The sequence below is a fragment of the Mesorhizobium sp. M7A.F.Ca.MR.245.00.0.0 genome (assembly GCF_003997415.1).
GTDB lineage: Bacteria > Pseudomonadota > Alphaproteobacteria > Rhizobiales > Rhizobiaceae > Mesorhizobium.
Window position 1 is genome coordinate 14055 of the sequence record NZ_RZTE01000020.1, and the last position, 57671, is coordinate 71725.

The window sequence follows — 57671 nt, forward strand, 5'->3', positions numbered from 1 at the left end:
CCTCGAGGGGGGAGATTACGCGCTTCGAGGGCGGCGCGAAGGACCCAACATTATCTGCCTTCCAGCACCATTGTGAACCAGGATGCCAAGATGAAAGAAATCTCCTGCAAGCTGCTCGTCATCGGCGCCGGTCCCGGTGGTTACGTCTGCGCTATCCGTGCCGGGCAGCTCGGCGTCGACACGGTGATCGTCGAGGCGGGCAAACCGGGCGGCACCTGCCTCAATGTCGGCTGCATCCCGTCCAAGGCGCTGATCCATGCGGCCGAAGAGTTCGAGAAAGTGTCGCACATGGAAGGCGGCAAGAGCCCGCTCGGCATTTCGCTCACCGCGCCGACGCTCGACCTGGCGAAGACAATCGCCTGGAAGGACGGCATCGTGAGCCGGCTCAACAGCGGCGTCGCCGGCCTGCTCAAGAAGGCCGGCGTGAAGACCGTGCATGGCTGGGCGGTTTTTCGCGATGGCAAGACCGTCGCGGTCGAGACCGAGACGGGAAGCCAAGTCATCCGCGCCGAGGCGATCGTCATCGCCACCGGCTCGGCGCCGGTCGAATTGCCGTTCCTGCCCTTTGGCGGCCCGGTGATTTCCTCCACGGAGGCGCTGACGCTAAGCGAAGTGCCGAAAAAACTCGCGGTCGTCGGTGGCGGCTATATCGGGCTGGAACTCGGCATGGCCTTCGCCAAGATGGGCGCCAAAGTGACCGTTGTGGAAGCCTTGCCGCGCGTGCTGGCGCAGTATGACGCCGAACTCACCCGGCCGGTGGTCAAGCGGCTCAATGCACTGGGCATCGAGGTGATGCCGGGTGCCAAGGCCAAGGGACTGTCGACTAAAGGCGACGCGCTGCTGGTCGAGACCTCGGACGGCAAGAGCGCCAAGGTCGCCGCCGAAAAAATCTTGGTGACGGTCGGCCGCAAGCCGGTGACCGAAGGCTGGGGGCTCGACCAGATCGACCTCGACAGGGCAGGCAAATTCATCCGCATCGACGACCAGTGCCGCACCTCCATGCGCGGCATCTTCGCCATCGGCGACGTCACCGGCGAGCCGATGCTGGCGCACCGGGCGATGGCCCAGGGCGAGATGGTCGCCGAGATCGCCGCCGGTCACAAGCGCAACTGGGACAAGCGCTCGATACCCGCCGTCTGCTTCACCGATCCGGAACTTGTGACGGCAGGCCTGTCGCCGGAAGAGGCCAAGGCGCTCGGCGGCGAGATCAAGATCGGCATGTTCCCGTTCGCTGCCAACGGCCGGGCGATGACCAAGCTCGGCGAGGACGGTTTTGTTCGGGTCGTCGCGCGCGCGGACAACCATCTGGTGCTCGGCATTCAGGCGGTCGGGCAGGGCGTCTCGGAACTGGCGGCGGCTTTTGGACTGGCGCTGGAGATGGGCGCGAGGCTGGAGGACATTGCCGGCACGATCCATGCCCATCCGACGCAAGGCGAAGGGTTCCAGGAAGCGGCGCTCAAGGCGCTGGGCCACGCGTTGCATGTTTGATTCGTGATAGTGCAAAGGCGGTGATGCTGGCGGGACACTCGCCCCCCTCTGTCCTGCCGGACATCTCCCCCTCAAGGGGGGAGATCAGCAGTTTCGGGCAACCCGCCTCTTCCAAGACTTTGAAAATTGGCGAAATCTAAGATGACAGCCGATCTCCCCCCTAGAGGGGGAGATGCCCGGCAGGGCAGAGGGGGGCACTGTCCCGCCAGCCTCTCACAAGAGAGAAACGCTGATCACCCCGCCAGCCGGCTCACCATCTCGTGCTGCGCATAGGCGCGCCCGAAACGGTTGGCCAGAAACGCGTCAAGCGCGATGTCTTCCTGCTTGATGAAACCCGTCGCCGGCAGGCTGCCGTCGGCCAGCATGTCGAGCACGGCGCAGATGCCGGACGCCGTGGTGATCTGGATGGCGCTTCGCACCTGGTCGCCGATGCGCCTGGAGTAGATCTTGTTGGCGTAGGTCTCCTGCAGCAGGCGGCCGTTCTTGCGGCCGGAGACGGTGACGAAGACGATGACCACGTCCTGCAGCGTCGCCGGCAGGGCGCTCTCGAAAATGTCTTTCAGCACGTCACGGCGGTGGCGCAGGCCGAGATCGTTGAGCAGCGCCTTCATGATCGCGGCGTGGCCGGGATAGCGGATGGTGCGGTAGTTCAGCGTGCGCACTCTGCCCTTCAGCGTCTCGGCCAGCGTGCCAAGGCCGCCGGAGGTGTTGAACGCTTCGTAGGTGACGCCGTCGAGCGAGAACTCCTCGCGCTCTTCCAGTGGCGGCACCTCGACCAGCTCGCCTTCGACGATCGCCTCGCAGGGCTCGCAATATTCGTTGATGACGCCGTCGGTGCTCCAGGTCAGATTGTAGTTCAGCGCATTGGAGGGATATTGCGGCAAAGCGCCGACGCGCATGCGCACGCTCTCCAGCGAATCGAAACGGCTGGCGAGATCGTTGGCGACGATCGAGATGAAGCCCGGCGCCAGGCCGCATTGCGGAATGAAGGCGTTTCTGGCCGAAACCGCCAGTTCCTTGACGCGGCGGGTCGAGACGACATCCTCGGTCAGGTCGAGATAATGCACGCCGGCGGTTGCCGCCGCTTCCGCAATGCGGGTGGTCAGATGGAAGGGAGCGGCGCTGAGCACCGCGAATTTGCCGGCGAGTGCGGCTTCAAGCGTGCCGGCGGCTTCGATGTCGAGTTCCAGCGTCGCAACCGTGGCCGGCAGTTCGGCGGAAGCGAGCTGTGCCGCCGAGCGGTCGACGAGCGTGACCTGATAATCCCCCGTGGCGGCGAGCATCTCGGCAATGGTCGAGCCGATCTTGCCGGCACCGACAACGACAATTTTCTTCATGACCGATCCCTCACTGATTGTGAGCCCAGATTCGCAGCTTGCCCGTCGAATGGAAGCGTGGTTTTGTTCGAAACGAAACCGTTGATTGGACGGTCTGCCGAGAAGAATCGTCGAAATGCTCAGTGACGCCGAACAGGCTCTGCTTTCCCTGCTGCGCGAGAATGCCCGCGCCTCGACCGCCGAGCTGGCGCGGCGGCTTGGCGTGTCTCGAACGACCGTGCAGAGCCGCATCGAGCGGCTGGAGCAGCGCGGCATCATATCAGGTTATGGCGTGCGACTGGCGCCGGACTACGAGCAGGGGCTGGTGCGGGCGCATGTACTGCTCACCGTGACGCCCAAGCTCGCCGACAAGGTGGTGCGCGGCCTGCGCGCCCTGACGACGGTCCGGACGCTGCATTCGGTCAGCGGCAATTTCGACATGATCGTCATCGTCGACGCACCATCGATCCGCGACCTCGACATGCTGCTCGACCAGATCGGCGCCATGGATGGGGTCGAGCGGACCCTGTCGTCAATCATCCTGTCGACGCGGATTGATCGGTGAAGCTGCTGGTCTCCCCCCCTCGAGGGGGAGATGGCCGGCAGGCCAGAGGAGGTCGGTTCGACCGGATGCGACCTCCTTGCGACAGATGGAGGCTGGCGCTTCACGCGAGGCGACCCCCTCTGTCGCCTTCGGCGACATCTCCCCCTCAAGGGGGGAGATCGGCCTCTAACCCGTCGCCAGCGGAAAACTCACCGCCACCGCAAGCCCGGGCTGCCCATCGCCCAGCGTGATCGATGCGCCATGCAGATCGGCAATCGCTCGCACAAGGCTGAGACCCAGCCCGCTGCCCGGCGTCGACCGGCTATGGTCCAGCCGATAAAGCCGCTGAAACACTTTTTCATGTTCGTCGGCGGGAATGCCGGGACCGTTGTCGGCGACGCCGGCAACGACGCGTTCGTCCTGGCGCGCCACCGACAGCTTTATCGTCGTGCCCGATGGACAATGGCGCAGCGCGTTCTCGACCAGATTGGCGAACATCTGCGTCAACAGCTCGCGATCGCCATGGATCCGGTCCGTCGTTTCCTGTGGTTGCGCCAACGACAGCGACTTTCCGTCGTCCTCGGCAACATCGGCATAGATCTCGGCGATGGTTTGCAGCACCTCGCCCAGATCGACATCGGTGAACCGCGCCCGGCGGGCGCCGGCCTCGATCTGCGCGATGCGCAGCAGGGCATCGAAGGTCTCGTTGATCTGCAGGCTCTCGGCATGCGCGTCGGCCAGTTCGCGGGCGACCTTTTGACCTGACAGGTTCTTTTCGGACGCGGTGTCGAGGATCATCTGCAGCCGGTTGAGCGGCGTCTTCAGGTCGTGGGCGATGTTGGCGCTGACCTGTTTCATGCCTTCGACCAGTGCCGACAGGCGGTCGAGCGCGGCATTGACCTGGCTGGAGACGATGTCGATGTCATCGCCCTTGCCGGTCAGCGGAATGCGGGTGTCCAGCCGTCCGTGCGAGACATCCACCATGGTGGCGGCGATGCCGTCGAGACGGCGCTGGACCCGCGAGGCCAGCAGGGCGCCGCCGGCGACCGCCAGCCCGGTGATGATCAGGGTTCCCCAGCCAAAGCTCATCAGCACGATCCTCTCCAGCTCCTCCGTCTCGGAAAGGCTAAAGGCGACGGTCAGGGTGTTGCCGCCGACCGGGCCGGAATAGGCGCGGTACTCGGCGCCGGGCGGCACGCCGGGCATTTCGGTGTCGAACATCGAGAAGCCGTCGGGAAGCCCTGCCGCGGTGAAGTTGCCGGCCAGGCGATTGCCCGTCGCGTCGGTCAGCGAAAACAGCTGCTCCTTCCTAGGGCTGCGCAGGGAGTGGCTGCCGACGGTCTCGACCAGCTCCTTGAGATCGTTCTCGGCATAGGTCGCTGCGACGACCGCGTAGGTCTCCTTGATGGTGTCGTCGAGCCGCTCGGCAAGATCGGCGCTCATCATCTGGTAGACGATGGCGCCAGACAGGACGAAGGCGAGCACGAACAGGAAGGCGAAGGTCAGAGCCAGCCGGAACGGCGTGCTGCGCAGCAGGCGGGACCATGTTCCGGTCATGACGGCGCGTGCAGGCTGTAGCCGGTGTTGCGGACGGTGTGGATGAGCTGGGTTTCGAAGGGCTTGTCGACCTTGGCCCGCAGCCGGCTGATATGGGTCTCGACGACGCTGGTCCTGGGATCGAAATGAAAATCCCAGACGCGCTCCAGAAGCATTGTGCGGGTGATGACGCGGCCTTCGCCGCGCATCAGCACTTCCAACAGGCTGAACTCCCTGGGCTGCAGGTCGATCGGCTGACCCTGCCTCGTGACCCGCCGCATGATCAGGTCCATTTCGAGATCGGCGACCCGCAGCACGGTTTTCTGCTCCTGCGCCGCCGGCCGCCGGCCGAGCGCGTTGATGCGGGCGAGGAGCTCGGAAAAGGCGAAGGGCTTGACCAGATAGTCGTCGCCGCCGGCCTCCAGCCCCTCGACGCGATCGTCGATGCCGCCGACGGAGGTGAGAAAGATCGCCGGCGTCCGTACGCCCGCGGCACGCACCGCCTTGACCATCGACAGGCCGTCGAGGCCGGGGATCATCCGGTCGGCGACGATCACGTCGTAATTGCCCCGTGTCGCCGCGAACAGCGCGTCATGTCCATTGCGCAGGAGGTCGCAGACATGGCCGGCCTCGGTCAGTCCCCTGACGATATAGTCGGCCGTCCTGTGGTCGTCCTCGACGAGAAGCAGTCGCATGAAAGGTCCGGTCCTTTGCCGAGGTGGAGAGGCTATCACCGGCACGGGCTTGTTCCTAGGATGTCACGAAGGCGCAGGCATTCGGAGCGGCTTCTCCCAACTTCGTCATCGTCGGGTCCGCGCTGCGTCGCTACGCTCCTTGCTCCGCGCGCGGATGACGAGGCCAAGGCTTCAGTCCAGGTCCAGCAACAGTTCATCGGCCTCGTCGGTTGCCTCCTTCAGGGTCATGTGCAGGACAAGCGCAAAGATACAGCCAAGGAAGAGCAGGCTGGTGAAGATGGTGCCGAGACCCAGGCCGCCGTGCCTGGCCGACCGCGACAGCAGGTCGCCGAACGAAGCGCCAAGCGGCCGCGTCAGGATATAGGCGAGCCAGAAGGCCAGGATGCCGTCGAGACTGAGCAGCCAGTAGGCGAGCGCTATCAGCGCGATGACGCCGCCGAACAGCAGCCCCGATGTGAGGTAGTCCATGTCGAAGCTTTCGGCGACGAGGTCGCCGGCGGCGGTGCCGAGCGCGAAGGTCAAGAGGATCGCCAGCCAGTAGAAGATCTCGCGCCTGGTGGTGAAGATGGTGTGGATCGACAGCGTCCTTTCGCTGGCGTACCAGACCGCGAATGTCGCGGCGAGCGCGACCGAGAAGGCGATGGTTGCCGTCTGCAGGCGCACGCCGAAACTGTCGACGAGGCTGTCCGTCACCAGCGTGCCGACGATGCTGATCAGCACCACCGCCGGCCAATAAGCCCACGGCACATAGCATTTCCGCGTAAACTGCAGGACAAGGGCCGCGATCAGGATGCCGGTCATGATCAGCGAGGTGGCGGTCAGCCCGAGCCCGATTGTGTCGGCAAGATAATCCGCCGCGGTCTCGCCCGTGGTGACCGCCATCAGCTTGACCAGCCAGAAGTCGAGGGTGACGTCGGGAACCCTGTTGTGGCTTGGTGCGGCGGGTTGTTGCCTGTTGGGCGCGAGCATGGCTGAAGTCCAGAAGTCGACGGTTGCGGCGGGGCGATGGCGATCCGCCCCGCGCATCGTAAACAAACGAGTTCACACCGGCCTGTCCGGCGGCATACAAATTCGTAAGAATGGGCGCAAAGGCATTGCCAATGTCTGGCGATGCGTTTGATGAAATGCGGCGCCTTGCATCCGCCATCGCTGTTCAACGGCTCGCTGATGGCGGCCGCGGTGCCGGGCCGCACGTTCGGCCCGACCCATCCTGCGCTCTGGTGATCGGTGGTTCTAGCTGCCGAGCGGATGCGGCATGTAGCCGACGAAGCCTGATATCTTCCAGCTGCCGCCGACCTTGCTGCAGAAATACAGCGTCTGCCATTTCAAGCGGTCGACGCTGCCGTCCGCCTTGGCAACCGAGCCGTCGAATTTCTTGTGCAGCACGGCGCGGTCGCCGTCGACATCGATGTCGCGCATGTTGGTGACGCGAAACAGCGCCTCGCGCAGCGGCTCGGCGAATTTGGTCGCCGCCGTCTCCTTGGCCTGGCGCAGCCATTCGTCGCGGTAGATGTCCAGCCTTGGAAACTGCAGCCGCCAGGCATCGGCATTGCTGAGGAAATGCGCATGCATGCCGAAGAAGCTCTCGGCGACGAAATCATCCTCGACCATGGCCCAGTCCTGGCCGATGAAGGCGTCGATGTCGCGCCGCACCAGCATTTCCCAGAGCGCGTGGCGATCGGCATCGCCTGATGGAAACGGGTTCTTGTCGTAAGTCATCGCTGGGTGTCTCCGCTCTGGCAAATGCGTCTGTAGGTTGCGGCTTCCAAGCCGCCCGTCAGCGCGTACGATGCAAGCGCTCTTGTAATAAAGCAACACGGATTTCGAAGAATGTTGCTTTCCAACAAGCCCCCTATGAGGATCGCCCCGATCGGCGTAAATGTCGATCGAAGCGGGCGCCGCCATGGCACCCCGTCCTGTCATCAGAGGAGGCTTGTCCCTTGCCGAAACAGTGTTTTGGAACATCGCATGTGCCGTTGTCGCCAGCCGTGCGGGCCGGCGATCTCGTCTATGTCTCGGGCCAGGTTCCCGTCGGCAGCGACGGCATCGTGGTCAAGGGCGGCATATCGGAACAGACCGAGCAGGTGCTCGCCAATATCAAGGCCGCGCTGGCGCTGGCCGGCTGCACCATGGACGATGTGGTGAAGACCACGGTCTGGCTGGAAGATGCGCGCGACTTCGGCGCCTTCAACGCGGTTTATGCCCGGCATTTCCCCAAAAACCCGCCGGCCCGCACCACGGTCGAATCGCGGCTGATGATCGATATCAAGATCGAGGTCGAGGCGGTCGCTTACCGGCCTCTGTAGGCAAAGCAACGAAGCGGAGGTGACCGCAATGCAATTCGACCTCCTGCTGAAGGGCGGACGGCTGATCGATCCGGCCGCTGGCCTCGACGCGCCGCGCGATGTCGCCATCGCCAATGGCCGCGTTGCCGCAGTCGATGCCGATATCCCGGCGGACAGCGCAGCGCAGATCGTCGATGCCGGCGGCTGCATCGTCACGCCGGGCCTGGTCGACCTGCACAGCCACGTCTATTGGGGCGGCACGTCGCTTGGCGTCGATGCCGACCGGCTGGCCGCCAAGAGCGGCACCACCACCTTCATCGATGCGGGCAGTGCCGGCGCCGGCAATTTCCTCGGCTTCCGCCGCCATGTCATGGAGCGCTCGAAGGTCCGCATCCTGGCCTATGTCAACATTTCCTTTGCCGGCATTTTCGGCTTCTCGCAGACGGTGTCGGTCGGCGAGTGCAGCGACCTCAGGCTGTGCGAACCGCGCGAGGTGGTCGCAGCCGCGCGCGAGCACCGCGATGTCGTGGTCGGCGTAAAAGTCCGCTCCGGCAAGCATGCCGGCGGCACCAGCGGCATCGCCCCGGTGGATCTGGCGCTGGAGGCCGCCGACCAGGCCGGCCTGCCGCTGATGGCGCATATAGACGAGCCGCCGCCCGGCCGCTCGGAGGTGCTGCCGCGGCTGCGCAGGGGCGACATTCTCACCCACTGCTTCCGGCCGTTTCCCAATGCGCCGGTATTTGCTTCCGGCGCGGTGCGGCCGGACATGCGGCTGGCGCGCGAGCGCGGCGTCATCTTCGACATCGGCCACGGCATGGGCTCGTTCGATTTCGCCGTCGCCCGCGCCATGCTCGAGGAAGGGCTGGCGCCCGACGTGATCTCGAGCGACGTGCATCTCTACTGCGTCGACGGTCCCGCCTTCGACATACTGGTCTGCATGTCGAAGCTGCTGGCGCTCGGCATGCCGCTGGTCGAGGTCCTGCGCGCCGCGACGCAAGCGCCGGCGCGGGCGATCGCGCGGCCTGATCTGGGCACGCTGGCGGTGGGCACTGTCGGCGATGTCGCTGTGCTCCGGCAGCGCCCGGGCCGCTTCACCTTCGTCGACGCGGTCGGCGCGTCATTGATCGCCGACCAGAGGCTGGTGTCGGATGGCATCGTTATCGGCGGCACCTGGTGGCCGAACGAGGCGGTGAATGATGTCAGCGAGACCGAGCGGTTTGTGGCGCAGGCGTCGCATACGCATGTCGAGGTTGCGGCGAGGCATTTCGGGCATCGGCACGATTAGCGATCTCCCCCCTTGAGGGGGGAGATGGCCGGCAGGCCAGAGGGGGTCGGCTCGACTGGATGCGACCTCCTTGCGGCAGATGGAGGCTGGCGCTCTACGCGCGGCGACCCCCTCTGTCGCCTTGGGCGACATCTCCCCCTCGAGGGGGGAGATCAGCAGCGCCTGAATTGCTCGGCTTCCCGTAAACCGGCGTCTCAATGCCTTCCATCCGCGCCTTGATCTGCAGCGCCACATATTTCGAATAGAAGCGCGACAGCGCCAGATTGCCGCCGTGGAACCAAAGCGCTTCCTGCGCGGTCGGCTTCCACATGTTGCGCAGCTCGCCTTGCCAGGGTCCGGGATCGCCCTTGACGCCCGAGCCAAGCCCCCAGCAGGGGCCGACCTTGTCGGCGACTTCGCGCGAGACGATCGAAGCCACCGTCTCGTTCATCGACTGATAGCCGGTGCAGGCGATGATGGCGTCGGCGGCGAGTTCACTGCCGTCCTCGAACAGGATGCCGCTCGGGGTCAGCGACTTGATGGCGACGCCGTTGCGGATACCGATCTTGCCGTCGATGATCAGGTCGGAAGCGCCGACATCGATATAGTAGCCGGAGCCGGTGCGGTAGGCCTTCATCAGAAGGCCGGTCTCGTCCTCGCCGAAATCGAGGGCGAAGCCGGCGGCGCGCAAGCGATCGTAAAAGGCCGCGTCGCGCGCCTTGATCACCTCGTAGAGCGCCCGCTGGCCCTTGGGCACCAGCGCGAACGGCGTCGAGGCGACGATCATGTCGGCCTTCTCGGTGGTGATGCCGCGTGCCAGTGCGTCTTCCGAGAAGATCTCGAAGCCGACTTCCATCAGCGTGTCCGATTTGACCACCGTCGTCGGCGAACGCTGGATCATTGTGACCTCGGCGCCGCTTTCCCAGAGGTCGACGCAGACGTCATGGCCGGAGCTTGCCGCGCCGATGACCGCGACTCGTCTGCCGCGGAATTTGTCGCCGCTGGCATACTGGCTGGAGTGCAGCAACTCGCCCTTGAACCGGTCGGCGCCCGGCAGATCGATCCGCCGTGGCGGGCCATAGGCGCCGGTGGCGAAGACGATGTGCTTCGGCTTCAGCGTGATCTGGCGGCCGACGCGGTCGACCACCACGGTCCAGACTTTTTCGGCCTCATCATAGGACGCGCTCAGGCATTTCGTGGCGACCCAGTAATTGAGCTCCATGACGCGCGTGTACATTTCCAGCCAGTCGCCCATCTTGTCCTTGGGCGTGAACACCGGCCAGTTTTCGGGGAAGGGAATGTAGGGCAGATGGTCGTACCAGACCGGATCGTGCAACACGAGCGTGCGATAGCGGTTGCGCCAGGAATCGCCCGGCCGCGCATTCTTCTCGATGACGATGGTGGGCACGCCGAGCTGGCGCAGCCGCGCCCCCAGCATGATGCCGCCCTGGCCGCCGCCGATGACCAGGCAGTAGGGCTGTTCCTCGGTGCCGAGCTCGCGCGTCTCGCGCGCCCGCGCCTCCGACCAGGTCTCGCGCTTTGGATCGGCCTTGTGGCGCACGCCAAGCGGCCGCTTCGCCCCCTTGCGCTCCTCGAAGCCTTTCAGGTCCGTCATTGCCGTGAACAGCGTGCGGCAGCGGCCGTCGCGCAGCCGCATGATGCCCTCTCCCCTGGCCACCGCGGTTTCGAAGCTGAACCACGCCTCGATGGTGCCATCGTCCGAGATCGCCTCGCCGGTCAGTTGCCACGCGCTCGGCTTGGCCGTCGCCAGCGTCGCCGCCAGCATGTCGGCGATCGCTTCGCGGCCTTCCATGGTGGTGATGTTCCAGGTGAAGGTCAGGAGATCGCGCCAGTAGCAATCGTCGACGAACAGGTTGCTCGCAGCGGCCACGTCGCCGGCTGCGAGTGCCTGCGCCAGGGATTCGAGCCATGCGGCTGCCTGTTTCTTCGGTGCTATTTCGAGCATTTCTTTCCTCTTTGTGCATGCGCCCAATCCAAGTTGGGATCATCAATTGTTGAACTCGGCGCCGCCCCTCATCCGCCTGCCGGCACCTTCTCCCCGTGAACGGGGAGAAGGGAGCTAGTCTCCGAGCGGCTCCATCTCCTTGCCGGTGCGGTGGATCTGGGCGTTGTATTTGATGCGGCGCACGGTCTCGCGGGCCGAACCGTCGAGCTTGTAGGCCGAGGCCACCGCCAGAAGGTCGATCGCCGCCAGGAAGGCGAAGCGCGAGGCCGTCGGCTTCAGCGTGTCGGGATATTCCGGGACCGCCACCGTCAACCTGACGTCGCAGGCGCGGGCGAGTTCGGTGTCGGGCGCGGTTACGGCGATGGCGTTGGCGCGGTAGTGCTTGGCGAGCTCGACGGCCTCGATCACCTCGCGGGTGCGTCCGGTCGCCGAAATGGCGATCACCAGATCGCCCGGCTTGAGCGTCGAGGCGGTCATGCGCATCAGATAGGGGTCGCACTGGGCGCTGACGGTGATGCCGTAGCGGAACAGCCGGTATTGGGTTTCCTGCGCCAGCGCCGAGGAGCTGCCGCCGAGGCCGAACACGGTGACCTGGCGCGCCTTGGCGATCAGATCGGCGGCTTTCTGCAGCTGCGCCGGGTCGAGCTGCCGCTCGGCCTCCTGCAGCGCCCGGCGCGCCTCGCCGAATACGGCGTTCCAGAACGGCATGCCATTGTCATTGCTGACGGAGGGCGACTTGGCCAGATAGAGCGCACCGACGACGAGGCTCTGCGCCAGCTTCAGCTTGAAGTCGCGCACGCCCTCGCAGCCGATAGCGCGGCAGAACCGGGTCACCGTCGGTTCGCTGACCCCGGCGCGCTGGGCAAGGGCGGCGTTGGACGCGTCGACGGCATATTTGACGTCGTCGAGCACGACATCGGCGACACGCCGTTCGGCCGGGCGCAATTCGCTGTAGGAATCCTTGACCAGCGAGATGATGTCGGGAATGCGCCGGACAGGATCGCGCCCCTCGGTATCGGGGCCTGGAACAGGCTCGTCCTGGCTGCCAGCTTCGTTCATGGGGTCCTGGTCTTTCCCTGGGTTGCTAGGCTGCCGTCTTAGCATGTTTGCACGCCCTGGCTCCACGCGCCCGACCGCATCGCAACCGCAGCGTGTCGTAGGGTAAAGCTCACCTTCCTCCGGTCCTCTCCGATCCGTGTCAGTTCCGAAGTATGTAGGAAAGCAACATGCATTTCAAGGCCGCAAAACCGATATCAAAACAAGCAGATAGGCATACTAATCGATTTTCCTGATACGGTGGCCATCGTCGGTCCTTGACAGAAAAGTAGGATAGTTACAGACTGATTTTCGCTGGGGATGAGCCAATGGATCATCGCGCAATCTTCCCGGGGGGCAGATGAATACGGGCGATGCAAAAAAGCCGAAGCTTGGCGTGCAGGCAGCGACCAAGATCTATCACACGGCCTCCGGCGACCTGCTGGCGCTGGACCGCTGCAGCCTCGATGTCAGCGCCAATGAAATCGTCTCGATCGTCGGCCCTTCCGGCTGCGGCAAGACCACGCTCTTGTGGTCGATGTCGGGCCTGCACAGCCTGACCAGCGGCGAGATCCGGCTCGATGGCAAGGCAATCACCGGTCCGCATCCCGATATCGGCATCGTCTTCCAGGAAGCGAACCTCCTGCCGTGGCGCAATCTCGATGCCAACATCCGCTTTCCTTTCGAGATCAAGGGCGAGAAGCCGGACCGGGCGTGGATCGCGCATCTGCTCAACCGGGTCGGGCTCGACGGCTTCGGCGGCAAATTTCCGCGCGAGCTGTCGGGTGGCATGCAGCAGCGCGCGGCGATCGTGCGGGCGCTGGCGTTGAAGCCCTCGGTGCTTTTGATGGACGAGCCGTTCGGCGCGCTCGACAGCTTCACCCGCGAGGAGATGAACCGGCTGGTCGAGGAGATCTGGCTCGACACCAAGACAACCATCGTCTTCATCACCCACTCGATCGAGGAGGCGATCTTCCTCTCCGACCGCGTCGTGGTGCTGAGCGCCCGGCCGGGTCGCGTCGCCAAGGAATATCGCGTGCCGTTTGCGCGGCCGCGCTCGCTTGAGATCATGGCGACGAAAGAGGTCTTCGACCTCACCAACCGTATCAAGATGGACATTGTCGGCGAACGCACGCGGCCAAAAGCGCCGGAGCGCCCGAGCGCCGAGATCGTGAGGATCAGGCCGTGAGCGGAGGCGACGCCATTCCGGAATTTTCGAAGTCCAAGTCGGGTGCCAAGTCGGGCGACGGCCAGGAGGTCAGCCTGACCAATCTGTCGGCCTTCGCCAGCGGCCCCGGCATCAAGTCGGGCAAGGAGGTGGCAGCCATTCTTGCCGTGGCGGTGATCATCATCGGCGGCATCGAACTGGCGCTGCGGCTGTTCCACGTGCCGCTCTACATCATGCCGCCGCCGAGCTCGATCGCCTATGCGCTGTTCGACGAGTTTCCGCTGATCGCGCCGCATCTCGGCTACACGCTCGTCGAGCTGGTGTCCGGCTTCACCATCGGCGCCATCATCGGCCTGGTGCTGGCCGCCGTCATCACCCAGTTCCCGTTCGCCGAGAAGATCGTCGCGCCCTACATCCTGCTTCTGGTCACCACGCCGATGCTGGCGCTGGTGCCGCTGCTGATCCTGCGCTTCGGCTTCGGCTACACGCCGCGCATCATCGCGGTGGCGCTGGCCGCCGGGCCGATGGTGATGATCAATGCCGCCACCGGCTTTCGCCGCGTCGACAGCGCCAAGATCGCGCTGGCACGCTCCTATGGCGCCAGCACCCTGCAGATCTTCTGGAAGATCCGTGCGCCGATGGCGCTGCCGATGATCCTGGTCGGGCTGATGATCGGCGCCATCTTCGGCCTGTTGACCGCGGTCGGCGCGGAGATGGTCGGCGGCGGCTTCGGCCTCGGCAACCGGCTGACGACCTATTCGTCGATGATCCAGATGCCGCAGTTCTTCGCCGTGGTGCTGATCCTGTCGACGCTCGGCATCCTGATCTACGTGCTGTTCTTCCTGATCGGCAAGAAATGGGCGAGCTGGGAGGCTTGAACACAAAAGTACAGACGACGCCCGGGAGGCGGGCGGCAAGAAACTGACTCAAACAAAAAAGGGGAATGCCATGACCAAAGAGAACTCGATCAACCCGGCGGGGATCAGCCGCCGCACTTTCCTGCAGGTGACCGGCGCCGGGCTGGTGACTGCCACGGCGCTTGGCGCCACCGGCCTCAAGGCCAGGGCCGAACCTTACGGAAAATTCACCTGGATCTCGCCGCGCGGCACCCTCGAAGTGCTCGACGACTATCCCTACTGGGCAGCCAAGAAAGCCGGCTATTTCGAAGGGCTGGACACCGACATGCAGCCGGGACCGTCGGACGGCACCGCGACGGTGAAGTTCGTCGATGTCGGCCAGGCGGATATGGGCTTCCCGTCGCCCGGCGTGTTCTCCTTCGCCATCCAGAACGGCATGAAGCTGAAGTCGGTGTTCCATATGGGCGCCCGCGACACGTTCAGCATCGCCTTCCGCAAGGGCGAGGGCTCGAACGACCTGAAGAAGCTGGAAGGCAAGACCATCCTGCTCGGCTCAGCCGCCTGGCAGTCGATCACCGACCCGCTGCTGGCGGCGCAGGGCGTCGACATCAAGAAGGTCAAATATGTCGAAGCCGGCTGGCCGACATGGGGCACGGCTCTTGCCGGCGGCCAGGGCGACGCTGCCCTGTCGTGGGAAGGCCTGCGCGCCGAATGGATCGCCAAGGGGCTCGACTTCGAATACTGGCTCGGCGTGCAGAACTCGAAGCTGCCGGCCAACACTTTCGTCGTGCGCGCCGCCGACCTCGAGGATGCCGACAAGAAGGCGTTACTGGAAAAGTACCTGCGCGGCTGGGCGATGGGCCTCGAATTCGGCTACCAGAATCCCCGCGCGGCCGTCGAAGCGGTGTTCGAGCAATTCCCGACGCTGGCCAAGAATCTCGGGCCGGAGCTCGGCACCACGTCGATCCTGCAGCAGATCAACGTCTTCCGCGGCGACATGGACAAGCGCGGCGGCTGGGGCTCGCACGACATGGCGAGCTGGCAGGGCTTCTTCGACGAGATCCACAAGATCGGCCAGATCACCGCTCCGGTGAAGGCCGAGGATGTCTGCACCAACGATTTGATCGGCCCGGCCAATGATTTCGACAAGGCCAAGGTCAAGGCCGATGCCGACGGCGTCAAGCTGTCGGAAGGTTTTGCCGCGCTCGATGTCGAGAAGATCAAGGCGCATCTGTTCGATTCGGCGGTGAAGTAGGGCTGGCAATTGTCCAGGTCAGCGCCGCCCCTCACCTGCCTGCCGGCATCCTCTCCCCGTAACCGGGGCGAGGGGACGCTGTCGTTGATGATTTCGCCAATCGCCAACATTGCGGCCAGCCCTTTCTCCCCGTCACTATACGGGGAGAAATGCCCGGCAGGGCAATGAGGGGCGGCGCCAACCTAAGGTGATTGTCCTGGATAAACATGCGGGCGACGGCAACAGCGCCGCCCAAGATTCAATCAAGAATTTGGGAGGCAGCGGTGTCCGACAGAGTAAAAGTGCTGGTGGTGGGTCTCGGCAATATGGGTGCGTCGCATGCCAGCGCGTATCACCGGCTCGACGGTTTCGAGATCGTCGGCATCATGAGCCGCTCGATCAAGACCAACACGAAGATTCCGGGAGAATTAGCCGGCTACCCACTCTACGAAGATTTCGACCAGGCGCTGAAGGAGACAAAACCGGACGCGGTGTCGATCAACAGCTGGCCGAACACCCACGCCGAATATGCGCTGAAGGCAATCGCCGCCAACTGCCATGTGTTCATGGAAAAGCCGCTCGCCACCAACAACGAGGATGCCGAGAAGGTGGTCGCGGCGGCGCGCGCCAAGAACCGCAAGCTGGTGCTCGGCTATATCCTGCGCGTGCATCCGTCGTGGATCAAGTTCATCGAGGTCGGCAAGACACTCGGCAAGCCGCTTGTGATGCGGCTCAACCTCAACCAGCAGAGCAGCGGCAGCGCCTGGCACTGGCACAAGAACCTGATCGATTCGCTGATCCCGATCGTCGACTGCGGCGTCCACTATGTCGACGTCATGTGCCAGCTGACCGGCGCCAAGCCGGTGCGCGTGCATGGCATCGGCGCCAAGCTCTGGGCGGAGGCCGACAAGCAGAATTACGGCCACCTGCACGTCACCTTCGATGACGGCTCGGTCGGCTGGTACGAGGCGGGCTGGGGCCCGATGATGAGCGAAACGGCCTATTTCGTGAAGGACGTGGTCGGCCCCAAGGGCGCGGTGTCGATCGTCGCCGGCCAGCAGGCAAGCAATGCTGCCGAACTTGCAGAGGTTTCGAGTTCCGCCGACATCGACCGCCACACCAAGACCGATGCGCTGAAGATCCATTATGCTCAGGTCGACGGCGACAAGAATTTCTCGAAGCCCGACGAGATCGTCAGCATGGAGGACGAGCCCGGCCACCAGGAGCTCTGCGACCGCGAGCAGGCCTTCTTCCTGCGCGCCATCCGCGAGGATCTCGATTTGACCGAGCAGATGGATGCGGCGGTCAACAGCCTGCGCATCGTGCTGGCCGCCGAACAGAGCATCGCGCTGGGACGGACCATCGACCTGGCCTGACGCAATCCGGCTGCTGGCGGCAATCGTTTCAGGCCGGCGCTGCCCCTCACCCTTACCCTCTCCCCGTGAAGAACGGGGAGAGGGGGTCGTCAGCGTTGGAGCGTCTCCCTTCTCCCCGTCACTATACGGGGAGAAGGTGCCGGCAGGCGGATGAGGGGCGGCGCCAACGTTGGCAAGATCAACGAACGACGGGAGAGAGACATGGTCACCGACAGTCTGCTGAAAACCTATGCCGAGACCGACGCGCTCGACCTTGCGGCACTTGTGAAGCGGGGCGACGTTTCACCGGCGGAACTGGTCGAGGCGGCGATCACGCTGGTCGAGCGGCTCAACCCGGCGCTCAATGCGGTCATCCATCGCCTCTACGACATGGCGCGGGCGCAGGCCGAGACGGTCGACACATCAGCGCCCTTCGCCGGCGTGCCGTTCCTGCTCAAGGAGCTGGCCTCGTCCTGGACCGGGGCACCGAACACCAACTCCTCATTCTACCTCAGGGATGTTGTTGCCGATTTCGACACCGAAGTCGTTCGCCGCATGAAGGCGGCCGGGCTGGTGCTGGTCGGCAAGTCGAACGCGCCGGAGAATGGCTGGTCGATCACGACGGAACCAAAACTCTACGGTGTGACGAAGAACCCGTGGAAGGAAGGCATCACGCCCGGCGGCTCGAGCGGCGGCGCTGCCGCGGCCATTGCCTCGCGCATGGTGCCGATCGCCGAGGCCAGCGATGGCGCCGGCTCGATCCGCATCCCGGCCTCCTGCTGCGGTATCGTCGGCCTGAAGCCGTCGCGCGGCCGCGTCAGCCTCGCCCCGTTCGGCGACTATTGGTATGGCGGCGCCTATTTTCTCTGTTGCTCACGCACTGTGCGTGACACGGCAGCCTATCTCGATGCGGTGGCTGGCGCGCTGCCCGGCGACCCCTATACGCCGCCGGTTCCTGATGGCAGCTGGCTCAGCCTCTCAGCGCGGGCGCCAAAGAAGCTGCGCATCGGCTTTTCCGTCACGCCACCCAACGGCACGGCGATCGATGCGGAGGTGAAGGCGGCGGTGCTGGCAACCGTGGCTGCGCTCGAGCGGCTCGGCCACGACGTCGAGGAGCACGATATGCCGCTCGACGCGAACGCTGTGTGGAAGACCTACACCAACATGACCTGCGTGCAGACGGCGGCGACGTTCGACTACCTTGAGACGGTGATCGGCCGGCCGGTGACGCCAGGCGATGTCGAGGCGGTGACTTGGGCAATCATCGAGCGCGGCCGCTCGACCAGCGGCACCAGGCACATCTCCGATGTCGAGCAGCTCAGGCAGGTCGGCCGCGACATCGTCGGCGACCTCGGCGCCTACGATCTCTTCATCACCCCGACCCTGACGCAGCTGCCCCGCCCGCTCGGCTATTACGACATGTCGGAAACCGACATCGACCGCTACAACGCCAAATGGGCGGACTCGGTGTTTGCCTTCCCCTTCAACATCTCCGGCCAGCCGGCGATCTCGCTGCCGCTCGGCTGGTCGAAAGACGGCGTGCCGATCGGCGTGCAACTGGTCGGCCGCTACGGCGACGAGGCAACGGTGCTGGCCGCATCGGCGCAACTGGAGCAGGAGATGCCGTGGAGAGGGAAAAGGCCGGCGGTGAGTGGTTAGGTGCTGGGCACCGCGTGCGGCTTCGAGATTGGCCAAATCGCCCATCGCTTCGTCATCCTCGGGTCTCCGCGACGGAGCTTCGCTCCTGCTCCGCCCGTGGATGACGAAGGTGGGGAGGCTTCGGCCAATCTCCAGCGTGCAGACTCAAAGCCGGCTATCCAATCCTCTCCAGCCGCCTCGGCAGGCGGTTCATCGGCTTGGGCCCGTCCGGTGTGATCAGGAACTGGTCCTCGAGATTGAAGCTGGCGAGGCCGTCTATGTAGAGCGGGATCTCGAAGGCCAGCACCATGTCGGCTTCGATGACGACATCGCTATCGGCGGCGATGAACGGCCATTGCTCCGAGAAGACCGACTGGCCGACGCCATGGCCGAAATGACCGCGGCGGTAGGTGCGCAGCCCTTGCCGCGCCAGGCTGTCGGTGGCGACGCGATGCACGTGGGCGAGCGTGGCTCCCGGAACAAGCGCGGCCAGCCCGTCGTCAAAGGCCCGCTCGGCGATCGCGTGCAGTTCGGCCTGCTCGGCGGATGGCGATCCGAAGGTGAAATTGCGCGACATGTCGGAGGCGTAGCCGCCGACCGTGCAGACCATGTCGCACTTCAGCGGATCGCCAGGCATGGCTTTCGCATCGGTGCTTTTGGCCTTCGCGCCCAGCGTCACATATTCGGCTGTGGCGACCGGATGGGACAGGCCGGACGCGGCCGTGGCGACGCCTTGCCGATAGAGGGCAATGAGATCGGCCTGACGCATGCCGGCCATGGCATCGACCTGCAGCCGCTCCAGCCCGGCTTCCGACAGGATGATGCCTTGCTGGAGCAGATCGATCTCGCGCGGCGACTTGATGGCCCGCAACCTGTCGAGCACGGCCGAGCCGTCGACCATCGTGCAGCCCGGCAGCAGCGCCTGCATGACCGAGAGATCGGCGGCGGGAATAAAATCGAGATCGACGCCGATCCTTGCGCGCTCAAGTCCGAACCCGCTCAGGATCTCCTGCAGTTCGCGGACGGAACGGGCAAGTTCGAATGTTGCCGGCCGGGAAAAACCAGGCGCCCGGCCAGACGAGGCAAGGCCGGCCTCGACGCGTTGCGCCAGCCCTTGCCCTGCGGTCGAGGCGTCAAGCGTGGCGGTTTCGATCCAGATCGGGTGGCTGCGGATGACGGCATCCGACAGAGCCAGTTGCAGCTGTCCCGCATTGAAATCCGCCACCACGACGCCGATCGGCAGGTCCTGGCCAGCCGGGATGACGACGAAGCCGGCGCCGGCGCGCCGGAACAGTCCCGCCGGGCCGATCGAGGCGCCGGTCGCATAGTGGAAAGCCTCGGGCGCGCACAGCACCAGCGCCTCGATGCCGGCGAGGTCCATCAGTTGCGCCGCGCGCTGGCGATCGACAAAGCCTGTCATGGGTTTCTCCACTGTCCGAAGCGGCAACGGAGCATTCCGGGCATCGACAATCAAGCCGCTGACAGCAGCTACTTGATCGATTCCAGCTTGGCGACGGCGGCGGTGAAGCCGGCCAGCGACACCGGGATGGTGACCGGCTTGCGGGTGACCGATTCCATGCCGATGTTCAGATTGGTCCCGGACTTCATGGCCTTGATGAGATCCGCCGACAACGGCGTGGCGGCATAGGCGCCGTTCTGGTCGCTGGTCTGGATGGCAATCGTCGTCTTCTGGCCCTGGTCGATCTGGAAGGAGGCGCCGGACGGCAGGAACAGGCCGTGCGGCAGGGCAAGCAGCATGGCGAGGCTGCCATTGCCGTTGTCGCGGCGCACGGTCACGGTCAGCACGCGCTGCCCGGTCTTGGCCTCGGTCAGGTTCTGCGACACCTGGCACTGAAGCTCGGTGGTCGCCGAACCGCTGGAGCAGTTCACCGCCCACGGATTGGCATCGGCCGGTTTTGCATTGCTTTCAGCCGGCTTTGGCTGGGCCGGCTTGGCATCTTCGGCAAGGGCTGGGCCGGCGGCCAGACCAAGCCACAGGGCGGCCAGCCCCGCGGCCATGCCAATTAAATTAGACTTGTCTAAAGTAAGTGCCATGTTGTTTTGCCGGATGCCTTGCATGTTTCCTCGCCGCGCCCCGGTATTCTCCCGAGCATGGCTTGATACAACACTCGCGACTGTTCCGAAAGCCGAGCCGGAGGCAAGCAAGCCGGCGAAATTACTGTGGCCTTTCAGACACAGCGAGCAATTTTGCAGGAAAGCTCTAGAAATCGGATCGGCCAGGACTCGCTATACAATAGAATTCGAGTAAGACTCTACACGGGGCGCGTGTAGTCCCCGAAGGACTCGCCAGGGATGGGAACTACCGAGACTTCTCGGCAAGTTGGTGAGATAGCGGCGCGTGGGGAGGATTTCCACGTTCGCGCTGGCTATCGCCGTTCGCAAATCGCCAGGCATCTTTGGAAGACGACGGCGCTGACGACGCTGGCGCTCGGTCTTTCCGGTCTGACCGCCCATGCCGATCCGAACGGCCTGTGGCAGCCGCAGATCCGCGCCATCATTGGCGCCGACAACAATGGCGGCAACGCCGCGCTCGAAGGTTTCATCCCGCTCAAGCAGACGGCTGAATCCGTGCTGTTCCTGGATGTCCGGGCCAAGCACGATTTCAAGGATGGTTCCGGCCAGGATGTCGGCCTCGGCATTCGCCGCATCGTCAACCCTGACCTGATGATCGGCGGCTACGCCTATCTCAACATCGAGAACTACAACTCCACCCAGTTCACCGCCGCCACGCTGGGCGCCGAGGCGATCACGCCACATTTCGATGCGCATGTGAACGTCTATCTGCCGATCAAGGGCGATTCGACGGATCACTCGACCAGCTCGACCCTGTCGATGGTCAGCAACCAGCTGATCGAGCAGATCTCGGTCCTCGACCACCGCGACTACGCGGCGTGGGGCATCGAGGGCGAGATCGGTGCGCAGGTGCCGGTCGCCCTGCCCGACAAGCATTCGCTGCGGCTCGACATCGGCGGCTATCATTTCGAGGATCCGCATGGCGACGACGGCAACGTCACAGGCGCCAAGGCCGGGTTCGAGTATACGATCGGCGATGTCTTCGGCAGCAACACGGAACTGGTCTTCGCCGGCGAGGTCCGCAACGACAATCGCGACGACACCCAGTTCGCCGGCAGCGTGCGGCTGAACATCCCGTTCAATCCCGGCAGCGGCTCGGCCAATGGGGCCGACAACGGGCCGGAGCCGGTCTATCCGGTCAGCGAAGGCCTGCGCAAGCGCGTCAACGAACGCGTGCGTGGCGATATCGGGGTCCGCGTCCAGTCGCAGACGCTGACCGGCGGCTCGACGACGCGTGTCGCGATCAACGCCGCCACCAATGCTGCCTTCGGCAAGTTCTATTTCGCCGATGGCGGCCTCGCCGGCGCCGGCACGCTGGCCGACCCGACGACGCTGGACGACGCCGTGACCAAGTCGGGTGCGAACGGCTTTGTCGTCGCGCTTGGCGGCAACGGCAATCTGACGACCGGCGGCGTGACGCTTGCCAATGGACAGACCGTCATCGGCGGCGGCGAAAGCGTCACCGCCAGGCTTTTCGGCGGCGGCACCAGCACCTTCAACCTGGGCGGCAGCGACGGCACGATCCAGGGCACCAACGTCGCCAACCCGGTCATCACGCTGGGCAACGGCAACACGCTCAACGGCATCACCATCACCGGCGGCGCCGACGGCATTTTCGGCAACAACATCACCGGCGCGACGCTGACCAATGTGACGGTCACCGGTGCGGGCGGCAACGGCGCCGACTTCACCGGCAGCTCGACCGGCATCACCGGCTCCAATTTCACCGCCACCGGCAACGGCCTCGATGGTCTGCACATCGAAGGCGACGGCACCTACAATTTCACTGGCACGACGCTGCTGCAGGGCAATCTCGACGACGGTCTCGATATCAGCGGCAAGGGCACCTACACCTTCGCCACCGTCAATGCGCAGGACAATACCGACCGCGGCATCACCGTGCAGGGCACGTCGACCGGCGGGACGTTCACAACCACCGGCGGCACCGTATCGGGCAATGGCGGCACCGCCATCTTCATCGATCCGATCACCGCTCATGTGGTGCTGGACTCGATCAGCCAGAGCGGCGGCACGTCGGGTGTCGTGCTCGAGAATGTCGCGGGCAGCTTCACCGTCAACGGTGCGACGACGATCTCCGACACGACCGGACCGGCGATCGCCATTTCGGCTTCGCCGGCGGCGATCCGCTTCGGCGACATCAACATCACCAATCCCGGCGCCGACGGCATCTCGTTTGCCGACGTCAATGCGGCGGTGGTCGCCGGCAACATCGTCATCTCCGGACTGGGTGTCGGCACCGGCCTCGACTTCTCCGGATCCAAGACCAGTTTCACCGCCCAGTCGCTCAACATAACCGGCACCGGTGCTGCCGGCTCGATCGGCATCGACCTGACCTCGCCGAGCGTCGGCGGCGCGGTGATCAGCATCACCGCTGGTGGCGTCATCGCCAATGTCGATACCGGCGTGCGGCTGGGCATTGCCGGCACGCCGGGGGCTACGGCCAACGCCGAGTTTACCTTCGGCGGCGGTTCCAGCTCCATCTCCGGCATCACCGCCTCGCTCGATGCGCGCGGACTCAATGAGGGCAGCGGCCACTACGCCTTCGGCACGACACAGTTTGCCGGCCCGCAACTCTACGACCTGCGCAATTACATTTTCGTCGCGGCCGGGGCTTCGGGCGGCGGCACGTCGATCACCGACCTCGCCTCGATCGATTATGCCGACAGCATTACCGCCAGCGACGCCATCATTGTCCTGGTCAACCGCGGGACAATCGACGACGCCACCGGCTTCTCGCTGAGCGACGGGCAGGAACTGGCGTCGTTCGGCAACGGCCGTGAGTTTTCGCTCGGCGGGGTGCCGTTGAATGTCACCGGCACCAACGTCCATCATGACGAATCCATTTCGGATTCCGCGGGCGCGGCAACGCTGACCAGTTCCGGCGGCGGCGATGTCGTGACGCTGGGCAACGGCAACACATTGCTCGATTTCAATATTTCCGGGGGCGCCGCCGCCGGCATCCACGGCCTGGGCATCAATGACCTGACCGTCCAGGGCGTGACGGTCAGCAATGTCGCAACCGGCCTCTTACTCGATGGAGTGACCGGTACGGTCTCGGTCGACGACCTGACCGTCCAGACCGCATCTGAAATCGGCATCGTGCTTGTCGGTTCGAGCGCGACCGTCAATTTCACCGGCAACACCAAGATCACCAACGCCACCAGTGCCGCGCTGTCCACCAACAATTTCGCCGGCATCGCCACCTTCGACGATCTCGACATCACCGGCGGCGGCGTAGGCATAGGCATCGTCGGCGGCTCCAGCGGAACCTTGACCTTCGGGGTCGGGAGTTCCATCGCCAACACGAGCAGCAACGCCTTCTCCATCAGCAACTCGACGCCCAACGTCACCTACAACGGCACCATCAACCAGACCGCTGCTACCAGCGCGGTGACGATCTCCGGCATGAGCGGCGGCAGCGCCACGTTCGGTGGAGCGATCACCGCCAGCACCGCCACCGCCTTTGCGATCAACCTGAGCGGCAACACCGGCGGCACAATCAAGTTCACCGGCGGGCTGGATCTGACCACGACCACCGGCACCGGCTTCAGCGCCACCGGGGGCGGCACGATCACAGTCGCGGCCGCAGGCACGGAGCAGATCACCACCGGCACCGGCCACGCGATCAATCTCGACGGCGTCACCATCGGCACCGGCGGCATGGCGTTCGACAGCATCACGACAGGCGTTGCGCAAGCCACGGCGCTCAATTTCAATGCCGTCTCGGGCGGCCCGTTCCTGGGTGGCAATGTCACCATCGGTGGCACCACTGCCGGCATCGACGGCCTTGCAATCAACGCTTCGTCATCGACCTTCACCATCACCAATCTGGTGACGACCAATGTCGCGGGCACCGATGTCAGCCTGACCAACAACACCGGCTCGATCGCGATCCTCGGTGGCGCCATCGCCAATTCGGGCACTGGCGACGGTGTCGTCGTTTCCGGTGGCAGCGCGACAATCGGTGTAGCGGCCAACATATCCAGCTCGGCAACCGCGCCAGGCACGGCGGTCAAGGTCGACGGCACCACTGGCGGCTCGGTGACCTTCAGCGGCAGCGTCACCTCGACCGGCACCGGCAATCTTCTCGCGATCGGCTCGACGCTGCCCCCGGTCGGCGGCGCGATCAGCTTCATCGGCTCGACGCTGTCTGCGACGGGCGGCGGTGGCGCCGTCGTCACCGGCCTTGCCGGCACCGCGACGCTGAACGTCACAGCTCCGCTGTCGATCACCGGCGCCACTGCCACCGGCCTGGCCGTCGCCAATGTCGCCAGCACCGCATCGGCGACCTTCGGGGCGGTGACCGTGTCGGGCGCCACGGGCAATGGCATCGACATCACCAACAATGCCGGCGCCGTCACCTTCGGCACCACCAGCGTGACGATGGGTTCGACCGTCGGTCCAGCCGGCATCAACTTCGCCCTGACCAATGCCGATGTCACATTTGGAACAACCAATGTGACGATGGGCTCCGGCGCCAACCAGACCGGCATCGACTTCAGCGGTTCATCGACCACGGCCGATTTCGGCGTGACAACGATCACCGGCACCGGCGACCTCACCTCGCGCGGCATCGACCTGTCATCGACGACGGGCAACAAGACCATCACCTTCCTGCAGGGCTCCAAGATCGACAATGCCGGCGTCGGCGTCGAGCTGGCATCCGACGGCACCACGGCGACTTCGGCCAACGCCAACTTCACCTTCGGCGACGGCAATGCCGCCGACGGGCTGGAGTCGACCATCATCGCAGCCAGTGGCGGCTACACGGTCAACACGATCGGGCTCGATCCGACGCTCGGCAATTATGATTTCGACGATGTCGCCTTCACCGGCAGCGCCAATCTGGCCAGCGCGGTCGGCGGGGTCGTCATGATTTCCCAGGACGGTGGCATCGTCCACGCCAACACCGACGGGCTCAGCGCCGACGTGACCACGGTCACGGCTGCCGAAGCCGATGCCATGACCGGCACACTGACCTTCGCCTTTGTCGGCACGGTCGATCTGAGCGCCACGCCGTTCACGCTCGATTCGGGCCAGTCGATCACCGGCTTCGGCAACGGCAGTTCGATCATCACCTCCGGCACCATCCAGCCGATCAATGTCCAGGGCAATCTCGGCGCCACCGGTGGCAACGTCACCGGCAATGAGGGCGTGGTCAAGAGCACGGGCGGCGATACGTTGCAGCTGCTCGGCAGCAACCAGGTGCGCGACACCGCGTTCGACTTCACCGGCGGCAGCGGTTCGGTCTTCACCATCGACCAGAATGCCGGCGGCTTCAGCAATGTTGGCGGCATCGTCATCCAGGGCGTCACGGTCAGCAATGTCGCCACCGGCCAGACGGCGTTCAAGGTCGCCGGCCTCGACACCAATTTGTCGATCACGGACAACAACGTCAACGTCGCCGGCACGCTGCTCGACGTCGATGGCGGCGTCGGCAACATCACGGTCACGCGCGGCACCTTGCCCAACAGCGGACCGGCGGGCACGCTGACCGGCGGCGGCATCTCGATCGCCAACCGCACCGGCGGCACGATCAACTTCACCGACAAGGTCACAGTCAACGGCAATGGTGCCTCGCTTACCAACAACGCTGGCTCTACGGTCACCTTCGCCGATCTGGACATCACCACATCGGGCGCGACGGCGTTCAGCGCCACCGGCGGCGGCACGGTCAATCTCGTGACCGGCACGATCAACGCCACCAACGCGCAGGCGGTGGCGCTCGACGGCATCACGGCCGGTATCAACTTCGCCTCGACAAGTGCGACTTTCGCTTCCGGCAGCGGCATCGACCTGCAGAACCTGGCCGGCACCGCAAGCTTCGGCACCGGTACGCTGACCAACACCGGTTCGGGCACGTCGTTCAATGTCGGCTCGGGGACCGCAGCCAGCGGCGGCAACGCGACGACTTCCTATGGCGGCACGATTGCCAGCAACGGAACGGGCGCTGCGGCGTCGATCCAGAGCATGACCGGTGGCTCGGTGACGCTGTCGGGTAATCTGACCGATACCAATGCGGCCGCCGGCGGCAACATCGTCGTTGCCGGTAACGACGCAGCCGCGATCACGTTCTCGGGCACGACCAAGCAGATCAATTCGGGCGCGACGGACGGCGTGAGCTTGGGCATCATTGGCAATTACGGCTCAGGCGCCCCGGCACTGAATACCAACAGCACGATCGACTTCACCCATGGCGGCCTTGATATATCGACAATGACCGGGGCGGGCTTCGTCGCAATTGGCGATTTAGGCCCGGCTGGCGCAACCTCCGCCATCATTACCGTCACCGGCGCCGGCAACAAGATCAATGCCGGCAGCGACGGGCTTGCTGTGTATGGTGCCAATGTCGGCAGCGCCGGCGTTACCTTCGACAGCATCTCGGCGGACTCCACGATTCCCCTTCCCGGCGACCCCGGCGGTGCCGGCGTGACGCTGTTGGGCGCCAATCTCGTCGGGGATGTCAACATCGGCGGCCTGAGGGATACTGGATACACCGGCGCCTGGCTGTACGCCCTGAGTGGCACCGGAGAGGTCAATTTCACCGGGACGATCGATCTCGACGTCCAGTATGCCGGGTTCAATATCGGCGGTCCCGAGGTTGGTACCGTCAACATCGCCAATGTCGCCGGATCCACCCTGACCATCGATGGCGGCCAGTTCGGCATCATACAGAGCTCGCAGGGCGGGACCGTCAACGTCGGCATCAACGGCAGCGCCAGCATCACGAACACCACCCTCTCGGCTATCAGCCTCGGCGGCGGCAATGACCTGGCCTTCACCACGCTGACCTACAAAGGTTCGATCACGGTCGGTGTGGGATCGGTGATAAGCGCCAGCGGCGATGCGACCCGTCTGAACATGAGCGGTTCCGTCGTTTCCACCACGTCATCGACGGCCTTCGACTTCTTTGGCCATGCCGAAGGCATATACGATATTTCGAGCACCATCGATCACAGCGGTGGCGAGGGTGTCGCCATCGGCGGCTCGGCCAACGGCACGGTCACCTTCTCTGGCACGTCGAAGATATTCAACACCGGCGCCAACGATGCCATCGTCAAGGCACCGTCGTACGTGATGGACCCGCAGACCAAGGGCACTCTCGCCTTCACCAATGGCGGCCTTGTCATCACCACCAGCAGCGGCGCCGGCTTCACCGCCAGCACCTTCGGTTCGGGAACAGTCAGCGTCACCGGCGCCGGCAACACCATCACGACCACGAACGGCGGCACGGCGCTGAAGCTTGGCGACGCGACGGCGGTCGTCGCCGGGGCGAAAGGCGCGACGGTCGGCGCCGGTGGTATCAAGTTCGATACGATTTCGGTCAATGGCGCGGCGACCGGCATATCGCTCAACAATGTCAGCGGCGGCGTAATCGATCTCGGCACGGTCAACCTGCTAGGCATCACCGGTGCCAATGCGCGCGGTGTCGACATTTCCGGCACGCTCGGCTCGACGTTGAATTTCGCCAGCCTGAACATCGGGCTTGGCGCGGCGAACACGATCGGTCTCGACCTCAACGGCGCGTCGCTCGGCGCGAGCAACATCACCGCTGGCGATTTCGACGTCGACGGCGGCGGTTTTGCCGGCACGATCGGCATCGACATGGCCGACACGACCGGCACCGGCACGATCCAGCTCGGCGACACGATCAACAACAATCCGGCGGGACAGACCTCCAAGATCGAAAATGTAGGCTATGGGGTCCAGTTCTCCAGCGCCACCAACGCCCAGCTCCTGTTCGGCGACGGCGCCGGCCCGGCCGAATCGTCGATCAAGACCACAGGCGGCCAGGTCATCCACGCCACCGACACTTTGCCGACCAACGGCGACTACAATTTCAACGACGTCAATTTCGATGGCGACATTTCGAACCTGTCCTCCTACAAGGTCTACTATGTCACGGCCGATGCCACCGCCCTTGGCGACGGCAGTCTGCTCAATCCAGGCACCTACGCCAACGCCCAGACGTCTTCGGCCAATGTCATTGTGCTGATCGACAAGACCGTCGACGGCGGCCAGGCGACGATCGACCTCGGCGCGACGTCGTTCCAACTCGATGACGGACAGGTGCTGCTCGCCTTCAAGAGCAACGACGCGGCGATCGATGTCTCGCAGCTCGGGGTCGACACCAGCGCCGGCGCGTCGCCGGCGTTCCACTTCACCACGGTGCAGAATTCGCCCATCATCGCGGCGCCGGCGGGCATCGACACGCTGCGGCCGCTCCTGCAGAGCAATAACGCCACGCAGGTCATCAATCTGGCGACATCAGGCAGCGGCATCTTCACGGGCGGCATCCAGAACCTGATCGTCAGCAATCTCGGTTCCGGTGCGGGCGTTGCCGCCAACGCGACCGGCGCCTCCAGTTTCTTCGTCAGGAACAACACCATCACCGCCGGCGGCAACGCGCTCGATTTCTCCACCACGGGAGCTCCGGCCAATACGCTTCTGCTTTCGATCGACGGCAACACGCTCAGGTCGACCGCGTCCGGCTTGGCTGCGTCGTTCACCGGCCAGAACATCGATGCCGACCTGAATTCAATCGCGATCAGGTCGTTTGCCGGCAATGCGGTGACCGGGGGCGCCGGCAGTGGCGGCATCGCCTTCAGCAATGTCCGCTTCGATTCCGACGGCGCCGGCGGCACCGTCAGCGCCGGCACGCTCGGCATCGGTAACCCAGGCGCTCGCGTCCAGGGCAATGGCCTCAGTTTCACCAACACCAGCGGTACCCTTAATCTAGGCACGCTCAGCCTTGCCAACAATGGCGGCACCGGTGTCATCGCCAACACCAAAACCACCACCTTCACGCTGAACAACACCGGTGGCGTGGTCACCACCACCAACGGCGCGGCGTTCGATCTCGATCCGCTGACCGTCAACATGACGTTTGCCACCGTAAACGCCGGTGGCGGCGCGAGCGGCATCATCTTCGACGGCGTCGCCGGCACCTTCACCGTCACCGGCGCGACGACCATCGGCAACACGACTGGCTTTGGCATCGATGCCGTCAATACCAACACCGGCACCTTCAACTTCAACACGGTGACGGTGAACAATGCCACCGTCCCCAACACAGGCGGCGGCATCCGAGTCCAGACCGGCACGCTCAACGTCACCGGCCTCGCCAACATCGACACGACCAGCGGCGTTGGCCTCTCGCAGGCCGGCGGCACAACCAGCTTCACCAACGGCGTCACCATCGACACCACCGCCGGCACCGGCATTCTCGCCACCGGCGGCACGATGGGCATCACCGCTACGGCTGCCGCCCAGACGGTGAACGCAACCGGCGGCACAGCGATCAATCTCTCCGGTGTCGCCGCCACCATCGCGCTCGATTCGACCTCGTCGGCCGGTGGCATCAACAATGTCAGCCTGACCGATGTCACGGGCATTGTTGGACTTGGAACTGGTGCGCTGAGCGGCGCAACGGGCGCGTCGTTCAATGTCGTCGGCGGCACGGCTGCCGTGAGCTATTCGGGCACGGTCAACAATTCGGGCGCATTCAGTCCGGCGCTGAATGTCCAGAGCCGGCTTGCCGGCGCCGGCCTCGTCGCCCTGAGTGGTAATCTGACGGCCAGCGGGCTGGGCGTATCGCTGAACAACAATGCAGGCGGCACGGTGACGGTGTCCGGCGCCTCGAACAGCTTTAACGGCGGGGGCACCGGCATATCGATCACCGCCAACACCAGCGGCACCTACAACATCAGCGGCGCCAGCTATGCCATCGGCATGAGCGGCGGCGGGCTTGGCGTCGATATTGCCGGCAACAGCGCCCCGGTGACGGTCAATTTCAACGGCGGCGGGCTGGCGATCGTGACCTCGGCGGGCGCCGGCTTCAATGCCACGGGCTCCGGCACGGTCAGCGTCACCGGCGTGGGCAACTCCATCGCCACGGGCACCGGTGTGGCGATGAACCTGAGCGGCGTCACCGTCGCGGCCACCGGCATGAATTTTTCCTCGACCAGCAACGGCGCCGGCGGCAACAGCGCCGTCGTCCTCACCAACGTCATCGGGTCGGGGACGATCAATCTCGGCGCCGGCACGCTGGTCGGCGGCAGCGCGGCGACCATCGCTGTCAGCGGCGGCACCGCCAACCTCAACTATACCGGCAATGTCAGCCAGTCGAACAATGCCACCCTGGTCAGCGTCACGGGCGGGCACAGCGGCTCGCTCAACTTCGCTACCGGTACGCTGTCGGCGACGAACGGTACCGGCCTGCAGTTCGACAATGCGGACGGCATCTACAGTTTCGTCGGCACGACGACGCTGAATGGCGGCAATGCCAGCGTCGACATCCTCAACGGCTCGGGCGGCACCTTCAATTTCGGCACCGGCACCTCGATCATCAGCCCCAGCGGCACGGCGTTCAACGTCAATGGCGGCACCGCCACCGTCACCTATGCCGGCACGATCACGCAAGCCACCGCCGGCCAGCGCATGATCGTCGTCGCCGACACCGCCGGCGGTTCGGTGAATTTCACCACTGCCGTGGCGAACGGGCTCAATGACACCGGCGGCACCGGCATTGTGATCGACGGCGCGGCGGGCAGCGTCACCGTCAACAACGCCAGCCTGACGGGCACGGCCGGCATCACCATTCTCGGCGATTCGACCAACAATGCGACCGGCACCTACACCTTCAACAATGTCGCTATCCAGACCGACGCGGGGGCTGCGAACAATGCCTTCGTCGTCGATGGCGACCAGGGCACGCCAGGCAATGACGGCGTCAGCGCGGTCGTCAATCTGAACAATGTCGACATCACCAACCCTGGCGGCAATGTCGCCAACATCCGCGGCATGGCCGGCGGCTCGGTCAATTTCGACAGCGCCAGTTCGATCACTCGCAACGACGGCGGGCTGGGCATTGCCGTGCTCAGCAACGTCGGCGGCACGATCAACTTCGGCGGCGCGGTCAAGACGCTCTCGACCGGTGTCAACGCCGCCGTCATCATGACCAGCAACCCCGGCGCCACCATCAACTTCACCAATGGCGGGCTGGTTATCACCACAACGAGCGGCGACGGCTTCAACGCGACCGGCGGCGGCACGGTGACGGTGCAGGGCACCGGCAACACGATCACCTCCGGCACAGGCACGGCGCTCAACGTCGTCAACACGAATATCGGCGCCAGCGGGCTGAATTTCCAGAGCATTTCGGCAAATGGCGGCATCAACGGCATCGTGCTCAACAATACGGGCTCGGGTGGATTGACCGTTACAGGTGTCGGCACCACCGCCGGCTCGGGCGGCACAATTCAGAACACAACCGGGCGCGGCGCCAGTTTCATCAGCGCGAGCAACATCACGCTGAAGAACATGAATTTCACCAATGCCGGCACCGACGATCTCGATGCCGACAATTCGGGGCTTTCGACTGGTGACAACCTCACGACCAACGCGGCCATCCATCTTCAAAACGTCTCTACGGCGACGCTGGACCGGATCGCCATTTCGGGCGGCGCCGAGCAAGGCATCAACGGCAATACCGTTTCGAACTTCACGCTCAGCAACAGCAGCATATCGAATGCGGGCAATGGAGCGGACGAAGATGGCATCCATTTCTACAACATGTCCGGCACCAGCGCGGTCACCAACACCACGATCACAGGCAGCGGCGACGACAACTTCCAGCTGCAGACCCAGTCCGGCACGCTCGCGCTGACGATTTCAGGCGGCAGCTCGACTGGCGCCGTGCTTGGCAGCGGGTATCTGTTCGGCATCCGTGGAACGTCGAACGCCACGATCAACTTCTCGGGTGCCAATTCGAGCAACAACTTCAGCGGTGGCATCGTCGCCGATGCATTCGACAACTCCACAATGAACCTGAACGTCATCAACAGCACTTCGAGCAGCAACAACGATCAGCTGTCCGTCAGCGCCGGGGACAACAGCGATGTGAGCCTCGTCGCCACCGGCAACACGCTGAGCAGCACGGCGGCGGGCGACTTCGTCGTGGTGAGCCTGCTCGGGTCGGCGTTCGACAACGGCTTTACTTTTGACGCTCGAATTGAAAACAACACCATCACGGTCGCAAACGGGCTGACAGCGGATGGCATATCGGTATTCAATGCCGGCGGCGGCGCCATGCGGGTCGGAATCAAAAACAACTCCATCGACTATGCCGGTACGCAACGTGCTATCCTTGTCCAGGCCGGACAGGACGGCGCCGGCAGCATCCTGGCCCAGATAACCGGCAACGCGATTGACATCAAACTGGATGGGACCGGAGATGCAGTTGCTGGCATTCTCGTCCAGTCAGCCGTCACGGACCCGGAGGGAAATGGTGCATCCGTCGATCTGAGCATAGGCGGCGCCGGCGCGCTCGCGAACATCTTTACGCATTCGCTTGGCGGCACCATGGCGGCTGGTGACATCCGGGTACGTCAGCGCAACAACGGGACGATCAACCTTAGCGGCTATGCTGGGGGCGCCATGGATACTGCTGCCGTGATCGCTTATCTGAACGGCCGCAATACAGTTGTTTCTGCATCTACCGCGACGGCGCAAACGAGCGGATTTACCGGGCTTGCCACGCCGCCGTTCCCATGATGGCTACGTTGATGAGGTAGAAAGGCCACCATTTGGTGCGACGATCTACAACCTTGGGTATACACTGACTTCCTGCGCCTCTCGTTATTTAAATACTGTCTATTATTTTATAATAGTACTTGGTTTGTTAGGAACCCAAGTAGACTTCTATGTCGTTCCGTGTATTCTTCTGATATCTAATGAGGGCGCGAGACATGGCCGAGCCATTTCTATCGGAAATCAGGATTATGTCCTTTGTCTTCCCGCCCAAGGGTTGGGCGCTCTGTAACGGGCAGCTTTTGCCGATCAACCAGAACCAGGCGCTATTTTCACTGCTCGGAACCACTTTCGGCGGTGACGGCCAAGTCAATTTCGCGCTGCCCGATTATAGGGGACGTATCCCGATCCACGTTGGGAGCGGTCACACACTAGGCGAGCGCGGTGGCGAGCAAAGCCATACGCTGTCGATTTCCGAAATACCGACACACGTTCACTTTGCGCAGGCAAGCACAAACACCGGTAGCAGCCAGGATGGTGCGGGGAACGTTTTGGGGGTGGTTCCGGGGCGGCTGTATAGCGATTTCGCGAACGTGACGACGCTGAGCCCGAGCACAATTACCAGTGTCGGCGGCAGTCAGGCACATCTCAACATGCAGCCGTTCCTGACGCTGAGCTTCTGCATTGCCCTGCAGGGCATTTTCCCTTCGCCGAATTAAGGAGGCGCGATCATGGCACAGCCTTATATTGGTGAGATACGCATGTTTGCCGGCAATTTCGCCCCGGCCGGCTGGATGTTCTGTGAGGGACAGCTTCTGCCGATCTCGGAGAACGAGACACTGTTCCAGCTGATTGGCACGACCTATGGCGGCGATGGCCAGAGCACCTTCGCGCTGCCCGACCTGCAAGGCCGTGTTCCGCTCCATCAGGGCAGCGGCTTTATCCTTGCGGAGACGGGAGGCGTGGAGGAAGTCAATCTGACAATTTCCCAGATTCCTTCACACAGCCATCCGATGGTCGCGTCCCTGAATATTGGTCAAGATACAAGTCCCAGCGGGAAGGTCGTTGCACAGATTGGCGGTGGCGCCTTGCCCTACATCCAGGACACGACCGATACCGACATGGCCCAGCAGGCTGTAACAGCCGTTGGCGGCAGCCAGCCGCACAACAATTTCCAGCCGTATCTTTGCATCAGCTTTATCATTTCACTTTTCGGCATCTTTCCGTCGCCGACCTGAGAGGGACATCATGGCTGACCCGTTCGTCGCCGAAATCCGAATCTTCCCCTTTTATTTCGCGCCCAGGGGCTGGGCCTGGTGCGACGGGCAGTTGCTGCCGCTGTCGCAGAACACGGCATTGTTCTCGTTGCTGGGCACGACCTATGGCGGCAATGGCAAAAGCAATTTTGCCTTGCCCGACCTTCAGGGCCGCTTGCCGATGCACCCGGGGCAAGGACCAGGGCTTTCGCTGCACGATCTCGGCGAGACCGACGGTACGGAAACGGTAAGCCTGCTCGAATCGGAAATTCCTAACCACACCCACGCGATGCGCGACCATGACATCGACCTGGGCGAACTCAATGCGCCGTCATCGACGCGAAGCCTGGCCAAATCCACCAACGCAACAATCTATACCCCGGCGGCCAACCTGACGCAGATGAGCCCTCAAGCGCTCCCCCCTGCCGGCGGCGACCAGCCGCACAACAATATGCAGCCCTATCTCACCTGCTATTTCTGCATCGCGCTGCAGGGCGTCTTCCCGCCAAGAAGCTGAATTCCGAACCGAAAGGGCAGGACCGTACGATGGCCAAGAACGCAGAACCGAAGTCGAAGGTCCCCGCAGCGAAGACGCCGGCGCCGAAAGCGGCTTCCAGGGCCCGCCCGGCGCCGTCCAGCCCTCCACCCATTTTCCAGCACAAGCCGGCCGGCACTTCGTTTTTCGAACTGTCGCGGCTGATGGTGGTGGGGATCGATTCCGCCAAGGGGCAGTTGATCCAGAAGGCGCAGCTTTCGCCGAACGGGCCATGGCCTTCGGCCTGGTCGTTCGTCGCGCCCGGCGCCTGGGTGATCATGACGGCGGGCCTCACCAAGGACGGCCGTGTCGCCGTGGTCGCGCAGCCATCGGGAACCACCAATCTGTCCTTCATCACCGAAGACGCCAACCAGATCGGCCCGGTCGAGAAATGGACCGCGCCGATCAGCATCGGCACGCCGCCCGGCGCCACCTCCTATCAGAAGCTTTCGATGGCGCGCGATGCCGATGGCCGCATCGAGGTCTTCGTCACCGACAATCAGGGCCGCATCTGGTGGATCTACCAGAATCCGGACCAGATCGTGCAGGTGCAGAAAACCATCACGCCGCCCGGCACGACGACACCGATCGTCGTCACCGTCGACGTGCTGACGCCGCCGGCCAAACCGTGGAGCGACTGGATCCAGATCCCCGGCGGCCTAGTGACGGTTTCGGCGATACGCCAGGGTGACGGCCGCATCGCGCTGTTCGGCATCAATTCGAACCTGCATCTCTATCGCTGCCAGCAGGCGAAGGCGCAGGCCCTGAAGGCCGCCGACTGGACGGGTTGGGTGCAGATCGACACGACCCAGACAGGTGGCTTCATCGAGATGGCGCCGGTCATCGGTCCATTGGGCGCCACCAATTTGTTCGCCCTGACCCAGAACGGCCAGGTGCTGCACACGCGCCAGATGCCCGCCGGATCGGATACGTGGACGCAGTGGGCGACACCCGGCTACTCCAGGGCGCCCAACCAGGCGCTTGCCGCCGGCATCCAGGGCGATGGCGATATCGTGCTGGTCGCCGCCGACCAGCAGCACTTCCTCCAATTCAACGCGCAATGGGATGCCTATACCCAGAACTGGTCGGGATGGCGCGATTTCGGCGCATCCCTTCGCTCGACGCGCCTGACGCTCAACTACAATGCCGACGGCCGGCTCGCTTTGTTCAGCCTGGCGCTCATGCCGGACGGCACCAACGGGCTGTGGACGATCAACCAGATGGGCGTCGACAGTTCCGAATGGGAGTATAACTGGACGTCGCTGACCGACAATAATCTCAAGCAGATCGTGGTCGTGCGCGACCTGACGCCGCCGGTCTGACGGTTGATTTCCGGCAGCGTGGCGGAAGGCAAGCAGGCCCGTCCGGTCTGGCCCCGGTCTGACACGGCCGGGCTCCGCTTTCGTGCGGCAGTGGAGGCGGACTTGCCGTTCCTGTCGCGACTCTATGCCTCGACCCGCTTCGAAGAACTCGCGGTGACGTCGTGGAGCGAGGCGCAGAAGGCCGAATTCCTCGGCATGCAGTTCCAGGCCCAGCACGCGCATTACCGAAAACACTATCCCGAGGCCGATTGGCTGGTGGTGGAAGGCGATAGCGAAGACATCGGCCGACTCTATATCGAGCGCTGGCCAACCCAGCACCGCATCATCGACATCGCCTTCCTGACGCATCATCGCCGCAAGGGTTACGGCACCGCGCTGCTCTGCGACCTCATCGACGAGGCATGGTTAGCCGGCAAATCAGCGTCGATCCATGTCGAGAAGCACAATCCGGCGAGACGGCTTTATGTCGCGCTCGGCTTCGCGGTCGTCGAGGACAAGGGCGTTTATGACCTGATGGCGTGTGCGCCGCCGGGGGGCGACGATCTATGATCGTCGGAACCGATTTGTTGGCGGATGCGATCATTGTCTATGGTCATCGTTTGCGCTGCCCCTCACCTGCCTGCCGGCATCCTCTCCCCGTATAGTGACGGGGAGAGGGACGCTTTCATCGCGGATTTCGCCAATCTCCAGCGTTGCAAGAAAGGCGCCGGCGTCGCAGCCAGCCACTCTCGCCCCGTCTACGGGGAGAGATGTCCGGCAGGACAGTGAGGGGCGGCGCCGGCGGCAAGGATTGTCCCATCAGGCCCTGTCACGATGCGATAGGCCTGCATGCAGCCCAAAACTGGGTCCTAATTGAACACCGCCTCGTACAGCCGCCCCGTCGCATCGGCCGCAACCGGCACGATGAAGATCTCGTGGCTGCCGCTTTCCCCCGTGAAAAGATAGGTCGCCTGCGGCAGTGCGATGTCGCGCGGGCCTTTGAACAGCAGCGAGAAACCGCCACCCGGGCGTGGGCTGGCGGCGATGGGCTTGACCGCGCTCAGTTCGAGCGGGATCTGCTGGCCCCCGGCTTCTATGGTGAAGGTTTGTCCCTGCTCGAAATCCGCCATCCCGTTTGCCTCAATCTGTCCGCTGGAGCGGTTCAGCGTTCGGATCGCTGATCCGGCTTTTGTTTCTTCGCAATTGCCAAGGGAAAACCGCTCCACACTTTTCCTGGAATTGCTCCAGCGGAGGCACTGTCGCCGCTTCGCCGCAAGCTGTCCAGAGGCGGGCAGGCTGGCGGTCGTGTCCCCAAGACAATCGACCGCCGCAATCCCAAAATACAGCACCGCCTGTCCTTTTATGCGCGCGAGAGACGCTGTAGTACTTTGTTCCTGCGCGGGGTTCCTTTCGACCCAAGATCAGCGCACACAAGCATAGATCCCGGCTTCGGGACCATTGGCAGCCTGATGGGCGTGCGGGAGACGGATGATGGCTGATGCAAAGACGGAAGTGACGGGCGACGCGATGCCGCTGTTCTATTCGAGGCCCGAGGCGCTCAACCCGGCGCGGCACGGCTCGCTCGGCCTGACTGCACGCAGCGATTTCGGCTTCGCCCGCTCGGCGCACGCCATTCCGGTGGTGGCGTCGGAAATGCCGGCGGCGATGCGCTCCTACCCTATCGTCTTCATCGGCCCGGCCAAGGCGCCGGTGATCATCACCGGCGTGCGCCAGAACGAGAACCTGTTCGTCGATGCCGAAGGCAAATGGACCGCGCCGCACTACATCCCCGCCTATGTCCGCCGCCATCCCTTCATCCTGGCCGAAGACCCGACATCGGCCGGCCGGCTGACGCTGTGCGTCGAACGGGCCAGCGGCCGGGTCGTCGACCAGTTGCTGGCACCGTCCCGCGATGACAAGATCCTGCCGTTCTTCACCGGCAACGAGCCGACCGAAGCGACCAAACAGGCGCTCGCCTTCTGCAACCAGTTTCAGATCGACTTCCGAGCCACTCGCGAGATGGTCGAAAAGATCGATGCGCACGGCCTGTTTTCGCCACGCCAGAGCAAGGTGACACTGGAAGGCGGCGAGGTGCTCAACCTCACCGATTTCCAGGTGATCGACGAGCCGGCCTTCAACAGATTGAGCGACGAGGCGTTTCTCGACCTGCGCAAATCCGGCGCGCTCGGCCTGCTCTATTGCCATCTCGCCTCGACCAACAGCTGGACCTCGCTGGTGCATCAGGCGTCGCTGCGGAAGGCGGGGCGGCCAGCGAGCTGATTTCTCGCTGGCCCCGTGAAGCTGGCCATGACCAAGCGCAAATATATGTGCTCGCAGGAAGGACGGAGCGCGCTCACGTCGCGCATACGGAGATCCGACATCGCGGTTATCGTCCGCCACTTGCTGCATGCGCTTGGGTATCGTTTCCGCATCGAATTCGCGCTGGCGTGAGGGCAGAGCCGCTGATGCCGATGCGACTTTGCGGTTAGTCACAGAATATTTCTTTAGAACTGGTCGGCTTAGGACACAGTGATAGTTCCATCGTCAGGGCCGCTTGCAATGGTTTCGCCTAAGGATTTATCCTTGATCTGAACATAGTATTCTCCGGGCGAAGCGCCAACCACTGCTTTAACCTTGAAGTTGATCGTTATTTATACCTCGATGGTTACATAGTCATTGTATACCACAAGATATGTGGTGCTTTCTAAAGTGTCAGCAAAAATAAACTGGTTCAGGCAGCTTTTGTGGCTTCTCATCGCAGCCCTCCAAACTCAGCCAAACGAGATCGAAGCCTGACCAATCTCATTGTTCACGATCGACAAAATAAGGATTAGTAAAGCGCAACTTTTCGGGGCTAAGATTGAAAATGAGGTTTGAAAAAGGTCCAGATCATGCCCCAAAAGCTTTGCTGGTGAAGCCTTGCCTTGTAAGCAGGAAGAATTCGGTTCGAATCCGTGTTGGGGCGCAGAACGGACCGGTGGCAAGGGTGGTCGATAGCGCGCTTTTCAACCCGATCCCTAACGGGCGTCGTGGGTTCGAATCCCACCCGGTTCTCCAGTCAGAACGAACGGCCGCACGAGGTAGGAGGGGTTGTCCTCTTCGACCAGCTTGGCAGCGACTTCGTCCCAGACAATGAACGGGGTGCCGTCCTCGCCGAAGGAGAAAATCCATCCGTCTGGCTTGGGTTCCTCGACTACGTATATCATCTCGATCTCCTATCGCGGTGCCGCTGCGGGAGAGTGTGTTTTCCCGCAGCGGCTCCAGTCCAGTTTAACCGCCTGACCTTCCGGCCTCGGCAGCAACGGTCAACAGAAACACGCCTGACGACGAGGTCAGGAGTGCAACCATTGCTTTGATAAGAAGACTACGCATGTGTGGCCCTCCTTTTGTGTGGAGCGGAATGCTCCATGAAGAATTGAAGCGCATTTTTGCCCTGAAGGCAACCTAGGGCTGATACATCCAAGAAATCATGACCATGCTTGCATGGTTATTTGCGAATGTGCGGTTCTGCTCTGCTCCCGATCTGCGCTCAACCTCGCTGGTCGGTAGGCAGTTGGACGCCTCAATTTGAGAACCTGTCCTCGGCGAGGATCAGACTATGGAGGGCAACCGGCCGCTGGCCATGTGGTGCTGACGTGGTCGTTTCTCTGCCCTTCCCGTCCGACTGATTTTATAGGTGAAATATCATTCGCCGTAGATGCTGACTCCAAATTATTGCGGTAGTGACAAAAATGAAGAACCCAACAACCAACCCAAAATCTCCGACAACTAGTCCAGCCCTCCTGTAAGCAATGAAGGTTACCGCCGGAGGGCCGAACAGTAATCTGACGCACTGAAATAAGCCATACGTAGACATATGAGTGAAGTAGAGATGCACTAGGGTTATTTGACAATCCTAAGGGTAACCCAAGCCCATACAGACACGCCTATCGCGTTCACCAAGGAAGGCCAGCACGATAGCCCCTAGGCAGGCACAATTGGCGTTCTCGGGATGCAAACGGAGTTCCTCTTCAGCTCTCTCCAATGCGATTCGTGCATAAAGCTCCGCGTCGTTCTGTTGGCCGAGAGTACGAAAGACGTTCACCAGCATCACCGGTGCGCCGTAGTCGGACGGTTTGATTTCCATCGCGCGCATGAAGTACGTGGCGGCGAACTCGAACTGGCCGCCGGTTACGCAAAACTCGGCATAGTAACGATTGGCCTCGTGGCAATTGGCGTCGAGCGTAAGAGCCTGTTCGAACGCCGCCGCAGCCTCGGAACGGCGATCGGCGAGGGACAGGGCAAAGCCCCTGGCTGAATGCGCTTCGGCCAAATTCGCGTCCAGGGCCAGGGCCTTGTCCGCGGTCGCGAGAATGTCGTCCACATGGATCGGTGAGCCGTAGTTCGACTGAAGGCGTACGTCGCAGACCGCCAGACCTGCATAGGCACGGGCATATCCCGGATCGAGCTCAATGGCCCTGATATAGCTTTGTCTGGCCATCAGGTGGTTGGCTCTGGTCGCGATGTGGCTGTAATCGCGCCCTCGAAGGTAATGCGTATAGGCTTCCACATTGTCCGTCGGCGCCTGCTCGATAGCTTTCCTCTCCTCAGGCAGGAGCTTGACCCTGAGCTGCGCCACGACCGCTTTGGCGATTTCGTCCTGCACGGCGAAGATGTCGGTGAGGTCGCGGTCGTAGCGGGCAGCCCAAACGTGTCCGTCCGTGGCGCCCTCGATCAACTCGGCATTGATCCTGACCCGGTTTCCCGCCTTGCGGACGCTGCCCTCGACAATGTAGCCGACGCCAAGCTCCCTGGCGATGCGTTCCATCTTGTCGGTCCTGCCCTTGAACGCGAAGACTGTATTGCGGCTGAGCACGAACAGGCCGGAGACGTTCGAGAGGTCGGTTATGATGTCTTCAGTGATGCCATCGCTGAAATACTGCTGGTCGGGATCAGCGCTAAGATTGGCGAATGGCAGGATCGCCACCGACGGCTTGTCGGACCGCACCAGCGTCTGGACGGTTCTGGCCGCAACATGCGTCTCGACATAAGACACGCCCTGGTCCCAGTTGGCGAAGTAGACATGCACCTGCTGGGCAATGTTCTTGACGGTCCTGGTGCCCTGATCGGCGAAGTCGACGCCCAGCTTGTTGCCGACCGCATGGCGCACCGCTTCCGAGCAGGCAATGCCGCCGGGCATCGCGAGGCCCTGCAGCCGCACCGCAAGATTGACACCGTCGCCCTGGAAATCATCACCGTCGACGATGATGTCGCCAAGGTTGATGCCCATGCGAAACTTGAAATGCCGGTCCTCGGGGATGCCGGCATTCCGCTCGGGCATGCCGCGCTGGATCTCGACCGCGCAGCGCGCCGCATTAATCACGCTGCCGAACTCGACAAGAAAGCCGTCACCCATCACTTTGAAGATGCGCCCACCGTGCTTGGTGACGGTCGGATCGAAGAACTCCCGTCGATGCTGCCGAAGGAGATTGAGCGTGTGCTCTTCGTCGACCTCCATAAGGCGGCTATAGCCGACCACATCCGCGGCCAGGATCGCCGCCAGCCGACGCTCAACATGCTCCTCGGACATGTCGTCTCCTGAAATCGCAGACAATTGTTCCGCCTGAGTTAGTTCTAGCTGATTTACCTGCTCGGCGCCAACGCCGCTGGAGGTCGCTCGCGCCCGATTCGCGGTCTCGGCCGTCATGGTCGCGAAATGGAAGCGAAAGCCGTTGGCCGATTATCCATGGCATATCGATCGCCCGCGACGCAAATTCCGGAGCCGCCTCGCTCTACGCGCGGACAACCTGTTGAGGCTCAACACCCAGGTCGGATGGGCAGCCCTACGTTCCCGGCTTCGGCTGGAAACGTCGTCCCCCCGCTCCTCGGCGCCAGACAGCAAAAAGGCCCGGTTACCCGGGCCCTTTATGCTTTTCAAATCTAAAGAAGATTTGGAGCGGGTGAAGCGATTCGAACGCTCGACCCCAACCTTGGCAAGGTTGTGCTCTACCCCTGAGCTACACCCGCTCGCGCGGCGTCTTGGCCGCAAGCCGGGCCTATATGGCTGAAGAGCGCGGCGATTGCAACAGGGAAATCGCAGGCTTTTTGCGACACGATGCGCGGGGCCGGCAAGCCGCCGGCGGGCGCGTGAGTGGCGGGCGGCGGGGCGCCAGCGCGAAGGGCGGTGCCGCTCACCATGATGTCGCATGACGGTCTTGTGTCGGCTGCCCCATTGGCCGTAAACGGCTGGCTTGAGAAACGGGACGAAACCGATGCCGAAGACCGAAGCCGATTTGATGGCCTTTCTTGCCGAACTCGGCATTGCCACGTCGACGAAGCGCCACCCGCCGCTCTATACCGTCGCCGATTCGCAGGCACTGCGCGGCGAGATCGCCGGCGGGCACACGAAAAACCTGTTCCTTAAGGACAAGAAGGACAATTTCTTCCTGGTCACCGTCGGCGAGGACGCGGTCGTCGACCTGAAGCAGATCCACCAGGTGATCGGCGCCGCCAGCCGGGTTTCCTTCGGCAAGCCGGAGATGCTGATGGAGCTGCTCGGCGTCACACCGGGCGCCGTCACGGTCTTTGGCGTCATCAACGACACGGCAAACAGGGTCAAGCTCGTGCTCGACAAGGATTTGATGGAGCATGCGGTCATCAATGGGCATCCGCTGACCAATGAGGCGACGACATCGATCGCGGCGCGCGACCTGATCAGATTCGTCGAGGCAACCGGGCACGATGCTGCTATCTTGAAAGTCTCCGTGTGATCGCCACATGGATGGCTTGAGTCAGATGGTCTGAAGCATAGGGCGCCTGGCCGCCGGCCGGCGGCGCCACGGAAGGGTAGAGAGATGAGCGACAACAATCCGTTCGGCGGCTCCTTTGGCGGCAATGGCGGCCAGTACACCACCTCGGTGCAGTATGGTGGAGCCGCGCCGGCGCCGGCGAAAGTCGCGCTTGGCGATGCGCCCGCCGCTCCCGCCGACGTGATCAAGGACACGACGACGGCTGCCTTTGCCGCCGATGTCATCCAGGAATCGCGCCGGCAGCCGGTGCTGGTCGATTTCTGGGCGCCCTGGTGCGGGCCTTGCAAGCAGTTGACGCCGCAGTTGGAGAAGGCGGTCAAGGCCGCCGGCGGCAGGGTCAAGCTGGTGAAGATGAACATCGACGACCATCCCTCGATCGCCGGCCAGCTCGGCATCCAGTCTATCCCGGCGGTCATCGCCTTCAAGGACGGCCAGCCGGTCGATGGCTTCATGGGCGCCATCCCGGAGAGCCAGATCAACGAATTCATCACCAAGGTCGGCGGCAAGGGCAACGGCGCGCCGCCAGTGGCCGAAGCCCTGGCCGCGGCCATTGAGGCGCGCGCCGCCGGCGACATGCAGACCGCGGCCGACATTTATGACGCTATCCTGGCGCAGGTGCCGGAGACGATCGAGGCGATCGCCGGACTGGGCGAACTGTTGTTCGACGCCGGCGACACGGAAGGCGCCGAGGCGCTTTTGGCAACAGCCCCGGAGGCCAAGAAGGATGCGCCGCCGCTAGCAGCCCTGCGCGCCAGGATGGCGGTTGCGGCGCAGACGGCGGCTCTCGGCAATCCAGCCGAGTTCGAGCGCCGGCTGGCGGAAAATCCTGGGGATCACCAGGCGCGCTTCGATCTGGCCATGATCCAGAACGCCAACGGCGACCGTACGGCCGCGGCCGACAATCTGCTGGCCATCATCAAGGCCGACCGGGCCTGGAACGAGGATGGCGCGAGGACGCAATTGCTGCAGCTGTTCGAGGCCTGGGGCATGACCGACGAGGCGACGCTGGCGGCGCGCCGCAAATTGTCGGCGCTGCTGTTCTCCTGAGCCGGCTGCCGGTTGTTTTGCCGCACGGGCTTGGCGTCGGCGACGACTGCGCCAGATTAGCTGGTATGACGCGCTTCTGGTGAAGCGATCGGAGGAATATGGTGCAAGCGGGAAACGCGCATTACCGGCTCGCCAAGGATTTGCCGTCGACGATCCCGATCTTTCCGCTCGAGGGTGCGCTTTTGCTGCCGGGAGGCCGCATGCCGCTCAACATCTTCGAGCCGCGCTATCTGCAGATGGTGGACGAGGCGATTGCCGGCTCGCGGCTCATCGGCGTCATCCAGCCCAGTCTCGATGGCGCCTTGCGCGGCGATGGCGAGCCGGAGCTCTGCAATGTCGGTTGCGCCGGGCGCATCATCGCCTTCTCCGAAAGTGGCGACGGCCGCTACCTGATTTCGCTGCAGGGCGTGTGCCGGTTCCGCATCGCTCACGAATTGACGGTCAAGACGCCGTTTCGCCAGTGCAAGCCCGCGCCTTTCCTTGCCGATCTCGACGAGGATCAGGCGGACAACGAGATCGACCGGCCATCGCTGCTCAAGGCGTTTCGCGCCTATCTGCAGGCCAACGATTTGGAGGCCGACTGGGAAAGCGTCAGCCGCGCCGAAAATGCCATGCTGGTCAATGCGCTGTCGATGATGGCGCCCTACGGGCCGGCCGAGAAACAGGCGCTGCTCGAAGCAGCCGACCTGAAGACCCGGGCGGAGACGCTGATCGCCATCACCGAAATGGCACTGGCGCGCGAGAATGAGGATTTTGGCTCGAGTTTGCAGTAAGAGGGCGCGATGGCGGACGGACGTGACGGGAAGAAGGTCGACCCCAAGCTGCTGGAACTCTTGGCCTGCCCGCTGACCAAGGGGCCGCTGGCCTGGGATCCAGAGCGCGGCGAACTGATTTCCAGGGTCGCCAAGATTGCCTATCCGGTGCGTGACGGCATCCCGATCATGCTGCCCTCCGAGGCGCGGACGCTTTCGGTGGAGGACGTGCTCGCCCCGCCGCCGCCACGCTTGGGTGGGCCGGGCTGAGGGGCACGTTTCTTATACCCGCCAATTTGCCGAAGGCTGGCGGGACAGCGGGGGGCGCGAAGGATCGCCGACGTCCGCTTTCGTTCCGCCTTTGCCATGGCCTTCCCTACTGAAAATTGCGCCCCTTGGGCATGACCCTTTCCGCTTCTTCCGACAGCGTTGCGAGATCCTGCCGGATCGGTGCGCTTTGTTTGGCGGGGCTGGAGCGATCCGAACCGTCCTTGGCGAGGTCTCTCGGAGGAACCGCTGGTGCGGCCCCGCTGACCTTCTCCAGGAGTACGGTCAGCCAGGGCGTCAAATCCTCGATCCTTTCGGCAACGATGTGGACCACGCCCGATTCCGACTGCAATTTTCCGGTGACCTTGACGAACCGGGCGCCCATAACGATCGGCCGGTAACGGTCGAAGGTTCTTTGCCAGAAGATGACGTTGGCCACCGCCTTGTCGTCCTCCAGCGTCAGGAAGATCGCATTGCCCTTGCCGGGGCGCTGCCGCACCAGCACGAGGCCGGCGACGGAGACGCGCCTGCCGTCACGCACGGAAGGCAGGTTCGCATTGGGGATGACGCCGGCGCGGTCGAGCCGCTCGCGCAGGAAGGCGACCGGATGCGCCTTCAGCGACAGGCCGAGCGCGCGGTAATCATGGATGACATGCTCGCCTAGCGGCATTTTCGGCAGCTTCGTCTCGGGCTCCAGCTCGCGCAGGCGAAGCGCCGGCTGGTCGAACAGCGGCAGCCTTTCGGCGGCGCTCTTGCCGTCGAGTGCGCGCACCGCCCACAAGGCTTCGCGACGATCAAGGCCGAGCGAACGGAAGGCGTCGGCCTGCGCCAACCGCTCGATCTCGCCGACATCGAGGCCGGAGCGCAACCAGACATCCCGGACGGATACGTAGCCTGAGCCGCGCTGTTCGACGAAAGCTGCCATGCGCTCCTTCGACAGGCCCTTGATCTGGCGGAAGCCGAGCCGGACGGCATGCTTCGTCTCGATGACGCCGCGCATGTCGGCATGGCGCGGGAGGATACGGGCCGGATCGAAAGGTGCTTTCTCCAGCGTACAATCCCACACCGAAAAATTGACGTCGACATCGCGAATGTCGACGCCATGGTCGCTTGCGTCGCGCACGAGCTGGGCCGGCTGGTAAAACCCCATCGGCTGCGAATTCAGGATCGCGGCGCAGAACACGTCGGGATAGAAGGTCTTGAACCAGCAGGAGGCATAGACGAGCAGGGCGAAGGAAGCGGCATGGCTTTCGGGAAAGCCATATTCGCCAAAGCCCTCGATCTGCTTGAAACAGCGCTCGGCGAAGTCCTTCGTGTAGCCCTTGCCGACCATGCCATTGATCATACGGTCGCGGTAATTGCCGATGGTGCCGGTGCGCTTGAAGGTGGCCATGGCGCGGCGCAGTTCATCGGCCTCGCCCGGTTTGAAACCGCCGGCGACGATGGCGATATTCATCGCCTGCTCCTGGAACAGCGGTACGCCTAGTGTCTTGCTGAGGATCGCCTCCAGCTCCGGTTTTTGATACTCGGGTTTTTCCTTGCCTTGCCGGCGGCGCAGATAGGGGTGGACCATGTCGCCCTGGATCGGGCCCGGCCGCACGATCGCCACCTCGATGACAAGGTCATAAAAGGTTTTCGGCTCAAGGCGCGGCAGCATCGACATCTGGGCGCGCGATTCGATCTGGAAGACGCCGAGCGTATCGGCGCGGCAGATCATCTTGTAGACCTGCTTATCTTCCGGCGGCAGGGTGGCCAGCACATAGGGCTGCCCATAGTCATCCCGCGCATTAGGATAGTGATCCGTGAGCAAGGTGAAGGCGCGTTGCAGGCAGGTCAGCATGCCGAGCGCCAGCACGTCGACTTTCAGGATCTTCACCGCGTCGAGATCGTCCTTGTCCCATTCGACCATCTTGCGCTCGTCCATCGCCGTCTTGACGATGGGCACGATCTCGTCGAGCCGGTCCCTGGTGATGACGAAGCCGCCGACATGCTGCGACAGATGGCGGGGGAAGCCCATGATCTCATTGGCACGCTCCATCACGTGCCTCGACACCGGATCGGTGCGGTCGAGGCCGCCGGCGCGGGCTTCCTTCTCGCCAAGCTCCGATGTCGACCAACCCCAGATCGAGCCGGAAAGCGATGCCCTGACATCCTCGGACAGGCCCATCGCCTTCGACACTTCGCGCAGCGCCGAACGGCCGCGATAGCTGATGACGGCGGCCGCAAGTGCCGTGCGCTTGCCGCTGTATTTCTCGTAGATGTACTGGATTACGGTTTCGCGCTTTTCGTGCTCGAAATCGACGTCGATATCCGGCGGCTCGTTTCTCTCCTCGGAAATGAAGCGCTCGAAGAGCGAATCGATTTTTTCCGGTCCTACTTCGGTGATGCCGATGCAGAAGCAGACGACCGAATTGGCGGCCGATCCACGTCCCTGGCAGAGAATATCCTTGCTGCGCGCGAACTTGACGATGTCGTAGACAGTCAGGAAATAGCGGGCATAGTTGAGGCGTTCGATCAAAGCGAGCTCTTCCTCGATGCGCCTGGTCACCGAATCCGGCACACCCGCCGGATAGCGGTTGGCCGCTCCCTCCCGCGCCAGCCGCTCCAGTTCAGCCTGTGGGCCAAGACCCGATTCCGTCGGCTCGTCCGGATAATTGTACTGAAGGTCGCTCAACGAAAAGGTCAGTTCTTCCGCAAACCGCAGCGTCTCGGCCAGCGCTTGCGGATGCCTGCGGAACAGGCGCGCCATCTCCATTGGCGGCTTCAGATGACGCTCGGCATTGGCGCTGAGTTGCAGCCCGACCTCGGCGACGGGCGTGTTGAGGCGGATCGCGGTCAGCACGTCCTGCAGCGGGCGCCGTTCGGCCGTGTGGTAGAGAACGTCGTTGGTCGCCATCAGCGGAATACCGACGCTTTCGGCAAGCGCCGCGGCCTGCTCGATGCGGAAACGGTCATTGCCGGCGTAGTCGGGCGAAACGCCAAGCCGCAGGTTCCTGCCGAAGCGGCCTTTGAGGTCTCCAAGCAGGGGAAGACTATCTTCCGCGCCCGCCGACAGACCGGGCAGGACCGCCAGCGACATCAGGTCACCCCATTCGAGGAGGTCGCCGCGCTGGAGAAGGGTGGCGCCTTTTTCGTTCTCGTCGCGCAGATTGGCTTGGGTAAGCATGCGGCACAGATGTCCCCAGCCCTTGCGGTCCTGGGGATAGGCGAGGATGTCCGGCGTGCCGTCGCCGAAAACCAGCCGGCAGCCGGGGTGATAGGAGAGCTTTTCGACCTTGGCCTGCTGCCAGGCGCGCACCACGCCGGCCACCGTGTTGCGGTCGGCAAGCCCGATCGCCGAGAAGCCCAGGAGCTTGGCCGCGACCACCAGCTCCTCCGGCTTGGAGGCGCCGCGCAGGAAGGAGAAATTCGACTGGATGCCGAACTCATAGGGGATGACGGTCAGCGCGTTCATGCGAAGACACCATGCATGAACCAGCGCGGCGGTACCTGCGTGTTGCCGTAAAGACCTTGCCGGTAGAGCCAATAGCGGCGGCCATCGGCATCCTCGATGCGGAAATAGTCGCGCGTCGATGCCGCCTCGTCGCTTGGCGCTTCCCGCCACCATTCGGCGGCGATGCGTTCCGGCCCTTCGGCGCGCGTGACCCGGTAGAGCGCGCGCCGCCAGCGGAAGTGCAGCGGTGGTCCTTCCGGCATTTCAGTGGCCGGCACATCGATGGGTTCGGGCGAGCGGAACAGCCGGATTGGCCGTTCCGGCGGAAAAATGGTTTGTGGCGCCTGCAGCCTGCCGGGCTTTTTCGGCGGCGTGGTCCGGCGCGGCGCTTCGGTGAAGGGGATCGTGGCGACGGCGCGCTCCGGCAGATGGCTCTCGACCGCGACCGGCCGGAGAACCGCGCCCTCGCCGAGCCGGGCGCGGATGCGGTCGGCGAACAGCGCGATATCGGCGCCATCGTCGATCGTTTCACCAGTCAGATCAGCCTGCTGCATGTCGAAGGTGGCGGCCGCCAACACCGAGAGCCGCACCAGATCGAAACCATAGCCGGCATCGATATCCTGCTCGAGCGCGGCCAGCCTCTCATGGAACAGTTTCTGGATCAGCATGGGTTCGCGCATCGGCCGCGAGGTGCCCAGCGCGATGCGGCTGACGGCGCCGTCGACGCGAAAGAGCAGCAGCGCCAGCGTCCTGGCACCCTCGCCGCGGCGTTCGAGGTCGGTTTTCAAGGTCGCCGCCAGCATGCCCACCAGCCGTTCGATGTCCTCGGTCAGGGTGACGGGTTCGGCGAGGTGGCGTTCGACCGAAAGCGGCGCGACGGGAAGGCGCGGCGACACCGCTTCGTCGAGACGGCCAAGCGCCTGGTCGAGGCGCAGGAGCAGCAAGGCGCCAAAGCGGCGGGCGAGCGGCGCGCGCGGTGCCGCCATGACGGCGCCCGCCGTGCGCAGGCCGACGCTTTCCAGGCTGGTGCGGGTCGCCGGCTCGATGCGCAGTGCGGCCAGCGGCAGGGGTGCCAGCAGCGCTTCCTCCTCGCCTGACACAATGATGCGGTCACTGCAAAAGCGTGCCGCCGCCCAGGCCGCGCCAGGCGTCGCGGCAAGCCCGGCTCGGACATCGAAACCCTGATGGAAGAAGCGCGACAGGATGTCGTCCAGCATGGCGCGTTCGCCGCCGAACAGATGGGTGCAGCCGGTGACGTCGAGAAACAGGCCGTCCGCGCCATCCAGCGCCACCAGCGGGGTGTAGCGGTCGCACCAGTCGGCAAGGCCTTCGAGCAGACGGCGGTCGGCTTCCGGATCGGCCTCGACGATGTCGATCGACGGATGCATGGCGCGCGCATCGGCGATGCCCATGTCGCGCTTCAGGTGCAGCGCCTCAGCCCGCTCGTCGAGGGCCGAGATGCGCTGCGCGTTGCGGTCGCGATGGCTGATCACGAGCGGCGGGTGAGAGAGGTGATCCGACGGCCAGGAACGCCAGGACCGCCCCAGACGCTGGCGCAGGATCCTTTCCGCCGCCAGATAGGGAAACCACAGGGACAGGATTCTTTGTCCGGTCTCTTCCCTCGCTCCTTTTTTCGTCGCCCCATCTTTCGTCGAATGCGCGTTCATCGGGGTTCCACTCCAGTGTGAATTGTCCAGGCAGGGCTGTGCGGCTCTTGCCGATGGTGAGGGCGAAGGCCGGGCGGCCGATCGAGCCGGCCAGCGGCCCGGCGATGGTGTCGCGCGGCACCGCCGGCACCGCCGGCGCCGAGGCGACGATGAGGCGGACGGGGGCCGCCGTCGGTTCGGGTTCGGCCGCCTGCCGCAGCAGGAACACCGGGCGGCCGGCCGCTTGCGCCCTTGCATGCAGCCGCCGTGTCGCGGTCAGGTCCAGCCGCTGCGGATTGCCGCGGATTTCCAGGATGACGGCGGCAAGTGCTGTCATCCGGGCCGCTTCCTCGGCGACCCACAGCGCATCCACAAGCCTTGGCGCCTCGGAAAACAGCAATTGCTCCGGCTTGATGCCGAACGAGGCGTGAAGCCCCCTGGCATAGGGAAAGCCGGCCTCGCGAAAAATCTCCGATGTGCCGATCCACAGCACCGGCAGCCCCGGCGTTTGCTTGAGGATCAGACTGGTGAGCGACAAAGCGAAGCCGGCGACGGCCCCGGCATCGCGGGTTTCGCTGCCATGGATTTCACTCAGGGCGGCCTTCGGCAGGCCGCCGCTTAGGGCGGCGTCGAGGCGCTCGACACCGATAGGCAGAAACGCATCCGGCAACGCCGCGGCAATGCCACGCCGGACGATTGTGAGATCGGTGTTGGCGTCGGCGTGAAGGGGCGCGGCGGCCGGCGCAGCCAAGCGCTCGGGCAGCGTTCCCTCGATTTTCGCGATCTGGCGGCGCAGGGCAAAAACAGTCTCCCGCGCCACGGCGGTCATCGCCATGACGGTCAGCTTCCACTCACAATTGTTCCTGTTATGTTCCTATAGATTCCAGAGGGTGACCCAGGAGTCAAGCAGAGTCATGGGGAATTTATTCCTCTCGGCAGGGATGGCGCAGGCGCATCGGCCCGTTCATTTGCCGATTCCGGTGCGAAAGCCTATATGCCGGGATCAAAGGACAAAGCATGGCCCGCATCTACAAGACCCGCACCTGGCACGACGAACTCTCGCCCTCGATGGACGAAATGGAGTTCCTGGCGCTGGAGGCGTACGCGCATCTGCCGGAGGATTTTCGCAAGCTGACCGGCGAGATCGTCATCCAGATCGCCGAGTTCCCGACCGACGAGATCATGGACGACCTGTCGCTGGAGACGCCCTTCGACCTGCTCGGCCTGTTCGAGGGACGCGGCATCGCCGAACGCTGGAACCCGCAGACCGGCGAGGGCCCGAACCGCATCACGCTCTACCGCCGCGCCATCCTCGACTACTGGTCCGAGAACGAAGAAACGCTTGGCGACATCGTCACCCACGTGCTGATCCACGAGATCGGCCACCATTTCGGCCTGTCGGACGATGATATGGAGAAGATCGAAGAGGCGGCGGAGTAGCGCTCAGATGACGGAAGCAGAATTCGCCGACCGGATCGATTGCAACTGGCCGTATCACGACATTCCACAAAGCCGGGAACTGATCGAAACCGCCGTCGGGATTTCACCGAATGCCGCTTTCCTCGCACTTGGTGAGCTTTGCCATCTGCCCGCAAGTGCTGCCGTCGAACCGGCCACTCTCGTTGCCCTGGTCGACTTTTGGCTATCCGAATTCGACCACCCGATGGCACCTATGACAGCGGAATGCGCGATCTCCATGATCGAACGCAGGCGGTTGCCGGTTTCTGAAATCCTTGTGAGGATGGATTCCGTCTCCGGCTATCCTGGCCTCCTTGCAGCGCTATCGATCCTCTATTTCAGTTGCGATGACGTCGAAGGTCGCGCAGACGCACGGCTCAACGAAATCAGAGCCGCTTGGGAAAATCTGGCGTAGCTGGTTACTGATCGACCAAGCGCTGGATTCCGTCCCTATTCTGACCGCCGATCTCCTTGAGTTCGGCCTGCCCCAGCTTTGGCGAGCCGATCACGCGCGGCTGATGGCGGTGACCTCCGCCTTGCTCAATTATACAGGTTTTGATATAAGGCTGGTCAATGCCAGTGATGAAGCGCCTGGAGTTTCTTGGAGATTCTCTTGCCCAGCTTCGGGATTTTCCAGAGGCGGCGCGCAAGGAAACAGGCGTTCAGTTGCACAAGGTGCAGTTCGGATTGAGCCAAGCGACTGGAAGCCGATGACGACGGTAGGTCCCGGCGTGCGGGAAATCCGCGTCCGGGACGACGCGGGAGCGTTTCGGGTGCTTTATGTCGCGAGCATAGGGGACGCCGTCTATGTGCTGCACGCCTTCCAGAAGAAGAAGCAGCAGACGGCGAAACGAGACCTGGAGCTTGCCGCATCGCGGTTCAAGCAAATTAGCGGAGTCGTGACAATGGAACGTCAGAGCTTTGAAAATGTCTGGGATGCGCTGGAAGATACTCCGGCCGAGGCTGCCAATATGGCCATGCGCTCCAATTTGCTGATCGCGATTGAACAGCGGGTGCGGAGCTGGAAAATTACCCAGGCCGAAGCAGCCGAGCGGCTCGGAATCACGCAGCCGCGCCTTAGCGACCTCTTGCGGGGCAGGATCGCGAATTTCAGCCTGGACACGTTGATCAACCTTGCGGCACGGGCCGGACTTACCGTGCGCCTCGATATCGCCGAGGCTGCCTGATCCGCATGCAAGGCGCTGTCCCCTACCAGTCGCTGAGCTTGGTATCGGGCCCGTATTCCTGGCCGTCGATATCCTTGACCACGGCCTGGCCGCAACGCATCGTTTTGGCTTTCTTGTCGTAGGCATAGGTCGGCGAGCCGAACAGGTGCCAGCCCTTGTTCAGCGCCGCCGTCACCTTGTGGCAGAAGCTGGCATCGTCCGGAGCGGACAGAAAGCGATAGAGTTTCATTGTTCAATTCCTGTCGTGAGTAGCCATAGCTAGCTCGCATCCATCGAGCATTTATGACCCGATGGCGGCTGCCTTCGCCAGCAGTTTTTCGGCCTGCGTCAGATGCAGCCGCTCGACCATCCTGCCGTTCATCGCGATCACGCCCTTGCCGGCATTCTCGGCGAGCGCGAAGGCTTCCTTCACCGAGCGCGCCTCGGCCATCGCTTCCGCGGACGGTGCGAAGGTGCGGTTGGCGGCTTCGATCTGGGCCGGGTGGATGAGGCTCTTGCCGTCGAACCCCATGGCCGCGGCTTCCGCGCATTCCTGGGTGAAAGCGTCGAGGTCGCGAAAATCGTTGGAGACGCCGTCAAGCATGTCGATGCCGCCGGCACGCGCGGCCAGCACCATCTGCATCAGCCATGGCACGAGGTAGCGTCGATCAGGCGTAACCAGAATGCCGGTCTCCTTGACCAGATCATTCGTTCCGGCAACGAAACAATTGAGCCGCGAGGCCGGATCGCGGCCAAGCTCGGCGATGGCGCCGATGTTGAGCAGCGCCTTGGGCGTCTCGATCATCGCCCATAGTTTCACGCTGTCGGGAGCGAAATTGTCGTCAAGCACATCGCCGGCCTCGAGCAGGTCGCGCGGCGTGTCGACCTTGGGCAACAGGATACCGTCGGGCTCGCAGCCTGCGGCGGCCAGCAAATCGTCGGCGCCCCATTCGGTTGCCAGCGCATTGATGCGCACGACCAGCTCGCAGCGTCTCTCGGAATGGCCGGCGAAAATGCCGGCCAGTTTTGCGCGAGCAGCGATCTTGTCGGCCGGGGCGACGGCATCCTCCAGGTCGATGATGACTGCATCGCAGGCAAGCTGCGCGATCTTGGCCAGCGCCTTGTCGTTGGAAGCCGGGATATAGAGCACGGAGCGGCGCGGGCGGTAGGTTTCCATGGGTGATCTATGCCGCGTGTGGGCAGGTGAGGCAAGCGCGCAGGACAGTCCGATCTCCCCCACGAGGGGGGGAGATTGGCAGGTCTGGCCTCTGCACGAAAACTGCACAGGCCTGCGGAAAACCTCCTCCGATCCGCCTCACCCTTTCCCCGCCTGCCTGACAAACAGGCGGCATGCACAAGCGAGCCAAACTCCGTCTGCCTTACCGGCTGCGCCGCGAAGATTGGTGGCTGGTCGATGCGCCGCGCGTGTGTCCCGTCGCAACCCTCATTCCCTTTGTCCGCAAGAGCCCGCCGGCAACCCGGCGGGACGCCATCAGGAAAGCCCGATCATGACAGCGTTGCTCTCCGCCGCGCCGAGCTATTGCAGCCGCTTCGGTGTCGCCATCCTGCTGGCGGCACTTGCGGATTTCCTGTTCTACGGCCAGCCCGCCGGGATCACGGTTTTCCTGTTCGCCCTGCTGATTGCCGCCGCGGTTGTCGCCGTGCATCCGGCGGCTTTCAGCGACGGTCGGGTGTGGCTCAAGCCCATCGCCTTGCTTGTCGCGCTGCTGCCGCTGGCTGAAAACGTCAGCACCCTGTCGGTTTCGATCGCGCTGGCGGCGCTGACCGTCTTTGCGCTTTCGCTGAGCGGGCGGCTGCGGCACAGCATCGCCCGCATTGCCGGGCAGATCGTGCTGTTCGGGCTGGCGGCGCCGTTCCGCTTCGCCAATGATTTCATCCGCTGGCGCAGGACGGCGCGGCGGTTCGGCCGGCGGCGCATCCGGCTGGCGGCGATCGCTGTCTGGGTGATGCCGCTGACGCTGGGCGCGGTCTTCCTGGCGCTGTTCGGCGCCGCCAATCCGGTGATCGACTACTGGCTGTCGCTGATCGACCTCGTGAGGCTGCTCGATCTTATCCAGCTGGCGCGGATTGCCTTCTGGCTGTTCGTGCTCGCTGCTGTCTGGGCTTTTCTGCGGCCGCGCCTGCCGCGCCTGGTTCGCCGCATCCCGCGCGCGGCGCCGGCGGTCAGCGCTCAAGCCGACAAAACCGCCACCACCATCGAAGACATCCTGTTCGGCAAGGCCGCCATCCTGCGCGCCCTGATCGTCTTCAACATCCTGTTTGCGCTGCAGACGGCGCTCGACGCCACCTATCTGTGGGGCGGGGCCGCCCTTCCCGACGGGCTGAGCTACGCCTCCTACGCGCATCGTGGCGCCTATCCCCTGATCGTCACCGCGCTGCTTGCCGCCGGCTTCGTGCTGGCGGCGCTGCGGCCAGGCAGCGAGACATCGGCCGATCCGCTTATCCGCCGGCTGGTCTATGCCTGGGTGGCGCAGAACATCATGCTGGTCATTTCGTCGATCCTGCGGCTCGACCTCTATGTCGGCATCTATGCATTGACCTACTGGCGCGTCGCCGCCTTTGTCTGGATGGGGCTGGTGGCAGCAGGCCTTGCCCTGATCATTGCCCGCATCGCGCTGAGAAAATCCAACGAATGGCTGCTGTCCGCCAATCTTCTGACGTTATCTCTGACGCTTTATGCCGGCTGTTTCATCAATTTTGCAGCGACGATCGCCAACTACAATGTCGACCATTCCCTCGAAATGACCGGCCAGGGCATTCCCCTAGACGCCTGGTATCTTCACTCGCTCGGTCCTGGCGCGTTTCCCGCACTTGATCGCTTCCTCGAGCAGCAGGGCAAGACGGCGGCCGCCGGCACTGTCCGCGAACTGGCTGGCGTGCGCGGCAGCGATGAAATCTGGTATCGAACTATCCAGCAGAACTGGCGGGCCTGGAGCTTTCGCGACTGGCGGCTGCTTCGATATCTCGACACCAAGGGGCCGTTCGTGATTCCCTCCGCTATCGAACCTTCCATGCCGGGCCGCTGATCCATGCCGCATCACATCCTCGTCGCCGACGATGACCCGCACATCCGCGAGGTGATCTGCTTTGCGCTGGAAAAGGCCGGCATGAAAACGACAGGGGTGGCCGACGGTGCCGCCGCCTTGCAGGCGATCGGACGCCGGACGCCCGACCTTGTCGTGCTCGACATCGGCATGCCGGAGATGGACGGGCTGGAGGTCTGCCGGCGACTGCGGCACACATCCGATGTGCCGGTGCTGTTCCTGTCCGCGCGCGACGAGGAGATCGACCGCATCCTCGGGCTCGAAATGGGCGGCGACGACTATGTGACGAAACCATTCAGCCCGCGCGAACTGGTCGCCCGCGTCAACGTCATCCTGCGGCGCGCCCGCCCGGCGGCGTCCGAGCCGGTCGACAACAGGCAGTTTTCGCATGGCAAATTGGCTCTGGCGCCGGCCAGTCACGCTGCCAGCTTTGACGGCAAGGCGCTTGCCCTGACGGGGATCGAATTCTCGATTTTGAAAGGGTTTCTGGCGCGGCCCGCGCATGTGCTCGACCGCGACGCGGTGATGGCCAGCGCCTATGCCGCAAATATCCATGTCGCCGGCCGCACCGTCGACAGCCACATCCGCAACATCCGCGCCAAGCTGGCAGCAGTGGGTTGCCCTGACGTTATCGAGACGGTGCATGGCGTCGGCTTCCGGCTCGGCCGATGCGGCTGACGACTTCCGGCAAATGGATCGGCCGCAAGTGGCGGCCACGGCTTGCCACGGTCGTCGTCGCCATCCTGATCATGGTGATGGCCCTGCCATTGGTCGGCTTGTTCTTCTTCCGCCTCTACGAGAACCAGCTGATCCGCCAGACCGAAGCGGAGCTGATCGCGCAAGGGGCGGCCATCGCCGCCATCTTTGCGCAGGATGTGCGCGACGCCGGCATTGCGGCGGACAAGCTCGGCGCGCCGATGCCGGGGCCAGGCGGGGATTCAAGCCGAAGCGTAAATCCGGGCCCGCTGTACAAGCCGATCGAGCCGCAACTCGATCTCGCCTCCGACTATGTGCTGCCGACCCGGCCGGCGGCGATCGCTGCCACCGCCGATCCTGCCTTCGCGGCGATCGGTGCGCGCCTGTCCGGTATTCTCGACGCCACGCAGAAAACCACGCTGGCCGGCTTCCGGCTGCTCGATCCCCGGGGCGTCGTCATTGCCGGGCGCGGCGAGGTCGGCCAGTCGCTCAGTGCGGCCGAAGAGGTGCGCACAGCACTTGCCGGCCGCTATGCCAGCGCGCTCAGGCTGCGCATTCCCGACCAGCCGACGCCGCCGCTTTATTCGGTCAGCCGCGGCACCAAGGTGCGTGTCTTCGCCGCTTTGCCGGTCGCCGTCGATGGCAAGGTCGCCGGCGTGGTCTATGTGTCGCGGACGCCCAACAACATCATCAAACATCTCTATGGCGAACGCGGCAAGGTGACGTTGGCGGCGATTGCCATTCTCGGCGGCACGCTGCTCATCGGTCTCATCTTCCTGCGCACCGTCAGCCGGCCGATCTATGCGCTGATCGACCGCACCGAGCGCATCGCCGCCGGCGACCGCACGGCGATCCGGCCGCTCGACCATCACGGCACGCGAGAGATGGCGGAGCTGTCCGCGGCCTTCCTCGATATGGCCGAGAAGCTTCAGGCGCGGTCGGACTCAATCCAGACTTTCGCCACCCATGTGTCGCACGAGCTCAAATCGCCGCTGACGGCGATCCAGGGCGCGGCCGAATTGCTGCGCGATTCCGGTGGCGCGATGGACGATACGGAGCGGCGGCGCTTCTCAGACAATATCGTCACCGATGCGGGACGGCTCAACCTGCTGGTGCGGCGGCTGCTCGATCTGGCGAAGGCCGAAAATCTTGCACCCAGCGGCGAAAGCACCTCGATCAATGCTGTGCTGGCGCTGCTTCCCGTCGATAACAGGCTGGCGGTTCGCGTCGGAGC

At 63.8% G+C, this 57671-nt stretch carries 44 protein-coding genes, 3 tRNA genes and 1 pseudogene (1 of these 48 only partly in view); 30 read left to right on the forward strand and 18 right to left on the reverse strand.

The window, feature by feature from the left end:
• The first annotated feature begins 90 nt into the window (after positions 1-90).
• The gene (gene lpdA / locus EOB80_RS20110) at positions 91-1488 is read left to right on the forward strand and encodes a dihydrolipoyl dehydrogenase (RefSeq protein ID WP_127329246.1); all 1398 of its coding nucleotides are present in this window, start codon (positions 91-93) and stop codon (positions 1486-1488) included.
• Between the two features lie 233 nt (positions 1489-1721).
• On the opposite strand, the gene EOB80_RS20120 is transcribed toward lpdA, so the two are convergent.
• Positions 1722-2825, reverse strand: coding sequence for a saccharopine dehydrogenase family protein (locus EOB80_RS20120; protein WP_127329248.1), 1104 nt, complete (start codon positions 2823-2825; stop codon positions 1722-1724).
• Between the two features lie 115 nt (positions 2826-2940).
• Between EOB80_RS20120 and EOB80_RS20125 the strand changes: the two genes are divergently transcribed.
• On the forward strand, positions 2941-3369 hold the full coding sequence (locus EOB80_RS20125) for an Lrp/AsnC family transcriptional regulator (RefSeq protein ID WP_127329250.1): 429 nt from the start codon (positions 2941-2943) through the stop codon (positions 3367-3369).
• A gap of 165 nt (positions 3370-3534) precedes the next feature.
• On the opposite strand, the gene EOB80_RS20130 is transcribed toward EOB80_RS20125, so the two are convergent.
• The 4 genes from EOB80_RS20130 to EOB80_RS20145 form a co-directional block, all read right to left on the reverse strand.
• The gene (locus EOB80_RS20130; RefSeq protein WP_127329252.1) at positions 3535-4905 is read right to left on the reverse strand and encodes a HAMP domain-containing sensor histidine kinase; all 1371 of its coding nucleotides are present in this window, start codon (positions 4903-4905) and stop codon (positions 3535-3537) included.
• Positions 4902-5579, reverse strand: coding sequence for a winged helix-turn-helix domain-containing protein (locus tag EOB80_RS20135; RefSeq protein WP_127329254.1), 678 nt, complete (start codon positions 5577-5579; stop codon positions 4902-4904). The genes EOB80_RS20130 and EOB80_RS20135 overlap by 4 nt, the downstream gene beginning before the upstream one ends.
• 171 nt (positions 5580-5750) lie before the next feature.
• Positions 5751-6548 (reverse strand): hypothetical protein, encoded by a 798-nt coding sequence (locus EOB80_RS20140; protein ID WP_127329256.1) that lies wholly within the window; start codon positions 6546-6548, stop codon positions 5751-5753.
• A 264-nt stretch (positions 6549-6812) separates the two neighbouring features.
• Positions 6813-7298 carry a hypothetical protein gene (locus EOB80_RS20145; RefSeq protein WP_127329258.1) on the reverse strand — a complete coding sequence of 162 codons (486 nt, stop codon included), beginning with the start codon at positions 7296-7298 and terminating at the stop codon, positions 6813-6815.
• Positions 7299-7519: 221 nt separating this feature from the next.
• Here EOB80_RS20145 and EOB80_RS20150 point away from each other — a divergent pair, with 221 nt between their 5' ends.
• Complete coding sequence (locus EOB80_RS20150) at positions 7520-7885, forward strand: RidA family protein (protein ID WP_013528752.1); 366 nt, start codon at positions 7520-7522, stop codon at positions 7883-7885.
• A 28-nt stretch (positions 7886-7913) separates the two neighbouring features.
• Positions 7914-9149, forward strand: coding sequence for an amidohydrolase/deacetylase family metallohydrolase (locus EOB80_RS20155; RefSeq protein ID WP_127329260.1), 1236 nt, complete (start codon positions 7914-7916; stop codon positions 9147-9149).
• A gap of 94 nt (positions 9150-9243) precedes the next feature.
• On the opposite strand, the gene EOB80_RS20160 is transcribed toward EOB80_RS20155, so the two are convergent.
• Together EOB80_RS20160 and EOB80_RS20165 are read right to left on the reverse strand one after the other, a co-directional pair.
• Entirely contained in the window at positions 9244-11094 is a 1851-nt protein-coding gene (locus tag EOB80_RS20160; protein WP_245466397.1) for an NAD(P)/FAD-dependent oxidoreductase, read from the reverse strand.
• 114 nt (positions 11095-11208) lie between these two features.
• A complete protein-coding gene (locus EOB80_RS20165; RefSeq protein ID WP_127329262.1) occupies positions 11209-12153 on the reverse strand; it encodes a MurR/RpiR family transcriptional regulator in 945 nt (314 codons plus the stop codon).
• A 337-nt stretch (positions 12154-12490) separates the two neighbouring features.
• Between EOB80_RS20165 and EOB80_RS20170 the strand changes: the two genes are divergently transcribed.
• The 5 genes from EOB80_RS20170 to EOB80_RS20195 all read left to right on the forward strand — a co-directional run bounded on the left by EOB80_RS20170 (position 12491) and on the right by EOB80_RS20195 (position 18402).
• Positions 12491-13318: an ABC transporter ATP-binding protein gene (locus EOB80_RS20170; protein WP_027037522.1), complete on the forward strand. Its 828-nt coding sequence runs from the start codon at positions 12491-12493 to the stop codon at positions 13316-13318.
• Complete coding sequence (locus EOB80_RS20175) at positions 13315-14175, forward strand: ABC transporter permease (RefSeq protein WP_127329264.1); 861 nt, start codon at positions 13315-13317, stop codon at positions 14173-14175. Before EOB80_RS20170 ends, EOB80_RS20175 begins: the two co-directional genes overlap by 4 nt.
• Before the next feature lie 70 nt (positions 14176-14245).
• Positions 14246-15409, forward strand: coding sequence for an ABC transporter substrate-binding protein (locus EOB80_RS20180; RefSeq protein ID WP_127329266.1), 1164 nt, complete (start codon positions 14246-14248; stop codon positions 15407-15409).
• 263 nt (positions 15410-15672) lie between these two features.
• Positions 15673-16764 carry a Gfo/Idh/MocA family oxidoreductase gene (locus tag EOB80_RS20190; RefSeq protein ID WP_127329268.1) on the forward strand — a complete coding sequence of 364 codons (1092 nt, stop codon included), beginning with the start codon at positions 15673-15675 and terminating at the stop codon, positions 16762-16764.
• A gap of 201 nt (positions 16765-16965) precedes the next feature.
• Entirely contained in the window at positions 16966-18402 is a 1437-nt protein-coding gene (locus EOB80_RS20195) for an amidase (RefSeq protein WP_127329270.1), read from the forward strand.
• 154 nt (positions 18403-18556) lie between these two features.
• On the opposite strand, the gene EOB80_RS20200 is transcribed toward EOB80_RS20195, so the two are convergent.
• Both EOB80_RS20200 and EOB80_RS20205 read right to left on the reverse strand, forming a co-directional pair.
• Positions 18557-19801: a Xaa-Pro peptidase family protein gene (locus EOB80_RS20200; protein ID WP_127329272.1), complete on the reverse strand. Its 1245-nt coding sequence runs from the start codon at positions 19799-19801 to the stop codon at positions 18557-18559.
• 68 nt (positions 19802-19869) lie between these two features.
• Positions 19870-20436, reverse strand: coding sequence for an invasion associated locus B family protein (locus tag EOB80_RS20205; RefSeq protein WP_245463695.1), 567 nt, complete (start codon positions 20434-20436; stop codon positions 19870-19872).
• Positions 20437-20694: 258 nt separating this feature from the next.
• On the opposite strand from EOB80_RS20205, the gene EOB80_RS20210 reads away from it, so the two are divergent.
• The 6 genes from EOB80_RS20210 (at position 20695) to EOB80_RS20235 (ending at position 36689) form a co-directional block, all read left to right on the forward strand.
• The gene (locus tag EOB80_RS20210; RefSeq protein ID WP_206516828.1) at positions 20695-33051 is read left to right on the forward strand and encodes a hypothetical protein; all 12357 of its coding nucleotides are present in this window, start codon (positions 20695-20697) and stop codon (positions 33049-33051) included.
• 194 nt (positions 33052-33245) lie between these two features.
• Entirely contained in the window at positions 33246-33746 is a 501-nt protein-coding gene (locus tag EOB80_RS20215; protein ID WP_127267580.1) for a tail fiber protein, read from the forward strand.
• Positions 33747-33758: 12 nt separating this feature from the next.
• On the forward strand, positions 33759-34265 hold the full coding sequence (locus EOB80_RS20220) for a tail fiber protein (protein ID WP_127329276.1): 507 nt from the start codon (positions 33759-33761) through the stop codon (positions 34263-34265).
• Positions 34266-34275: 10 nt separating this feature from the next.
• Entirely contained in the window at positions 34276-34800 is a 525-nt protein-coding gene (locus tag EOB80_RS20225; RefSeq protein ID WP_127267582.1) for a tail fiber protein, read from the forward strand.
• 29 nt (positions 34801-34829) lie between these two features.
• The gene (locus EOB80_RS20230; protein ID WP_127329278.1) at positions 34830-36140 is read left to right on the forward strand and encodes a hypothetical protein; all 1311 of its coding nucleotides are present in this window, start codon (positions 34830-34832) and stop codon (positions 36138-36140) included.
• 18 nt (positions 36141-36158) lie between these two features.
• On the forward strand, positions 36159-36689 hold the full coding sequence (locus EOB80_RS20235; protein ID WP_348629538.1) for a GNAT family N-acetyltransferase: 531 nt from the start codon (positions 36159-36161) through the stop codon (positions 36687-36689).
• A gap of 299 nt (positions 36690-36988) precedes the next feature.
• Here the strand turns inward: EOB80_RS20235 and EOB80_RS35390 are convergent, their stop codons facing one another.
• Complete coding sequence (locus EOB80_RS35390; RefSeq protein WP_245466399.1) at positions 36989-37468, reverse strand: hypothetical protein; 480 nt, start codon at positions 37466-37468, stop codon at positions 36989-36991.
• 142 nt (positions 37469-37610) lie between these two features.
• Here EOB80_RS35390 and EOB80_RS20250 point away from each other — a divergent pair, with 142 nt between their 5' ends.
• From EOB80_RS20250 to EOB80_RS20260, 4 genes are all read left to right on the forward strand, one after another.
• Entirely contained in the window at positions 37611-38399 is a 789-nt protein-coding gene (locus EOB80_RS20250; protein WP_127329282.1) for a SapC family protein, read from the forward strand.
• Positions 38400-38426: 27 nt separating this feature from the next.
• Positions 38427-38570 carry a hypothetical protein gene (locus tag EOB80_RS34580; protein WP_164762675.1) on the forward strand — a complete coding sequence of 48 codons (144 nt, stop codon included), beginning with the start codon at positions 38427-38429 and terminating at the stop codon, positions 38568-38570.
• Positions 38571-39012: 442 nt separating this feature from the next.
• Positions 39013-39084, forward strand: a tRNA-Thr gene (locus tag EOB80_RS20255).
• Positions 39085-39090: 6 nt separating this feature from the next.
• Positions 39091-39176: transfer RNA gene (locus tag EOB80_RS20260), tRNA-OTHER, on the forward strand.
• Here EOB80_RS20260 and EOB80_RS20265 read toward each other — a convergent pair.
• The 3 genes from EOB80_RS20265 to EOB80_RS20275 form a co-directional block, all read right to left on the reverse strand.
• Positions 39137-39325 (reverse strand): hypothetical protein, encoded by a 189-nt coding sequence (locus EOB80_RS20265; protein WP_127329284.1) that lies wholly within the window; start codon positions 39323-39325, stop codon positions 39137-39139. The genes EOB80_RS20260 and EOB80_RS20265 overlap by 40 nt on opposite strands.
• Positions 39326-40014: 689 nt before the next feature.
• Positions 40015-41688 (reverse strand): adenylate/guanylate cyclase domain-containing protein, encoded by a 1674-nt coding sequence (locus EOB80_RS20270; RefSeq protein ID WP_127329355.1) that lies wholly within the window; start codon positions 41686-41688, stop codon positions 40015-40017.
• A 362-nt stretch (positions 41689-42050) separates the two neighbouring features.
• Positions 42051-42125 (reverse strand) — tRNA-Gly (locus EOB80_RS20275).
• Positions 42126-42370: 245 nt separating this feature from the next.
• Between EOB80_RS20275 and EOB80_RS20280 the strand changes: the two genes are divergently transcribed.
• The 4 genes from EOB80_RS20280 to EOB80_RS20295 all read left to right on the forward strand — a co-directional run bounded on the left by EOB80_RS20280 (position 42371) and on the right by EOB80_RS20295 (position 44976).
• Positions 42371-42868, forward strand: a complete 498-nt coding sequence (locus tag EOB80_RS20280; protein WP_127271756.1) for a prolyl-tRNA synthetase associated domain-containing protein — start codon at positions 42371-42373, stop codon at positions 42866-42868.
• A gap of 84 nt (positions 42869-42952) precedes the next feature.
• Positions 42953-43954 carry a thioredoxin gene (trxA, locus tag EOB80_RS20285; RefSeq protein WP_127329286.1) on the forward strand — a complete coding sequence of 334 codons (1002 nt, stop codon included), beginning with the start codon at positions 42953-42955 and terminating at the stop codon, positions 43952-43954.
• Positions 43955-44055: 101 nt separating this feature from the next.
• Complete coding sequence (locus tag EOB80_RS20290) at positions 44056-44727, forward strand: LON peptidase substrate-binding domain-containing protein (protein WP_023810888.1); 672 nt, start codon at positions 44056-44058, stop codon at positions 44725-44727.
• A gap of 9 nt (positions 44728-44736) precedes the next feature.
• Complete coding sequence (locus EOB80_RS20295) at positions 44737-44976, forward strand: Trm112 family protein (protein ID WP_013528775.1); 240 nt, start codon at positions 44737-44739, stop codon at positions 44974-44976.
• Between the two features lie 106 nt (positions 44977-45082).
• Here the strand turns inward: EOB80_RS20295 and EOB80_RS20300 are convergent, their stop codons facing one another.
• From EOB80_RS20300 to EOB80_RS35395, 3 genes are read right to left on the reverse strand one after another with little or no spacing between them, the layout of a single operon-like run.
• The gene (locus EOB80_RS20300) at positions 45083-48427 is read right to left on the reverse strand and encodes an error-prone DNA polymerase (RefSeq protein ID WP_127329288.1); all 3345 of its coding nucleotides are present in this window, start codon (positions 48425-48427) and stop codon (positions 45083-45085) included.
• Complete coding sequence (locus EOB80_RS20305) at positions 48424-49899, reverse strand: DNA polymerase Y family protein (RefSeq protein WP_245466401.1); 1476 nt, start codon at positions 49897-49899, stop codon at positions 48424-48426. The genes EOB80_RS20300 and EOB80_RS20305 overlap by 4 nt, the downstream gene beginning before the upstream one ends.
• The gene (locus EOB80_RS35395; protein ID WP_127329290.1) at positions 49841-50887 is read right to left on the reverse strand and encodes a hypothetical protein; all 1047 of its coding nucleotides are present in this window, start codon (positions 50885-50887) and stop codon (positions 49841-49843) included. Before EOB80_RS35395 ends, EOB80_RS20305 begins: the two co-directional genes overlap by 59 nt.
• A 182-nt stretch (positions 50888-51069) precedes the next feature.
• Between EOB80_RS35395 and EOB80_RS20315 the strand changes: the two genes are divergently transcribed.
• The 4 genes and pseudogenes from EOB80_RS20315 to EOB80_RS35405 all read left to right on the forward strand — a co-directional run bounded on the left by EOB80_RS20315 (position 51070) and on the right by EOB80_RS35405 (position 52697).
• The gene (locus EOB80_RS20315) at positions 51070-51492 is read left to right on the forward strand and encodes a metallopeptidase family protein (protein ID WP_023763026.1); all 423 of its coding nucleotides are present in this window, start codon (positions 51070-51072) and stop codon (positions 51490-51492) included.
• 7 nt (positions 51493-51499) lie between these two features.
• On the forward strand, positions 51500-51925 hold the full coding sequence (locus EOB80_RS20320; protein ID WP_127329292.1) for a hypothetical protein: 426 nt from the start codon (positions 51500-51502) through the stop codon (positions 51923-51925).
• Positions 51926-52092: 167 nt separating this feature from the next.
• Positions 52093-52400, forward strand: a pseudogene (locus EOB80_RS35400) (type II toxin-antitoxin system RelE/ParE family toxin); the annotation flags it as partial.
• Between the two features lie 15 nt (positions 52401-52415).
• The gene (locus tag EOB80_RS35405) at positions 52416-52697 is read left to right on the forward strand and encodes an XRE family transcriptional regulator (RefSeq protein WP_245466406.1); all 282 of its coding nucleotides are present in this window, start codon (positions 52416-52418) and stop codon (positions 52695-52697) included.
• A 22-nt stretch (positions 52698-52719) separates the two neighbouring features.
• Here EOB80_RS35405 and EOB80_RS20330 read toward each other — a convergent pair whose 3' ends face one another.
• Positions 52720-52926 carry a DUF1737 domain-containing protein gene (locus tag EOB80_RS20330; protein ID WP_127261267.1) on the reverse strand — a complete coding sequence of 69 codons (207 nt, stop codon included), beginning with the start codon at positions 52924-52926 and terminating at the stop codon, positions 52720-52722.
• 51 nt (positions 52927-52977) lie between these two features.
• Positions 52978-53853 (reverse strand): CoA ester lyase, encoded by an 876-nt coding sequence (locus tag EOB80_RS20335; RefSeq protein WP_127329294.1) that lies wholly within the window; start codon positions 53851-53853, stop codon positions 52978-52980.
• Between the two features lie 331 nt (positions 53854-54184).
• Between EOB80_RS20335 and EOB80_RS20340 the strand changes: the two genes are divergently transcribed.
• The 3 genes in view from EOB80_RS20340 to EOB80_RS20350 are tightly spaced (at most 3 nt apart) and all read left to right on the forward strand, a layout consistent with a single transcriptional unit that may run on beyond the window.
• Positions 54185-55723, forward strand: a complete 1539-nt coding sequence (locus EOB80_RS20340) for a DUF4173 domain-containing protein (RefSeq protein WP_127329296.1) — start codon at positions 54185-54187, stop codon at positions 55721-55723.
• Between the two features lie 3 nt (positions 55724-55726).
• On the forward strand, positions 55727-56419 hold the full coding sequence (locus EOB80_RS20345) for a response regulator transcription factor (protein ID WP_127329298.1): 693 nt from the start codon (positions 55727-55729) through the stop codon (positions 56417-56419).
• Positions 56410-57671: the 5' portion of an ATP-binding protein gene (locus EOB80_RS20350; protein WP_127329300.1), read on the forward strand. The gene runs 340 nt beyond the window's last position; only the first 1262 of its 1602 coding nucleotides appear in the window; the start codon lies at positions 56410-56412; its stop codon lies beyond the right edge, outside the window. Before EOB80_RS20345 ends, EOB80_RS20350 begins: the two co-directional genes overlap by 10 nt.

Coding starts and splice junctions, on each gene's coding strand:
- EOB80_RS20330 (WP_127261267.1), bottom strand. CDS start 52,926: ATGAAACTCTATCGCTTTCTGTCCGCTCCGGACGATGCCAGCTTCTGC.
- EOB80_RS20225 (WP_127267582.1), top strand. CDS start 34,276: ATGGCTGACCCGTTCGTCGCCGAAATCCGAATCTTCCCCTTTTATTTC.
- EOB80_RS20295 (WP_013528775.1), top strand. CDS start 44,737: ATGGCGGACGGACGTGACGGGAAGAAGGTCGACCCCAAGCTGCTGGAA.
- EOB80_RS20250 (WP_127329282.1), top strand. CDS start 37,611: ATGGCTGATGCAAAGACGGAAGTGACGGGCGACGCGATGCCGCTGTTC.
- EOB80_RS35395 (WP_127329290.1), bottom strand. CDS start 50,887: ATGGCGATGACCGCCGTGGCGCGGGAGACTGTTTTTGCCCTGCGCCGC.
- EOB80_RS20200 (WP_127329272.1), bottom strand. CDS start 19,801: ATGACAGGCTTTGTCGATCGCCAGCGCGCGGCGCAACTGATGGACCTC.
- EOB80_RS20205 (WP_245463695.1), bottom strand. CDS start 20,436: ATGGCACTTACTTTAGACAAGTCTAATTTAATTGGCATGGCCGCGGGG.
- EOB80_RS20120 (WP_127329248.1), bottom strand. CDS start 2,825: ATGAAGAAAATTGTCGTTGTCGGTGCCGGCAAGATCGGCTCGACCATT.
- EOB80_RS20220 (WP_127329276.1), top strand. CDS start 33,759: ATGGCACAGCCTTATATTGGTGAGATACGCATGTTTGCCGGCAATTTC.
- EOB80_RS20165 (WP_127329262.1), bottom strand. CDS start 12,153: ATGAACGAAGCTGGCAGCCAGGACGAGCCTGTTCCAGGCCCCGATACC.
- EOB80_RS20215 (WP_127267580.1), top strand. CDS start 33,246: ATGGCCGAGCCATTTCTATCGGAAATCAGGATTATGTCCTTTGTCTTC.
- EOB80_RS20335 (WP_127329294.1), bottom strand. CDS start 53,853: ATGGAAACCTACCGCCCGCGCCGCTCCGTGCTCTATATCCCGGCTTCC.
- EOB80_RS20170 (WP_027037522.1), top strand. CDS start 12,491: ATGAATACGGGCGATGCAAAAAAGCCGAAGCTTGGCGTGCAGGCAGCG.
- EOB80_RS20195 (WP_127329270.1), top strand. CDS start 16,966: ATGGTCACCGACAGTCTGCTGAAAACCTATGCCGAGACCGACGCGCTC.
- EOB80_RS20130 (WP_127329252.1), bottom strand. CDS start 4,905: ATGACCGGAACATGGTCCCGCCTGCTGCGCAGCACGCCGTTCCGGCTG.
- EOB80_RS20270 (WP_127329355.1), bottom strand. CDS start 41,688: ATGTCCGAGGAGCATGTTGAGCGTCGGCTGGCGGCGATCCTGGCCGCG.
- EOB80_RS20340 (WP_127329296.1), top strand. CDS start 54,185: ATGACAGCGTTGCTCTCCGCCGCGCCGAGCTATTGCAGCCGCTTCGGT.
- EOB80_RS20125 (WP_127329250.1), top strand. CDS start 2,941: ATGCTCAGTGACGCCGAACAGGCTCTGCTTTCCCTGCTGCGCGAGAAT.
- EOB80_RS20180 (WP_127329266.1), top strand. CDS start 14,246: ATGACCAAAGAGAACTCGATCAACCCGGCGGGGATCAGCCGCCGCACT.
- EOB80_RS20315 (WP_023763026.1), top strand. CDS start 51,070: ATGGCCCGCATCTACAAGACCCGCACCTGGCACGACGAACTCTCGCCC.
- lpdA (WP_127329246.1), top strand. CDS start 91: ATGAAAGAAATCTCCTGCAAGCTGCTCGTCATCGGCGCCGGTCCCGGT.
- EOB80_RS20345 (WP_127329298.1), top strand. CDS start 55,727: ATGCCGCATCACATCCTCGTCGCCGACGATGACCCGCACATCCGCGAG.
- EOB80_RS20145 (WP_127329258.1), bottom strand. CDS start 7,298: ATGACTTACGACAAGAACCCGTTTCCATCAGGCGATGCCGATCGCCAC.
- EOB80_RS20320 (WP_127329292.1), top strand. CDS start 51,500: ATGACGGAAGCAGAATTCGCCGACCGGATCGATTGCAACTGGCCGTAT.
- EOB80_RS20155 (WP_127329260.1), top strand. CDS start 7,914: ATGCAATTCGACCTCCTGCTGAAGGGCGGACGGCTGATCGATCCGGCC.
- EOB80_RS20210 (WP_206516828.1), top strand. CDS start 20,695: ATGGGAACTACCGAGACTTCTCGGCAAGTTGGTGAGATAGCGGCGCGT.
- EOB80_RS20265 (WP_127329284.1), bottom strand. CDS start 39,325: ATGATATACGTAGTCGAGGAACCCAAGCCAGACGGATGGATTTTCTCC.
- EOB80_RS20300 (WP_127329288.1), bottom strand. CDS start 48,427: ATGAACGCGCTGACCGTCATCCCCTATGAGTTCGGCATCCAGTCGAAT.
- EOB80_RS20160 (WP_245466397.1), bottom strand. CDS start 11,094: ATGCTCGAAATAGCACCGAAGAAACAGGCAGCCGCATGGCTCGAATCC.
- EOB80_RS34580 (WP_164762675.1), top strand. CDS start 38,427: ATGACCAAGCGCAAATATATGTGCTCGCAGGAAGGACGGAGCGCGCTC.
- EOB80_RS20135 (WP_127329254.1), bottom strand. CDS start 5,579: ATGCGACTGCTTCTCGTCGAGGACGACCACAGGACGGCCGACTATATC.
- EOB80_RS20230 (WP_127329278.1), top strand. CDS start 34,830: ATGGCCAAGAACGCAGAACCGAAGTCGAAGGTCCCCGCAGCGAAGACG.
- EOB80_RS20280 (WP_127271756.1), top strand. CDS start 42,371: ATGCCGAAGACCGAAGCCGATTTGATGGCCTTTCTTGCCGAACTCGGC.
- EOB80_RS35405 (WP_245466406.1), top strand. CDS start 52,416: ATGGAACGTCAGAGCTTTGAAAATGTCTGGGATGCGCTGGAAGATACT.
- EOB80_RS20140 (WP_127329256.1), bottom strand. CDS start 6,548: ATGCTCGCGCCCAACAGGCAACAACCCGCCGCACCAAGCCACAACAGG.
- trxA (WP_127329286.1), top strand. CDS start 42,953: ATGAGCGACAACAATCCGTTCGGCGGCTCCTTTGGCGGCAATGGCGGC.